Below are 54,609 nucleotides of genomic sequence, written 5' to 3' on the forward strand. Positions count from 1 at the left end.
TTTGCCTTCCAGCGCGTCTACACCGACGCCGACAAGAACGGCCAGCGCGCGCTCGACGAAGCAATGGCGATCGAGGATGGCGATGTCGTGCTGGTACCCAGGGGTTATCACCCCTGCGCCGCCTGCCATGGCTACGACCTCTATTATCTCAACGTCATGGCAGGACCGAAGCGGACGTGGAAGTTCCACAATGCGCCCGAGCATGAATGGCTGATGAAGGCCTGATCGGTCGCTGCGTGAGCACTCGCTCCCTGGTCCAGCACGAAAAAATCGTCGGCTAATGACCCCGCCGCAGCGTTTTGTTACCTGAAAGCCAGCAAGGCTTCGTCAATTCGTCATGGAAATCGCCTATGGCAGGGAAGCTGACAAGGACTTTCCATGCGCTACGCCCTCTATTTCACTCCCCGGCAGGACGAGCCACTGGCGCGGATTGCCGCCGACTGGCTGGGCCGCGACCCGTTTGGCGCCGCGACGAGGCCGGTCGAAGCGGTGGCCGACCTGTCGGCGGCGGAAGTCGCTTTCCACACCGCTTCGGCGCGCCGCTATGGTTTCCATGCGACGCTGAAAGCACCGTTCCGCCTAGCTGCCAACGAGACGGAAGTCTCGCTGCGCGCCGCACTCGACCTTTTTGCCGAGGTGACGCCGGTGGTGACCATTCCCCGTCTCGTGGTCAGCCAGATCGACGGCTTCTTCGCACTGGTGCCGGAAGGGCCAGTGCCTGCGCTCAACCGGTTCGCCGATGACGTGGTGCGCGACTTCGACCGGTTTCGCGCACCGCTGAGCGAGGCGGAAATCGAGCGGCGCAGCCCGGATTCGCTGAAGCCGGCCGAGTTCCGCAATCTCTGCCAATGGGGCTACCCCTATGTCTTCGAAACCTTTCGCTTCCACATGACGCTCTCCGGCCGGGCGGGGTCACAGGAGAGCCCGCGTTTGCGCGCAGCGATCGACAGCCTGTTCGCGGAAGTGCTGCAACAGAAGGTCCTGGTGGATGCGCTGACCTTGTTTGTCGAAACCGAACCGGGTGCGCCGTTCATGGTGCTCTCGCATCACGCGCTCGGGCGCCGCCCGGCCAGAAAAACCGCCTGAAGGACTGCCTGAAATGACCGCCGAGACTGTTCTCCACAATGCCCGCATCGTGCTTGCCGACGAGATCGTCGAAGGTTCGCTGGTGCTGCGCGACGGCTTTATCGCCGGCATCGAAGCCGGCGCAAGCTCTGGTTCTGGCCGCACCGGCGAGGATATGGGCGGCGACTATATTATTCCCGGGCTGGTCGAGTTGCACACCGACCATCTCGAAGGCCATTACGCGCCGCGGCCCAAGGTGCGCTGGAATCCGATCGCCGCCGTGCTCGCCCATGACGCGCAGGTGGCAACCGCCGGCATCACCACCGTGCTGGATGCCTTGCGCGTCGGTATGGACGAAGACGCCGACCTGACATCGGCCGACATCCGCAAGCTGGCCGACGCGATCGAGGACAGTGTGAAGCAGGACCGTCTGCGCGCCGACCATTCATCCACCTGCGCTGCGAGGTTTCGGCTCCGGACTGCCTCAGGGCTTTCGCCAATTTCGACGGCGACGAGCGGGTTAAGCTGGCATCGCTGATGGATCATGCGCCAGGCCAGCGCCAGTTCGTCAATCTCGAAACCTATGCCTACTATTACCAGCGCAAGCTGAAGCTGACCGATCGCGACTTCAAGGTGTTCTGCGAAAAGCGGATGGCCGAATCGGCGCGCAATTCGGCGCCGAACCGGGCGGTGATCGCCGCCGCCTGCCAGGAGCGCGGCATCGTGCTGGCCAGCCACGACGACGCCACATCGGGCCATGTCGACGAAGCGATCGAGCAGGGCGTGCGGGTCGCCGAATTCCCGACCACGGAAGAGGCCGCCAGGGCCTCGAAAGAGGCCGGGATGGGTGTGCTGATGGGCGCGCCAAACGTTATGCGCGGCGCCTCGCATTCGGGCAATGTCTCGGCCCGTACGCTGGCCAGCGACGGCCTGCTCGACATCTTGTCGTCCGACTACATTCCCTTCAGCCTGATCCAGTCGGCGTTCTTCCTCGGCGATGTCGTCGAAGGCATTTCCCTGCCGCAGGCCGTCGCCATGGTCTCGAAGAACCCGGCCGATGCGGTTGGCCTGACCGACCGCGGCGTCATCGAGCAGGGCCGCCGCGCCGATCTGGTGCGGGTGCGCGTCGACGACCATGTTCCGGTCGTGCGCACCGTGTGGCGGCAGGGACGCCGGGTGGCATGATGGTGTCGGCACTGATCGAGCGGGAACTTTCGGCCGAGACGTTTCCGATCCGCGATGGCGTTTTCGTCGCCGTCGTCGGCCCAAGCGGCGCCGGCAAGGACACGGTGATCGGCTACGCCCGCAACCATTTTGCCGACGAAACGCGGCTGGAGTTCGTCCGCCGGGTCATCACCAGGCCGAGCGATGCCGCAAGCGAGGATCACGACACGCTGGCCGACGCTGCCTTCGCCGAAGCCGAAGCCGATGGCGCCTTCGCCATTTCCTGGGAAGCACACGGCTTGCGCTACGGCATCCCCGCCGATGTCGACTGGTCTGTCGCCAATGGCCGTGTCGCTGTCGCCAATGTGTCGCGCGCGATCATCCCCTCCTTGCGCGAACGCTATGCCAACCTGGCCATCGTCGAGATCACTGCCTCGCCTGACGTGCTGGCCGAGCGTCTGGCGATGCGCGGCCGGGAGTCCCGCGGCGAAGTGCTGGCGCGGCTGGCACGCAGCGCCAATGTCACTCTGTCCGGGCCCGGCGTCACCTCGATCGACAACAGCGGCCCGCGCGAAGCCGCCGGCGAACGCTTCGCCGAGGTGCTGCGCAAGGCGATGGCCTTTTCCGACATGTCGGGCCTGATCTAGGCTAGCTATTCCGCAGCCTGGCCCGCCACGCCCTTGCGGGTGGCGTCGACCATCAGCCGCCGTTCCCGGAACACGCCCCATTGCTGGTCGACCAGCACGCCGATGAGGATGACGCCGCCCATCACCGCGAAGTTGAGCGAGGACGGGATGCCGAGCAGGTTGACGAGATTCTGCAGCTCCTGCAGCAGCACCGTGCCGAGGATGACGCCGATCAGCGAGCCTTCGCCGCCGCGCAGCGAGAAGCCGCCGAGCACGGCGGCGGCGATGGCGTAGAGTTCGTAGAACTGGCCGTGGCTGGCCGGCGAGATCGAGCGCGTGTACATGGCGAAATAGATCGCCGACAGCGCCGTCAGCACACCGCAGATGACATAGGCGGCGATGACGACACGGCCGGTGCGGATGCCCGAATATTTCGCCGCCTCCTCGTTCTTGCCGATGGCGTAGAGATAGCGGCCGAACACCGAGCGATGCAGCACCACCCACATGACGATCGAAATAACGATCAGCGCGATGAAACTGTTCGGCACGCCATAGGAGCGTCCGGCCGTCAGGAATTCGAGCTCGGGAAAATTCTGGCCGAACGCAAAACCCGCCGTGCCGTCGGCGGTGTAGAAGCGGGCGACACCGCGGTAGATCAACAGGCCGCACAAAGTGACGACGAAAGGCTGCAGCTTGAGCCTTGTGATCAGCCAGCCATGCACCAGGCCTATGATGGCGCCGAGGAACAGGATCAGCACGAAGGCCAGCGGCCAGCCCACCTCGCGCACGGCGATGAAGTCGATGAACAGCGTTCCAAGCAGCGCGACCACCGAGCCGACCGACAATTCGATGCCGCCGGTGATGATGACGAAGGCCTGGCCGATCGACAGGATGCCGAACAGGCCGATCAGGTTCGAGGTGTTGGCGAGGTTGATCGGCAGCAGGAAGCGCGGATTGATGATCGCCACGATCGCCCCGACCACCAGGATCAGGATCAGCAGGCCGAGATCTTTCTTGCTCATCGTCGTCTCCCCAATGCCTGAGCAGATCGCGCTTGCGCGACCCCGGCAAAACTACTTCGGCTGCTTGCCCACCGCCAGCAGCAGCACGTTTTCCTGGCTGAACCGGTCCTTGTCGAGAATGCCGGAGATTTGGCCCTCATGCATGACGGCGATGCGGTCGGACACGCCGATCACCTCTTCCATGTCCGACGAGATCATCAGCACGGCGACGCCGGCATCGGCCAATGCGCGCATCAGGCCGTAGATTTCCGCCTTGGCGCCAATGTCGATGCCGCGCGTCGGCTCGTCGAGGATCATCACCTTGGGGTTCATGGCCAGCCACTTGCCGAGCACGACCTTCTGCTGATTGCCGCCCGACAGCGTGCCGGTGCGCGTCTGCACCGAAGGCGCCTTGATGCCGAGATCTTTCTTCTGCTTCTCGGCGGTGGAGGTCTCGGCGCTTGAGGACACCAGGGAGCGGCGCGCATGCGCGGGCAGATTGGGCAGCGAAATGTTCTGAGCGATCGACAGGTCGAGCAGGATACCGGTCAGCTTGCGGTCTTCCGGAACCAGGAAGATGCCGTGCGCGACGGCGTCGGCCGCGGAAGCCAGCGCAAGCGGCTTGCCGTCGAGTTCCAGCGCGCCGCCGAGCTTCGAATCGATGCCGAAGAACACCCGCGCCAGCTCGGTGCGGCCGGAACCGACAAGACCGGCGAGGCCGAGGATTTCGCCGCGCCTGACGTCGAGATCGACCGGGCGGCCGGGATAGGCAGGGGTGCGGATGGCCTTGGCCGCAAGTGCTACGGCGCCGGGCGCACGCGCCGCTTCCGAGGCCTTCTCGCGCTCCTTCAGCATGCGGCCGATCATCAGCTTGACCATCTGGTCGTGGCCGATATCGCTCTTCGGCAAGGTGCCGGCCAGCATGCCGTCGCGCAGGACCACGACGCGGTCGGCGACGCGCTCGACCTCGTGCAGGCGGTGCGAGATGAAGATGACGCTGATGCCGTCGGCCTTCAGCGCCTTGATGACGTCGAGCAATTTGTCGGTCTCGGCGAGCGGCAGGCTCGATGTCGGCTCGTCGAGGATGACCAGACGCGCCTCGATCGACAGCGCCTTGGCGATCTCGACCATCTGCTGCTGCGCCAGCGACAGGGTCGCAACCGGCGTGTCGGCGGAAAAATTGGCGCCGACGCGCTTCAAAAGCGGCGCCACCATGGTGCGCAGCTTGGCGCGGTCGACGAGCTTGAGCGGCCCGGCGCGCAAAGGTTCGCGGCCGAAGAAGATGTTGGCGGCGACGTCCAGATTTTCGAACAAATTGAGTTCCTGGTGGACGAAGGCGATGCCCGATCCCAGGCTGGCTTCGACGGAGAGCCTGTCATGCGCGGTGCCGTCGACGGTGATCGTGCCGCTGTCGGGCCTGGTGACGCCGCCGAGGATCTTCATCAACGTCGATTTGCCGGCGCCGTTTTCGCCGACAAGGCCGATGACCTCGCCCGGCCTGACCTCCATGGAGAAGCCGTCGAGCGCGACGACGCCCGGATAGGTCTTGCGCACGTTCTCAAGGCTGAGGAACGGGGCGGTCACGGATGCAGCAATGGATGTGTCGGAATAATTCATCATGCCTGACAGCGATTGGCGGGCCAATTTCTGAGCATGATCTTTTCCGAGAACCGGCTTCCACTTTTCGGGATCATGCTCTTGGCTTTTGGCAGACTGACGATCCTCGCGGTGTTCGTCAATGCGAGCAGCCGGCTCAAGCGACGTTGAGCCGGCTGAACTGCTTCAAGTCTTAGTTTCCGGCCATCGCCTTCAGATTGGCGGCGTAGGCGTCGACGTCATCCTTGCCGATGATCTTGGTCGGGATGATGATGAGGTTGCCTTCCGGGATGCCCGACTTGTCGCCCTTGAGATAGGCAGCCATCAGCTTCATGCCCTGATAGGCCCATTCGAAGGGCTGCTGCACGACGGTGGCGGCAATGGTGCCTTCCTTGACGCCGCCCAGCGTGATCGGATCGTCATCGAAGCCGACGACGGTGATCGAGCCGAGCTTGCCGGCATCGCGCAGCGCTTCATAGATGCGCGGCGTGTTGTAGGAGTAGAAGCCGACCATGCAGGTGACGTCGGGGCTGGCGACCAGCGCGTCCTCGACATTCTTCTTGGCGCGCGCCTGGTCGATGTCGTCGCCGCGCACGTCGATCAGCTCGATCTTGGTGCCGGCCAGGCCGTCCTTCATGCCTTGGATGCGCTCCTTGGCATTGTCGGCGCCGAGCAGGCCGACGAAGCCGAGGCACTTGCCGCCATTGGGCATCGCCTTCTTGGCGATTTCGGCCGCCTGCTTGCCGGCATCGACGTTGGACGAGCCGATATAGGCGACGCGCTTGGTCTGCGGCGCGTCCGAGTCGGTGGTGAACAGCGCGGTTTCCGAAGCGATCTTGTTCAACCCATCGGTCGAGGTCTTGGGATCGACGGCCGAGACCATGATGCCCTTGACGCCGGCGGTCACCAGATCGTCCATCAGCCGCTGCTGGATGGCGACCGAGGACTGTTCGGGATATTTGAGCTCAAGCGTGTAGTCGGGCAGTTCGCCCTGCGCCTTCTTGACGCCGGCTTCGGCGGCCTTCCAGAAATCGGAAGCGCCGTTGACGACGAAGGCCAGCGTCGGCTTGTCGTCGGCGCGCGCGATTGCCGTGGCCGACAGGCCAAGCAGCAGCGCGGTCGCGGCTACGGATGCATTGCGTATCAAGGATTTCATGTTCAACCTCCCGTTTGGCTCAGTCGTTGGACCGGCCGATCTTGCACTGACCTGATTTGCCGTTTGCAGCGTGGACGCCCTCCTCCTCAAAGGGGTTCCCGGCACCGAAAGAATGGCGTCGTTCCAGCCACGACAGCGACCTTAGAGACTCATCCTTCATTCGTAAATAGTCCGATTTGTCTGACATATCACATATCCGAGACAAGGCTTGCGGAGATAGGATCCGCTCGCCACCGGGCCATTTTTCGTACTCTCCCGTCGCCCCGGACGTGACCGGCCGGATGCGACGATTGACGGTACAGTGCATTTTTGTATTAGTAAACAGTATTAGTTCCGAGCCAATGCCAGCGGTTTCGCGGTGTGCCCGCCGGCGTGCCGCCCTCACCGCTGGGCAGCCGCCCAGGCCTTTTGTTAATTGAGCTTTCGCTTGTATGGAGATGCGTGGCGGATGGACCTCCGGCATACTAATAGTTATAAACGAGCTTGACGTTATTCCGATAAATCAACGGCGTCACGCCACCTTGCCGGCCTGACCGGCCAGCCAGACTGGGATTTGCCATGAGCGAGACGACGGATCGGGCCAGCGACACGGCGAGGCGGCGCAAGGCGCCCGCCAAGGGCGCCAAGGGCCGCGTCACCATGATCGATATCGCCAGGGCCGCTGGCTGCTCGCAGGCGACCGTGTCCTTCGTGCTCAACAATTCGCCAGGGATCAAGCTGTCGCAGCAGACCCGCGAACGGGTGATCGAGGCCGCACGGACGCTTGGCTACACCGCGCCCGCTTTCGAGGCGCTTCACCCGGCATTGCCTGCCTTCGAGGGGCCCGCCTTCGAAGGGCTGGACGGGGTGATCGGCTTTGCCGTCGACCAGCTCGCCACCAGCCCCGAAGCCGTGGTCGCCATCGAGGGCGCGCGCCAGGCCTCGTGGAATGCCGGCAACGTGCTTCTGGTGGCGCAGACGCTGGGCGATTCCGTCATGGAGCCGCGCGCCATTTCAGCGCTGACCAAGCGGGGCATTTCGGCGCTGATCTACATGACCATCTTCACCCGCGAGATCACGGCGCCCGACTATCTCTACGGCCTCGACATCCCGGTGATCCTGCTCAACTGCTACACGGCGGACTACGCCTTCCCTGCCGTGGTGCCGAGCGAGATCGCCGGCGGCCAGAGCTCGACCCGCCATTTGATCAGCCACGGCCACCGCCGCATCGCCACCATCACCGGCGAGCCGTGGATGCAGGCGGCACAGGACCGGCTGAAGGGCTACCGCCGCGCGCTCGCCACGGCCGACATTCCGTTCGATCCCGAGCTGGTGGTCGAAGGCGACTGGTCGGCCAGCGCCGGCTATGCCGCCACCGTCAAGCTGCTGGCGCTCAGGGACAAGCCCACCGCCATCTTCTGCCAGAACGACCGCACCGCGATCGGCTGCTACGAAGCGCTGAAGGAAGCCGGCCTGCACATCCCCGGGGATATTTCCGTGGTCGGCTACGACGACGAGGAAATCGCCCGGCACCTCTTCCCGCCGCTGACCACCTCGATCCTGCCGCATATGGCGATGGGCCAATGGGCGATCGAACAGCTGGAAGCGCCGGCGGCGCCTGGACGGGGGCGGTATCCGATCACCAAGCTGGAGTGTCCGCTGGTGGAGCGGGAGAGTGTGCGGGGGGTGGTAGGGTAACGCGACTCGGCGGGCCCGCGCTGGCTTACCTTCGACCGTTAGGGAAACCTGACCAGTGGGACGAAGAGCTGATGGCGGCAATGCAGACAATTCTTGCGCGGAAGGGGGTCAAGGTCGAAGTCCGAGACATTCATTCCCATTGGTGCAACAGACCGGCACGGTTGCGAATTTGGGGTTGGACACGCCGTGCCGGCCAGTGCTGGACACCCCAGCCCGATTACGCTACCGGCACAACAGGAATCCAGCAATTAAGCCTGATGGTCTAGATCGCGAGTGCAGAGCCTGTTCTCGCGCTTCAGGGAGCCCTTTTACCACGGGCATTACTTCTCCTCCGGGTAGTCCAGCAGCTTCGCATGGCGATGCATTTCTTCGCACCCGTCCGACAAGGCGGGCTTGAACCATTCCGCCTTGTCTTTCTTCAGGCCTTCGGCACTGGTCCGCTAACCTTGCCCTGCACGCGGTCCCACAGGCAGTTGCGTCTGCCGAACTTGAAATTGAGGTTGACGGAGCCGACTTGCGGAATCGGCTGTCGTTTCCTGGAGAAAGCAAAAAGCCCGCCACCTTTCGGCAGCGGGCTTTCCAAAACTGTAACTCTCTTGGTTAATCGATAATCCCGGATGAGCTGGGCGAAGCCGTCACTGACGACAGTCGCTCACGCTTCGTGAAAACGGGCTTCTGATAGATTTTCTTCATCGACATTCCCCTTTGCCAATAATGTGTCACTCTTTGCCTTCCGCCGGGCAGCGTGTCAATCGCGCAACAAAATGCCGCCACCTTTCGGCAGCAGGCCGGTCACGGCGGTATGTCGATGGCCATCACCGCCTCCACGGAAGGAACGCTGATGGCGTAACTTGCCCATCGTTTTCGGGTGATTAACAAAAAGGGCAATTATATAACTGACAACCCCGCTCTTATTGGCGCTGGCTGTCAGGAAAGATCTGCCTGCGCCTTGCCCTTGCCGATAACCTTTGCTTGCCTACTGTCCCGACCATGAGAGGAGGCAAACATGGAACGGCTTTACCCGGTAGCTCTCGTGACGCTGTTTTGTAGCTTGATGATATTCGGAATGGCGGTGACGGTCGCGAGAACCCACAAGAAGACTGGCATACTGGCGCCCGCAATGACCGGCGACCCGCTCCTTGAACGAACCATCCGGGCACATGCCAACGCGGTGGAATGGTTTCCTATCTTTATGCCGTCGATGTGGCTGTTCGCGATCTACTGGAATGCCGCGTGGGCTTCCGGCCTTGGGCTGCTCTGGATGATAGGTCGGATTGCATATTTCGTAGGGTATCGCACCGCGCCCTTGAAGCGCTATCCCGGCTTCTTCGTCCAGTCGATTGCAGCCTTCGCGCTGCTTTTTGGCGCTCTGGGCCGGATCATCTATCTGATGCTCTAGGCGCTCCCCAGCCGCGGGAGAACGGCACGGTGCCTCATAAGTGGAGATAGGGCGCACCCCCTCCGGTCGGTGTCGGGTCGGTAACATTGCTGGACGCGTTCGAGGGGCGCCAAATGCTCATCGCCTACTATTACATGTGGTTCGACGGCCGGCCGGCAGCCGAGCAATGAGGGGTGCACCTTCTTCACGACGCAGGTGGCCCATTCGCGGGCTCGCGACACCCTCGCCGCCGAACGCTGGCGGTTGCCCTGGCTGGCGGTTGAGAAGAATTATGCCTTTGAAGGGCTTAAGGGCCGCGTGAGCCTGCTCGACCGCAAAGCTGCCCACGACAAACGCAGTGCCCCGAAACGGTCCTTCGTGTACTGGCGCACCCGACAGGATTCGAACCTGTGACCTCTGCCTTCGGAGGGCAGCGCTCTATCCAGCTGAGCTACGGGTGCTTTCCGGAATCCGGAAAACGAACCAGCCGGTGAACCGGCAAGTCACGGCTTCTTAGCGGAAGCGGGCGCGGGCTTCAACGGGCAATTGGCGATTGGCGTAGCGACTTGGCCCGGTGCTCCAGGCTGCGGCCTATGAGGTTCCCGCCCCCGCCTTCACCGTCCGCCTTCCACGCACCGCCCGCTTCGGCTTCTTGGCGCCCGCCAGTTCGTGCATCGCATCCAGCTGCATCTGCTGCATTTCGGCCAGGCGCGTCCATTGGCGCGAGATGAGGTAGTCGAGCTTTTCGTGCAGATGGCGCACTTCGAGCTCGGCCTTGAGGTTGACGCGGTAGTCGTTGAAGGAGCGCAGGCGGTCCTTGGACTCCTGCCGCCGCTGGCTCATCATGATGATCGGCGCCTGGATGGCGGCAATGCAGGAGAGCAGCAGGTTGAGCAGGATGAAGGGATAGGGATCGAAAGCGGCGCTCATGCCGGCGACCAGATTGATGCCGATCCACACCAGAAGCACGCTGCCGAACGAGATCAGGAACCACCAGCTGCCGCCGAAGGCCGCCATGTTGTCGGAGACGCGGTCGGCGAAGGTGCGGTGCTCCTCGAATTCTTCTTCCGAGTTTTCGGAAATCGTGTCCTGCCTGGCGATCGATTCGACCACCTGACGGTCGAGCTCGGAGAATTCGCCGTGCTCCTGCTGCAGCAGCTCCTCCATGTAGCGCATGCGGTAGCGGCCGAGCTCGGCGCGGCTGATGCGGGCGCCCGCCGGCAGGTCGGGATGGTCCGAGCGGATGCGGTCAGCGAGGCTCGGGCGCAGCGTGTCGATGCGCACCAGATCGCGCTTGCGGAATTTGCGGCCCGATATCGCCGACGGCTTTTTCTTCGGCTTGCCACGGTGGGCGCCTGGACCAGCGGGGTCGGAGTCCGGCACTTCGGGCGTGTCGAAGTGTTCGTCCGATACCGGATCGGCCTCCAGCTCACCGACGATCGGCGCCTCGAAATACTCGCCGCCGTCATCGTTCTGATTGTCTGCCGCCTGTTCGGGCGTTTTGGGGACGGTGCTCATGGTGGGCTCCTGAGGGTGCTGGGCGACGATAGACAGAGGTGGCGGCGCATAGCCAGCGCCGGGCACGGATTTCGCAGGCCGGACAAGTGTTTTTGATCGGAGAAGGCGATGTGGCTGGCGGCGGCTCGCCTCTCAGGGCGGGTGGAGACGTTCCAGATTGGCCGGAGCGGGAAGAACTTGCCCGATGTTTGCGCCAATCACCCCCCTCTGTCCTGCCGGACATCTCCCCCTCAAGGGGGGAGATTGGCTGTTGTCCCGGCTTTCGCCAATTTCCACCGTCACAGGAGTGAGCGGAGCGCCGAAGCTGCCAATCTGCCCCCTTGCGGGGGTTGAGGAGCGGTCCGCGCAGCGGGCGGAAAGCCAATTGCTTGGCTTTCCGAGCGACGAACATCCGGCAGGACAGAGGGGGGCGCTGTCCCGCCAACGTGCACAAGGTTCTGCAGGGCGGCGGGCAACAAAAAACCCGCCTTGCGGGCGGGTCACGTTTCCAGTCGATCAATTGGCGCGACTCAGCACCATACCGAAAATAGTAGCATAGCTGCCCTCAGAGTCAAGAAAAAATTCCTATCGACATCCATCCCCGCGCAGCCAAGCGCGATGCTTGCTACCGGCAGCTCGCCCTTCGCAGGCTCAGGGCGTTCGTCGTTCAAAAAGCCAAGCAATTGGCTTTTTGTCCGCTACGGGGACCACTCCTCACTGTTCCGCGAACATCAGCCTGGTCTTGGCGCCGTCCGTGGTCGGCGACAGGCTGCGCTGGATCAGCGCTTCGACATGGTCGTTGCGCTGGCGGGCTGAGTCGGCGCCCATCACCACGACGATCAAATTGCGGCCGTCGGCATTGTAGGAGGTGACGATGTTGAAGCCCGACGCCCTGATGTAGCCGGTCTTGATGCCGTCGACGCCGCGCACGCGGCCGAGCATGTCGTTGTGGCCGCGCACCAGCCTGCCGCGGAACATGAAATCGCTTTCGGAGAAATAGTGGAACTGCTGGGGAAAGCGCTGATGCAGCGCCATGCCGAGCACCGCCATGTCGCGCGCCGTCGTCATCTGGCCATCGTCGGGCAGGCCCGACGCGTTGCGAAAGGTGGTGCTGGTCATGCCGAGCTGGCGCGCCTTGGATGTCATCATGGCGGCGAACTGATCCTCCGAGCCGCCGAGATATTCGCCGACCGCCACTGCCACGTCGTTGGCCGATTTGACGACGATGGCGCGGATCGCGGAATCGACGTCGATGCTTTCGCCGCGCCGGAAGCGCATCTTGGTCGGCGGCTGCGAGGCGGCATGGTCCGACACCGGGATCTGCGTCTGCTTGCTGACGCGGCCGGACTCCAGCGCCTCGAACAAAAGATACAGCGTCATCATCTTGGTCAGCGAGGCGGGGTAGCGCTGCGCCGTCGAGCTGACCTCGAACAGCTGCTTGCCGGTCCTGGCGTCAACCACGATGGCCGCATATCTCTGCGCCGGCGCGGGCACGGCCAGCACGCTGTCGGGCGGCGTCGTGGCGCAGCCGGCCAGCAGCACCAGCAGGGCTAGTGCCGCAAAAACTCTCTGGATGAGCGGAAGGGGACGCAGGTAGGACAAGGGCTGGACTGTTCTGGGTCGGCTGTTGCTGAGATGAGACGACGCTAACGTAACGCGGCTGTTGCGTCCATTTGGTTAATGCCGGTTAGCCCCAGGATTGTCGAGCCTCGCAAGCTTGGCATCCGCCCCGAAAACGCCGGTTTTCCCGTGTCTTTGCTTGCCAAGGCCGCGTTTCCCGTGGGAAGGGGCGTGGTATCGAGGGCTTGGGGGGCTTGGCATGACGAACATCGGGGCCGGGGGCGCTGCGCCCTCGCTTATCAGGGCATCACTCAGCCGCACCGGCAAATGGGCCGGCAGCGTCGCCTTTGTCGGGGGTGCCGTATCCGACATCCTCAATCCGCTGGCGCCGTTCGCCGCCTATGTCGCGCTGGTCGCCGCGGTGGCCGCAATCATCATCGCCATTGCCATCGTGCTCCGGCTGGTGCTGGCGGCCAAGGCGCTGCCGGCCTTGATCTTCGCCACCAGTGCGGCCGCCGTCGCCGGCGGCGTCTACGGCCTGCAGCAGCAGACCAACGCCCAGCACGGGGTGATCGCCAGCCTGGTGCCGGCCATTGCCGGGCTGCAGCAGTCGATGGGCATCGTTACCGAGAAAGTTGCGAAGATCGAGCAGACCGTCACGCAGACGCAAAAGACGGTGGAGGCGGTCAAGCAGTCGACCGACACGGTGGCGAAAAAGACCGACGAGATCGCGTCCGTCCAGCAGCAGCAGACTGAGCAGACGGCGGAAGTGCAGAAGACCACCGACGAGGTGAAGAAGGAGACCGAGACGCTGGTCGCCGGCCAGGCGCAGCAGCAGGCCCAGACCGAGAAGCTGCAAGCGACGACCGTGCAGATCGCCGCCTCGATCGACATCATCGCCAAGGGCTTTGCCGCCTTGGCCGCGCAGGGCGGGGCGATCGCCGAGCCGAAGCGGCCGGACGAGTTCTACCACAATGCCCGAGTCTACGAGTTGTCCGGCGACATGCTCAATGCGCGGCGCTCCTACCTCGCTTTTGCCGGCTTCGACGTCGACGCCATCGACCCCTATACGCGCTTTGCCACGCTGCTTCGGGTGCAGGACGGCAAGGCCGGCGCCCGCGAGGTGTTCGGCGCGCTTGCCGACAAGGGCAAGGCGCTGTCGATCAAGCTCGTGCATATCCAGCAGTTCGACGACGCCCAGCGCCTCGACAAGCTCAACGCCTTCATATCAGCCAATCCAGATTTCGCGCCGGCCTATTTCCTGTTGGCGCAGGAGTTTTCCGAAGACCGCCTCGGCGCCCAGACGCTGGCCGACAAGCGCAACGAGGCCAAGGCGCTGACCAAGTTCACGTCCTACGAAAAGGATGGCGGGTTGCTCAAATATTTCGTCGACCAGACGCAGTTGGCCGACTGGCTGGACCGCAGCCGCAGCCGGCTGGCGGCGCTTGGCGACGTGCTCGACCCCGCCCGCTTCGTGCCTTCGCTGACGCCGATGCGCTCCAACCAGGGCTGGTCGATGACCATCTCGCTGCCCGAGCCGGCGACCGCCATCTCCTGGCGCATGGGCGACAGCGGTCCGTTCACCGACACCGGTTTCCTGGCCATGAACGACCAGACGACCGGCAAGCCGATGGCCAATCCGAGCTTCGAGATGCCCGACAGCACGGTGGCGGGGATCATTGCGATCAAATATCTCGACATCAGGGGCCGCGAGACCGGCCCGTTCGACATCCGCTTCGACCCCGAGACAGCGCTTCAGCAAGGCAACAAGCAGATCCTCGACCAGTTCTGGACCTCGTGGATCGCCTTCGATGCCAGCGGCAACCACGGCCTGGTCTATTTCACCCAGATGCTGTCCTACCGCTGCGCCATCAAACAGGTGCATTACAGCCTGAACGGCGCGGCACTCGACAAGGAGATCAAGATGCCGCCTTGCGACAAGAAGGACCCCTACGCCATCCCCTACGATTACCAGCCCTATTTCAAGGTCGCCGACAGCGTGAAATCGATGTCGGTGCAGGTTACCTATACCGACGACACCAAGTCGCCGGTGCGGGAATACAAGCGACAGTAGCTCACCCTCCCCTTGTGGGGAAGGTGAAGGTGCGCGATGCAAAAATGCCCTGTCGCAGTGCTTGCGCAACCGCCGCCGAACGGGTTCTGTTTGTGCCTTCAGAATCGGTGACAGCGCAATGACCATCCACACCATCAAGGCCAGAGGCATTTCGGTTTCGCTCGACCTCACGGTCGGCCACATCGCCGACATGGTCGTCGAGGGCGGCAGGCGGCAGCTGAAGCCGCTGCATCGCGCGCCCTGGGTCGATGCGAACGAGACGCTGCCGAAAGACCTGCCGGAAGGCACGGTTCGGCTGTCCGGCGATTTTCTCTGCGCGCCGTTTTCGCGCAGCGATGTCGAGGAAGCGCCGCTGCATGGCTGGCCGGCCAACAGCGCCTGGGATGTCGTCGAAAGTGTCGCGACCGACGATGGCTGGCGCGCCGTCTACCGCCTGCGGCACGAGGTGATGGGCGCTTCGGTCGACAAGATCCTGACGCTGCACGACGGCCATCCCTTCCTCTACCAGGAGCATGCGTTTTCAGGCGGCCATGGTGCCATCTCGGTCGCCCATCACCCGATGACGGCCATGACCGGCGGCGGCAGGCTGGCCTTTTCGCCTAAGCGTTTTGCCGCGACGCTGGACGATCCGCTGGAGCCCGATCCCGCACGCGGCCGCTTCATGCTCGCCTATCCGGCTCGCTCCACCGATCTCGGCCATTTTCCCGCCGCCGGCGGCGGCACGCTCGACCTGACGGAATACCGCATGGATGACCGCCGCGAGGATTTCATCACGCTGGTCGAAGCCGACCATGGCGGGCCGGGATGGACCGCGCTTGCACGACAGGCCGAGGACGATCTGGTGCTGGTGCTGAAGAACCCGGCCGAACTGCCAATCACCATGCTGTGGTTCAGCAATGGCGGGCGCGACTACGCCCCATGGAGCGGCCGCCACCTTGGCGTGCTCGGCATCGAGGATGGCCGCGCTGCCGTCGGCCATGCCGCCTCGATCGGCGACAACTGGCTGAAGCGCGAAGGGGTGGCGACCGCTTTTGCACTGGGCGAAGGCCAAAGCGTGTCCTTTCGCCACGTCATCGGCGTCCTGCCGCTGTCGGGCGGCGAGCCGCCGCGGGACGTCACGACGGCGGATGGCCGCATGCGGCTGCAAGCCGGTGGTTCGACGCCGGAGGTTCCCTTCGACAGCGATTTCCTGCGCATTGGCCAGCCGCTGGCCTCGTAGGTGTGATTGCGCGGCCGCAGGGTTTGAAATTTCCGTGAACTGTCGCCAAGATGTGGCCGAAATCATCATGCGGAACATGGTGGATCTGAAGCTCTGCCAGAGAGGCTCTCATGTCCGAAATCGCCCATCTCGCCGCCACCATCTTCAAGCGTGCCGGCAAGGCAAACCGCTTCATCGTCGCCATTGCCGGTCCACCGGGCGCCGGCAAGTCGACGTTGTCGGCAAGGCTGCATGAACTGCTGCCCGAAGGGGCAGCGGAGGTCGTACCGATGGACGGCTTCCACTATGACGACGCCGTGCTCGAGCGGCGCGGGCTGCGCGCACGCAAGGGCGCGCCGGAAACCTTCGACTTTGCCGGTTTTGAGGCCTTGCTGAAGCGTATCCGTGCCGGTGAACCCGACATCGCCATTCCGGTCTTCGACCGCAGCATGGAACTGTCGCGCGCCGCAGCCTCGATCGTCGCCACAGAAACCAAGTTCATCCTGGTCGAGGGCAATTACCTGCTGCTCGACGAAGAGCCGTGGTCGCGGCTGGCGCCGCTGTTCGATTTCTCGATCTTCGTCGACGTGCCGCGCAACGAGCTCGAGCGCCGCCTGATGGAGCGCTGGCACGAGCATGGCCGCTCCGATGAAGATGCGCGCGCCTGGATCGCTTCCAACGACCTGCCCAACATCGAGCGCGTGCTCGCGCGGCGCAGTGCCGCCGATCTGGTGATCGGCCTTTCCGCTTGATTCGACGGATTGTGCAAGGGGAACCTTAAGACTTTCAGGCCGTTATCCCGACACGACAATTGTGCCAAAAGAGGGATTCGGTCCAATGGCAACCAAGGCAAAAAAGCCTGCGCCCGCCAAGGGCAAGGCGACCCAATCCAAAACCGGCGCCGGCCCGGCGATGACAGGCCGTTCGAAGGACGCCAAGCCGGCTTTCGGCAAGGCAGCGCCGAAGAAAGTGGTGCCGGCCGCAGCGAAAGCCGCGCCAAAAGCCGCAAAGCCGAAGAAGCCCGCGAGTTCCAGCGACTCCTTGGGCGGCAGTGCGATGCGCACGGCCAAGGCCACGGCCAACGTCGCTGCCGGCGCGGTCATGGTCGCCGCCCGAGGTGCTGCGTCGCTCGCTGCTTCCGTCATTGGCAAAGGCGGTTCGAAAGCCAAAGCGAAGGCGAAATAGCCGCGCTTCGGAGGCTGGTTTTGCTATCCCTTGGCCGGGATGGTCAGGCCTTTTTGCACCGCCGGCCGCGCCAGGCCGCGCTCCAGCCATGTTCCCAGATGGGCGAAATCGTCAAAGCCGACGAGTTCGCGCGCTTCGTAGAATCCGATCAGGTTGCGCACCCAACCGAGCAGCGAGATGTCGGCGATGGTGTAGTCATTGCCCATGATCCACTTGCGCCCCTTCAGCCGGCCGTCGAGCACGCCGAGCAGTCGCTTTGACTCGTCGCGATAGCGCTCGAGAGGGCGTTTGTCGGCGATTTCGCGGCCGGCGAATTTGTGGAAGAAGCCGACCTGGCCGAACATCGGCCCGACCGAGGCCATCTGGAAGAACACCCACTGGATGGTCTCGTAGCGGCGCGCGCCATCAATGGGCATGAGCAGGCCGGTCTTTTCAGCAAGGTAGAGCAGGATGGCGCCGGATTCGAACAGGCCGATCGGCTTGCCGTCCGGGCCGTTGGGATCGATGATCGCCGGTATCTTGCCGTTGGGATTGAGCGACAGGAATTCCGGTGTCCAGCTTTCGTTCTGGCCGATGTTGACCCAATGCGGCTCGTAAGGAAGGCCGAGTTCCTCCAAGGCGATCGATATCTTCACCCCGTTCGGCGTTGTCGCCGAATAGAGCTGGAGCTGGTCCGGATGCTTGGCCGGCCAACGCGTTGCGATCGGAAAGGCGGACAGGTCTGCCATGGAAACTCCTGGATGAGGATTCGCGCCGAGCGGCGCGGTTTTGGCGGGTCGGCCAAGGATTAGACGCGGCGCACGGCACGATCAATATGGCGGCGAAGGGTTTCATCGAGCACGGACAGTCAACGGAATGGCCGGCCTGGGGCAGATCCGCCCGCCCCTTAGATCAGACAGACTTGAAGGCCAGCACGGCATTGGTGCCGCCGAACGCGAAGCCGTTGCTGATCGCGGCGCGCACCTTGCGCTCGCGCGGCACATTCGGCGTGACGTCGAGGTCGCAATCGGGATCGGCCTCACGAAAATTGGCCGTCGGCGGCACGATGCCTTCGCGGATCGCCATCACGCAGGCGATCATCTCCAGCGCACCCGATGCGCCGAGGCAATGGGCATGCATCGACTTGGTCGACGACACCGAAAGCTTGTAGGCATGGTCGCCGAAGACGCGCTTGATCGCTGCCGTCTCGATCTGGTCGTTGGCCTTGGTGCCGGTGCCATGGGCATTGAGGTAGTCGACATCCTCGGGATTGAAGCCGGCATCGGCGAGGCAGGCGCGCATGGCCGCCGTCGGCCCTTCGACGGTCGGCGCGACAATGTCGGAGGCGTCGGCGGAGAGGCCGGCGCCGGCGACCTCGGCAAGGATGGTGGCGCCGCGCGCCATGGCGTGCTCATACGTCTCCAGGACCGCCATGCCGGCGCCCTCGCCGAGCGACAGTCCCTGGCGGTCGGCCGAGAATGGCCGGCAGGTGTCGGGCGCCAGCACGCGCAGTGCTTCCCAGCCCTTCAGGATGCCCCAGACCAGCGGCGCATCGGTGCCGCCGGCGACCATCACGTCGGCGCGGCCAAGCCTGATCTGGTCGACGGCCGAGGCGATGGCGTGGTTGGACGATGAGCAGGCCGAGGTGACGCCGAAGACCGGGCCGCGCAGGCCCAGATTCATGCTGACATGGCCGGAGGCCGCGCTTGGCATGACCTTTGGCACGGTGAAGATGCCGGCGCGGTTCTTGCCCTCGACCAGGATGGCGCGATAGCTCTCTTCGATCGCCTCCCAGCCGCAGACGCCGACACCGACGACCGTGCCCATCCGATAGGTGGTGGCTTCATTCGAGACCAGGCCGGCGTGCTGCATGGCTTCCCTGGCTGCGATCGTCGCCAGCAGGCTGAAGCGGTCCATCGACACGGTCTGCTTGCGGTCGATGCCGTGATCGGGAAGCGTCTTGATTTCGCAGCCGACCTTGACCTTCAGATCATGCAGTTGGGGGCTTGTGATCTGGCCGATGGCCGAGCGGCCGGCGCGCATCTCGTTCCAGATCGCGGGCGCGCTGGTGCCGAGCCCGCAAATGCCGCCCATGCCGGTGATGACAACGCGCTGCCGCATTCAGTTCAGGCTTTTTTCGCGATCAGCGCGCGCACAGCTTCGACCATGTCGCCGACGTTCTTCAGATTGCTCCAGGCGTCGACCGTGTTCATCTCGATCTCGATGCCATACTCTTCCTCAAGATCGAAGATAATCTCCGTCAGCTCGAGCGAATGGATGCCAAGCGAGGTCAATTCGGTGGTGGTGGTGATTTCTTCGCCGCCCGGCTCGGCATGAGCCTTGATCTTCGCGATGATATCCGTTGCCAGCTGGTCGGCCATTCGGTTCCTTCCCCACTATCTCGCGTTTCCCGACGCCGACTGAGCAGCGCCTCTTTTTCTCCTGGTATCAAGCCGCCGTCGTCGTTTAATACCCCCGCCAAGCGCAGCATGACCGTACCAAGGTGGTTCCCTCTATAGAAACCGAAACGTTGTCAAGCAACAAGCTATATCGAACTCCATATCGACAAAGCCGCCGGAGTGCTTAACGTGCAGGCATGGATATGGGCGAACATGGCGGGATTTCGACGCAGCGCGTTGCGGGCGTGGCGCGGCTTTCCTGTGCGCTCAGTGAGGGCCGCACGCGCCTGCGGCGCCTCTATCAGGACGGCGCCGCCAAGATAAGAATGCCGGCCGTCTCGGCCGATCCGCTCGAAGCGGTGCTGATCAACACCGCCGGCGGAATGACGGGCGGCGACCGTATCGCCTGGGACGTGGATGTCGGCGCGGCCGCTTCGGCATCGATCACCACGCAGGCCTGCGAGAAGATCTACCGGGCGGCATCCGACCATGCCGAAGTGCGGGTCAATTTGTCGGTAGGCGAAAACGGCCGCATCGCCTGGCTGCCGCAGGAAACCATCGTCTTCGACCGGGCGGCCTTTGCCCGCACGCTCGACGTCGAGCTTGCCGTCGGCGCCGAGGCGCTGGTGCTGGAAGCCGCCGTCTTCGGCCGCCTGGCGATGGGCGAACGCGCCACGCAGGGCAACTTCCATGACCGCTGGCGTGTGCGTCAGGATGGCGCCCTCGTTCATGCCGAGGATTTCCGCATCGGGCCCGATATCGCCGCAACGCTCGATCGCCCGGCGGTTGCCGGCGGCGCGATCGCGGTGGCGACATTGCTTCTGGTGTCGCCGCGCGCCGAAGCCCTGCTCGATCCGGTTCTGGAGATCGTCGGCGACCAGGGCAGCGCCAGTGCCTGGTGCGTGAAGAAATCTGGCAAGCTTCTTGCGAGGCTCTACGCCGGGGATGGCTACCGGCTGCGCCAGCGGCTGGTTCCACTCGTCGAATTGCTCAACGGAAGGGCGGGGTTGCCCAAATTATGGTCACTATAGGCCTGCCTCTACCAATCCAGGGAAACGCATGAACCTGACGCCGAGGGAAAAGGACAAGCTGCTGATCGCCATGGCGGCGATGGTGGCGCGCAAGCGGCTCGAACGCGGCGTCAAGCTCAACCATCCGGAAGCGATTGCGCTGATCACCGATTTCGTCGTCGAAGGCGCCCGCGACGGCCGTCCGGTCGCCGAACTGATGGAAGCCGGCGCTCATGTCGTCAGCCGCGCGCAAGTCATGGAAGGCATCGCCGAGATGATCCATGACGTGCAGGTCGAGGCGACGTTTCCCGACGGCACCAAGCTGGTGACCGTGCACGAACCGATCCGTTGAGGAGGACAGGATGCTGGAGCTGCGTCCCAACTGTGAATGCTGCGACAAGGACCTGCCGCCCGAGGCGACGGATGCGCTGATCTGCACCTTCGAGTGCACCTTTTGCGCCGGATGCGTGGAACAGGTGTTGGGCGGCATCTGCCCCAATTGCGGCGGTGGTTTTTCGGCGCGGCCGATCCGCCCGGCAGCGATGCTGAAGAAATATCCGGCGTCGAGCAAACGCGTTCTCAAGGCCGAAGGCTGCGGCCCCCGCAAGGCGGCGTGAACACCAGACCGAGCAAAACGAAAGGCAAACAGAATGATATTCGCCAAACGCCTCTGCCTGTCGGCGATCCTGCTGCTGGCCGCCGCCCTGCCGGCCTATGCCCATGTCGGCCTGGGCACCACCTCCTCCTTCACGGCCGGCTTCATGCACCCGCTCTCCGGCCTCGATCACATGACGGTGATGATCGCGGTCGGGCTGTGGGCGGCGCTCAAGGGCGGCAAGGCGGTTCTTGCCTGGCCGGCTGCCTTTGTCGGCGTCATGGTGGTCGGCGGCGCGCTGGGCATGCTGCATATGCCGCTGCCCTTCGTCGAACCGGGCATACTGGCATCGGTCGTGACACTCGGACTGCTGGTGGCGCTGGCGATCGATCTGCCGGTCTCGGCCGGCGTCGCCATCATCGGCCTGTTCGCACTTTTCCACGGCCACGCGCATGGCACCGAGGTGCCGGAGAATGCCGGCGGGCTTGAATACATGGCCGGCTTTGCCACCGCCACGCTGTTGCTGCATGCCACCGGCATCGCCACCGGTCTCGGTCTCGGCATCCGGTTTCGTGGCCTGGCCCGCGCTGCCGGTGCCGCCTGCGCGGCGATCGGCATCGGTCTCGCCTTCGGCATCGTGTGAGGGTGACCATGATCCCCGGTGAAATCATCACGGTGGGCGGCGACATCGAGCTCAACAAGGGCCTGCAGACCGTCACCCTGAAAGTCGCCAACAGCGGCGACCGGCCGATCCAGGTCGGCAGCCACTACCATTTCTTCGAGACCAATGAGGGGCTGAAATTCGACCGTGAGCGCGCCAGGGGCATGCGCCTCGACATTGCCGCGGGCACGGCCATGCGCTTCGAGCCGGGCCAGGAGCGCGACGTCACGCTGGTGCCGCTCGGCGGCAAGCGCGAGGTCTACGGATTTCAGCAGAAGGTGATGGGCAAGCTGTGAGATCTTCCGGCGCGCTCAGCTCAGTTCGATGGCTTGGCCGCGGCGTAGATGACGATCTTTCCGGGATTGTCGAATTCGACGGCGAGGACATCCTGCGCCTGCACGCGCCGCGATTCGATGGCGTTGAACAGCAGCGCGTTGGCCTCGATCTCCTTGCGCAGCTCCGTAATGTCGTCCTGATGCTGCTTGACCTTGGCCTCGATCTCCGGCGGCGGGCCGCCTTCGCTGCGCGCGGCATCGGTGAGGAACACGATGTCGACCTTGTCGAGCTTGGATGTCTTGCGCACCGTGCCGATGTTTTCACGCGTGCGGTCGATCGCCGTGTTGACGTTGCCGGCCTCAGTGTTGGCCTTGGCCTCTTCCTGCTTGACCTGCGAGCCGACGATGCGATTGACGGTCTCCGTGCTTTCCAGTCCTTGCGCCTTCAGTCCGGCAGCAGCACCAGCCGCCGCCAGGAACGTCATGGCGGCGACTGCCTGCATTCTGGTCGAGAAAGAAGTGATCGCCATCGCTCGCTCCTGAGAGAAATCGTTTCGGGGCGCGGGTTAGCGCGAAAAGAACAAAACGAATCCCGCCCGGCGAAGGTTCCTTTCCCGATGCGGCCGGCCGGCCGGATGCCGGCCCGCCATGCCGTGGCGTCAGCTCGCCTTCTTGGTGATCAGGGTCAGTGCGCCATTGGGTTCCATACTGGCTGCGACCACCTGCGCCGAGGTCATTCCCTTGGCCTCGAGCGCCGACTTGACCTTGGGTGTGGCGTCGATCGAGCTGCGCAGTTTCTTCAAGCCGTCATCGCCGCGCTGGGCGATCACCTGGTTGACCTGCGTCTGGGTGTCCTTTGGCAACTCGGTGATGTCGACGATGTTGACGCTCTGGATCGTCGGCACCGCGGGCTGAGCCTGGGGCGTGGCTGGAGCAGGCGTTGCCGGCGCCGGAGCGGGCTGTGGCGCGGGTTGCTGCTGGGCACTGGCGGCGCCCGCCAGCATCAGGCTGGCGGCGGCGGCAAGAACTATCGTTTTGCGCATGGATTTTCCTTTCCATCGATTGGCAAACGGTCGGTCTGGGGTGACGCCCTAACCTCAACCGCCAAATGGGATCAGAAGGTGTCGCCCAGCAGGTCATTGCGTGACCATAGGATGGCAGCAATGTGCAGCCGCGCTTCAATCCAACCGCATTTCGGCAAACCGCATTTCGGGAGCAATCGCTGATGGCCAGAATTACCCGCGCCGCCTACGCGCAGATGTACGGCCCGACGGTCGGCGACAGAGTACGGCTTGCCGACACCGAACTGTTCATCGAGGTCGAGAAGGATCTCACCATCCATGGCGAAGAGGTGAAATTCGGCGGCGGCAAGGTGATCCGCGACGGCATGGGCCAGAGCCAGGTTTCCAGGGCGCAAGGCGCCGTCGATACCGTGATCACCAACGCGCTGGTGATCGATGCCAGTGCAGGCATCTTCAAGGCCGATGTCGGGCTTCGCGACGGGCGCATCGCGGCCATCGGCAAGGCCGGCAATCCGGACACGCAGGATGGCGTCACCATCATCATCGGCCCCGGCACCGAGATCATCGCCGGCGAAGGCAAGATCCTGACATCAGGCGGCTTCGACGCGCATATCCACTTCATCTGCCCGCAGCAGATCGAGGAAGCGCTGATGTCAGGCATCACCACCATGCTCGGCGGCGGCACGGGCCCGGCGCACGGCACGCTGGCCACCACCTGCACGCCGGGGCCATGGCACATGGCCCGCATGATCCAGTCCTTCGACGCCTTTCCGATGAACATCGGCCTGTCGGGCAAGGGCAATGCCTCGCTGCCCGCCGCGCTCGAGGAAATGGTGCTGGGCGGCGCCTGCTCGCTGAAGCTGCACGAGGACTGGGGCACGACGCCGGCGGCCATCGATTGCTGCCTGTCGGTCGCCGACGATTACGACGTGCAGGTGATGATCCACACCGACACACTGAACGAATCCGGCTTTGTCGAGAACACGGTCGCCGCCATCAAGGGCCGCACCATCCACGCCTTCCACACCGAGGGCGCCGGCGGCGGCCACGCGCCCGACATCATCAAGGTCTGCGGCCTGCCCAACGTCATCCCGTCCTCGACCAATCCGACGCGGCCCTACACGGTCAACACGCTGGCCGAGCATCTCGACATGCTGATGGTCTGCCATCATCTGTCGCCGTCGATCCCCGAAGACATCGCCTTTGCCGAAAGCCGCATCCGCAAGGAGACCATCGCGGCGGAAGACATTTTGCACGACATCGGCGCCTTCTCGATCATCTCGTCGGATTCGCAGGCCATGGGCCGCGTCGGCGAAGTCGCGATCCGGACCTGGCAGACCGCCGACAAGATGAAACGCCAGCGCGGCTCGCTGCCGCAGGAGACCGGCAACAACGACAATTTCCGCGTCCGCCGCTACATCGCCAAATACACGATCAACCCGGCCATCGCGCATGGGCTGTCGAAAGACATCGGCTCGATCGCGGTTGGCAAACGCGCCGACCTGGTGCTGTGGAACCCGGCCTTCTTCGGCGTCAAGCCGGACATGGTGCTGATCGGCGGCATGATCGCCGCAGCCCCGATGGGCGACCCCAACGCCTCGATCCCGACGCCGCAGCCGATGCATTACCGGCCGATGTTCGGCGCCTATGGCAAGGCCAGGACCAACTCGTCGGTGACGTTCGTTTCCAAGGCAGCGCTCGAGTCGGGACTGCATGGCAGGCTCGGTGTCGACAAGCAGTTCGTCGCCGTCGAAAACACCCGCGGCGGCATCGGCAAGCATTCGATGGTGCTCAACGACGCCACGCCGCATGTCGAGGTCGATCCGGAAACCTACGAGGTGCGCGCCGACGGCGAGTTGCTGACCTGCGAGCCGGCGACGGTGCTGCCGATGGCGCAACGGTATTTTCTGTTTTGAAGCGGCGCTTCCACCGGGCGAGCATTATCCGTTGCAGCCCTTGGTGGAAGGCAGCACTATGCGGCCAACCAACAGCTGCATTGTGATCGAGCATGACCACCGAAATCGCTTCCGCCCACGACATCTTCCCGCACATCCGCATCGTCATGGGCATGGTGATCGGGCTTGGTGTCGCCCGCCTGCTGTCGGGGGTGGCGCGCATCGTCCAGCATCCCGGCCAGTACAAGCTCTATACCGTGCATCTGGCCTGGGTCGTCTCGGTGCTCCTGATGCTGGTGCATTTCTGGTGGTGGGAGTTCGGCCTCTACGCCGTCGAGATCTGGACCTTCGGCAAATATTTGTTCATCATTTTCTACGCGATCACGCTGTTCCTGCTGTGCGCGCTTTTGTTTCCCGATTCGATGCTGGACTACACCAGCTACGAGGATTTCTTCTATTCGCGGCGGGCGTGGTTCTTCGGCCTGCTGGCGGCGACCTATCTGCTCGACGTGGTCGACACGCTGCTGAAGGGGCCGGAGCATTTCGCCCGCTTCGGCAGCGAGTATCTGTTCCGCACCCCGGTCTTCGTCGCGCTCTGCATCATCGCGATCCTGGTGCGCGACCGCCGCTTCCACATCGCCTTTGTCACGGCGGCGCTTATCTACCAGATATCGTTCATCCTGCGGCTCTTCGACACCATCGTCTGAACGAACGCGATGATCTAGCTTGTTGGGGAAAGGCAGGGTTCGACATGTACAAGGCCGTTGGATCGCGCGTGTGCGGGCACAAGCAAATGGGAAATCCATGAAATGAAACTCAACCTCAACACCGACTTCACCAAATTCCCGCGCGCCGTCTCGGTGCTGTCCGCCGGCGCTGCCGGAACCACCCTACCGTCCGGCCGGGCCATTCTCGCCCATGACGAGCGGCATCTGCGCCGCCGGGCCATCGAACTTGCCGACGGCAGCAAGGTGCTGGTCGACCTGCCCGAACCCGTCGCTTTGAACGATGGCGACCGGCTGGTGCTGGAGAATGGCGGCCATATCGAGATCATCGCGGCACCGGAAGAGGTCTACGACATCCGCGCCCGCGATGGCGTGCATCTGGCCGAACTCGCCTGGCATATCGGCAACCGCCATCTCGCGGCAGGCATCGAGGCCGGACGCATCCTCATCCTGCGCGACCATGTCATCAAGGCGATGCTGGAGGGGCTGGGCGCCACCGTGACCGACGTTTCCGAACCGTTCAAGCCGGTGCGCGGCGCCTATTCCGGCCATGCTGGGCAAAGCCACGATCACGGCCATGCGCATGCGCACGCCGAAGCGCACAGCCATTCTCATGGCGAAGCGCATTCCCATTCGCACAGTCATGCCGGCCATCACCACGATCATGACTGACCAGCCTTCGAACATCGCCCTGCTGCGGCTGATGGCGTGGCTGTCGCCTGCCTTTCCGGTCGGCGGCTTTTCCTACAGCCATGGTCTCGAGCGGGCGGTGCATGACGGGTTGGTTGCCGATGCCGGGAGTCTCGCCGGCTGGCTGGAGACGCTGGTCGAGATGGGCTCGGGCTGGAACGACGCCGTGCTGTTCGCCGAGAGCTGGCGCCGGGCACGCGGCACCGGTGATCTCGATGAAGTGGCGGCACTCGCCGAAGCCCTGGCCGGCTCGCGCGAACGCCATACCGAGACCATGCTGCAGGGTGGAGCATTCCTCAAAGCGGCGGCCGCCTGGCGTAATCCGGTGCTGGAGCGCCTGCCGGCCGAATGCGCCTATTGCGTCGCCGTCGGCGCCATTGCGGGTGGCAACGGCATCGCGCTTCAGGATGCGCTGTCAGCCTTCCTGCAAACCTTCTTCTCCAACCTTGTGCAGGCAGCGATCCGGCTTGGCATCGTCGGCCAGAGCGGCGCGACCACGTTGTTAGCCGGCTTCGAGCCGCTGGCCCTGGCGACCGCAAGCCGCGCCGCGCGCTCGACACTCGACGATCTCGGTGGCTGCGCCTTCGTCTCCGATGTCATGGCGATGAAGCATGAAACCCAATATTCGCGACTGTTCCGCTCATGATTTTTCTCGCCTTCTCGCTTTCGACTGTTCTGCTCCTGATCACCGCGCTGCATGTCTATTGGGGTCTTGGCGGCATCTGGCCGGGCCAGGATGCGGCCTCCTGCGCCCGTGCCGTGGTCGGCTTTCGCGGTGTCGATGAGATGCCAACGCCGTTTGCCAGTTTCGCCGTTGCCGCGTGCTTGTGCCTGGCGACACTATGGCCGCTGGCGCTCATGGCAGTCTTCGCTTCACCCTTCCCCAAGGAGGGTCTCGCCGCCACGTCGCTGCTCATCGGGCTGGTGTTCCTGGGGCGTGGCATTGCCGGCTTCACGCCGTGGTGGCGGCGGCTGGCGCCGGAACAGCCTTTCGCGCGGCTCGATGTCCGCTATTATTCGCCGCTGTGCCTGTTGATCGGGCTCGGCTTTGCCATCCTCGCCATCACGGAGTTTCCCGCATGACACAGACAAATGGTCCGCTGCGCGTCGGCATTGGCGGCCCGGTCGGTTCGGGCAAGACGACGCTGACCGAAAAACTGTGCAAGGCGCTGCGCGACGAGTTTTCCATCGCCGTCGTCACCAACGACATCTACACCAAGGAAGACGCCATGATGCTGGCGCGACTGCAGGCGCTGCCCGAGGACCGCATCATGGGTGTCGAGACCGGCGGCTGCCCGCATACCGCGATCCGCGAGGATGCCTCGATCAATCTGCAGGCGATCGCGCAGATGAACAGGAAGTTCCCGGATCTCGATATCGTCTTCATCGAATCCGGCGGCGACAACCTTGCCGCCACCTTCTCGCCGGATCTCGCCGACCTGACGCTCTATGTCATCTCGGTCTGCCAGGGCGAGGAGATTCCGCGCAAGGGCGGGCCGGCGATCACCCGCTCCGATTTCCTGGTCATCAACAAGAGCGATCTGGCACCCTACGTGAACGTCAATCTCGATGTCATGGAGAGCGACGCCGGCCGCATGCGCGGCAAGCGGCCGTTCGGCTTCACCGACCTGTCGCGCGGCAAGGGTCTGCAGGAGGTGATCGATTTCATCGTCGAGCATGGCGGCCTGCGAGCCGGCGCTGCCGCTGCCAGCACGGCGGCGTGAGCATCCCTGCACCAACCAAAACCGGTTGCGGGAATGGGCTGACCACGGCATTCTTGCCGAAACCGGAGGATTTTTCGATGAGCCTTGCCCGCTTGCAAAAGGAAACGCTGACCAACCTGCCCTACTATGAGGAGCGCGTCGATCTCGCCTGCGCCTTCCGCTGGACGGCGCGGCTCAATATGCACGAGGCGGTGGCCAATCATTTCTCGCTGGCTGTCAACGATGAGGGCACACAATTCCTCATGAACCCCAACCAGGTGCATTTCTCGCGTATCAAGGCGAGCGACCTTCTGATGATCGATGCCAACGATCCGGAAACGCTCTCCGGCCCCAATGCGCCCGACCCGACGGCGTGGGGGCTGCATGGCGCCATCCATCGCAATGTGCGTCACGCGCGCTGCGTCATGCATGTGCACTCGATCCACGCCACGGTGCTGGCATCGCTCGCTGACTCGACATTGCCGCCGATCGACCAGAATTCGGCGATGTTCTTCAACCGCCATGTGGTCGACGCGCACTATGGCGGGCTGGCCTTCGAGGAGGAGGGCGAGCGCTGCTCGCAGCTTCTCGTCGATCCCAAGGTCAAGGTGATGGTGATGGGCAATCACGGCGTACTGGTCATCGGCGACACGGTCGCCGATGCCTTCAACCGCATGTTCTATTTCGAACGCGCCGCGGAGACCTACATCAAGGCGCTGTGGACCGGCCGCCCGCTGCGCACGCTGTCCGACGCGATCGCCGAAAAGGCGGCGAGCGAGATGGACGATTACCCCGGCCAGGCCGAACGCCATCTCAGCGAGTTGAAGGCGATCCTCGACGAGCAGGAACCGGTCTACCGGAATTGAGCGTCCTTCTCCCCGTGCCGTCACTATACGGGGAGAAGGTGCCGGCAGGCGGATGAGGGGCGGCGCCGACCTGGCGGTTTTCCTCAGAGCCCCAGCTCTTTCCCCAATTCCTCGGCGCTGTTGATGACGACGGCGCCGGGCGGGCCTTCCATCGGCTTTTCCGGCCAGAAAATCGTCTTCATTCCCGCTGCCAGCCCTGCCATGGCGCCCGGCCAGCTATCGTCGATCGCCACCGCCTGCGCGGGGTCGACATCGGCCAGATACGCGGCGCGCAGGAATGGCTCGGCGTGCGGCTTGCCTTCGCGCACGTCGTTGCGGCTGATCGTCTTCATGCCGGGGTAGATCAGGCCGACCATGCTCAGATTGGCGTCGACGATCATCCGGTCCGAATTCGAGACCACGGCCTGCTGGATGCCTCTTGCACGCAGATCGTTGAAGATCTCGATCGCGCCGGGGCGCGGCTTCAAGCTCTGCACCAGCGGCAGGTAGTGTTCGTATTTGCGCAGGATCCAGTCGTCGAAAGGCAGGTCCAGGCCGAACTCGTCGCGCATCATCTCGTAGACCGGCCAGGCGGCGACGCCGAGCACGCGCTCATGCAGATCGTCCGGCGGGACAAGGCCGACATTGCGCATCGCCGCCACCAGGGCAGCTTCGTGCAGCGGTTCGCTGTCGACCAGCGTGCCGTCCATGTCCCAGAAAACCGCTTTCGGCGTCATGCGAGGCTCCTTTTTGCCATCCCTTAAAGGGTTTGAGCCGGGAGATAAACCTTCGGAGCGCAAGAACGTGCCGCCTGCCGGGACCGCAGCCAAGTCTCTTTGGCGAGACAGACATCGTGGGAGACGAAAAACTGGGCCGTGCCTACGCCGAGGGACAGCAAGCAATTGCCCCCGAGATTTGACAATTGCGCAGCAGGCCGTTCCCTGCGAAAGTGGGTATGGGCCGCTCTCATGACCGGCGGTCTCGGGAGGCAGGACTTTGAATAGCCGGCAGGATGGTGGCAGCAACAGGCTGGACGATGCGGCACGCGCCGGCTGGCTTTATTATGTTGCCGGCAACACACAGGACCAGATCGCTTCGACGCTTGGCATCTCGCGGCAAACGGCGCAGCGGCTGGTATCGCTGGCGGTGTCGGAGGGCTTGATCAAGGTTCGCGTCGACCATCCGATCGCCAACTGCCTCGATCTGGCGGCACGGCTGAGATCGCGCTTTGCGCTCGATCTGGTCGAAGTGGTGCCGAGCGACCCCAACTCGTCCTCGACCACGATCGGCATCGCCGAGGCGGCTGCCGCCGAGATCGAGCGACGGTTGCGTTCACCGACCCCGATCGTCATGGCGATCGGCACCGGGCGCACGCTGAAGGCGGCGATCGAGCAGCTGCCGCCGATGGAATGCCCGCAGCACAAGGTGGTGTCGTTGACCGGCAACATCTCGCCGGACGGCTCGGCCGCTTTCTACAACGTCATCTTCACCATGGCCGACAGGGTCAAGGCGCGTTCGTTCCCGATGCCGCTGCCGGTCATCGCCTCGTCGCCGGAGGAGCGCGAGATGCTGCTCAACCAGCCGATGATCCAGCCGACGCTTGCGCTTGCCGCCGAGGCCGACGTCACCTTCATCGGCATCGGCGACCTCGGCCCCAAGGCGCCGCTCTACGAGGACGGCTTCATTTCGGAGAGCGAATTGAAGGCGCTGCAGAAGGCCGGCGGCATCGCCGAGATCGTCGGCTGGGTGTTCGATAGGGAAGGCCGCATGATCGAGGGCATCACCAACGACCGGGTGTCGTCGGCGTCGCTGCCGTCACGCGAGAAATCGCTGGTCATCGCACTGGCGATGGGAGAACGAAAGCTGCCGGGCATCCTGGCGGCCGCGAACCGGCGGCTGATCAACGGCCTCATCACCGATGAACGGACCGCCGCCGCGCTGCTCGCCAGCATCTGACCGGAAGCACAACTGATTTGCGATAAAACCAACCGCGCTAGCTGTGCCGCCCGAAAGGGTCGTTGCCATCGAGAAAACCGAGATCGCGCTGCAGATGCGGCGACAGGTCCCTGATGTCGAGATGTGCCCGTTTTTTGGCTGCGAACCAGCCGAATCCATCCGTCAGCCACGAAAACCAGCGATGATCGGGTGCGGAAGTGCATTTTTGCTGCGCCATGGTCATGATCGTCAACCTTCGCTATCCTGAACCCGAATGACGGGTTGACTGGAAATGTCGGTCTTGACGGCGGCCTTTGCCAATCGAACGTCGATAAGGACCCATAAGGAGGCTTTATGCCGGACCTCAGCTCTCGGCAGGTTTCACAGCTTCCGCCGCTGCAGGCGATCCGGGTGTTCGAAGCGGTGGCGCGGCATCTTTCCTTCACCAAGGCGGCCGAGGAACTTGCCATGACGCAAGCGGCGGTCAGCTATCAGATCAAGGTGCTGGAGGAACGGGTCGGCGCGCCGCTGTTCCTGCGCCGGCCGCGCCAGATCGCACTCACCGAGGCTGGACAGCGCCTTGCGCCAGCGGTCAGCGAGGCCTTTGCCATTCTCGGCCAGGCCTATGCGGCGGCGCGTGGCGGCGCCGACGGATTGCTGTGCGTCACGACGGTGCTGACCTTTGCCTCGAACTGGCTGGCGCACCATCTGGGCTCATTCCAGATCGCTCATCCCTCCCTTGCCGTGCGGCTCGAAACATCGAGCCGGCTGACGGATTTCGCCCGCGAGGATGTCGACCTCGCCATCCGGTCGGGCGGCGGCAAATGGCCGGGGCTGGAAGCCTACAAGCTGCTCGATGCCGATTTCACGCCGATGCTGAGCCCGAAGCTCGCGGCAAGCATCGGCGGCGTCAGGGAACCGGCGGACCTGTTGCGGCTGCCGATCCTCGATCCGGGCGACATCTGGTGGACGCAATGGTTCGAGGCTGCCGGCGTGCACTCGCACGATCTCGCCAAACGGCCCGGCAGCAGCATGGGCGCGCAGGCCTATGAGGCCAATGCGGCGATCGCCGGTCATGGCGTCGCGATCCTGACCAGGGCGCTGTTCAAGGCGGAACTTGCCGGTGGGCGCCTGATCCAGCCTTTCGATCTGGTTGGCGACGACGGCCATGCCTTTTGGCTGGTCTACCCCGAAGCGCGCCGCAATGTGCCGAAGATCCGTGCCTTCCGCGACTGGCTGCTGGCCGAGATCGCCTGCTGACCGGCAGGCTTGCGGGCTGCACCTGGCCTCACAGATCTATCCGCTGTTGCCGCACTGTATCCGGCCGGGACGCTCTTCGTCCTGGCAATTTCCGCTGTCCCGGCCTGCGGTGTCGCCCGGGTGCTGCGCTGCAGCATCGAATCCGACTTGACATAATTCACGCCAAGTGAGTAATTGCCCAAAGCCAAGGCAAATGCTCATCTTGGTTCAAGGGAGGAATTTGATGAAACTTCGCACGCTCACCCTGGGCTTGTTGTCGGCCAGCACGCTTGCGTTCGCCGCACATGCCGAATCCATCACCATCGCCACCGTCAACAATGGCGATATGGTCCGCATGCAAAAGCTGACCGAGGACTTCACCAAGGCGAACCCCGACATCCAGCTCAACTGGGTTACGCTCGAAGAGAATGTGCTGCGCGAGCGCGTCACCACCGACATCGCCACCAAGGGCGGCCAGTACGACGTGATGACCATCGGCACTTATGAGGTTCCGATCTGGGCCAAGCAGAGCTGGCTTTTGCCGCTCGACAAGCTCGGCGACGACTACGACGCCAAGGACATCATCCCGGCCATTGCTGGCGGCCTTTCGGTCGACGGCAAGCTCTATGCCGCGCCTTTCTACGGCGAAAGCTCCTTCGTCATGTACCGCAAGGACCTGATGGACAAGGCCGGGCTGAAGATGCCCGACGCGCCGACCTGGGACTTCATCAAGCAGGCCGCCGACAAGATGACCGACCGCGCCAATGGCGTGAACGGCGTGTGCCTGCGCGGCAAGGCCGGCTGGGGCGAGAACATGGCTTTCCTTACCGCCATGTCGAACTCCTTCGGCGCCCGCTGGTTCGACGAGAACTGGAAGCCGCAGTTCGATCAGCCGGAATGGAAGAACACGTTGCAGTTCTATGTCGACCTGATGAAGGCCGACGGCCCCGAGGGGGCTTCCTCCAACGGCTTCAACGAAAACCTGGCGCTGTTCCAGCAGGGCAAATGCGGCATGTGGATCGACGCCACGGTCGCCGCGTCCTTCGTTTCGGACCCGAAGAACTCCACCGTCGCCGATAAGGTCGGCTATGCGCTGGCGCCCGACAATGGCCTGGGCAAGCGCGGCAACTGGCTGTGGGCCTGGTCGCTGGCCATCCCCGCCGGCACGCAGAAGGCGGATGCCGCCGAGAAGTTCGTCTCCTGGGCGACCAGCAAGCACTATGCGGAGCTCGTCGCTTCGAAGGAAGGCTGGGCCAACGTTCCTCCGGGCACGCGGTCCTCGCTCTACGCCAATGCCGAGTACCAGAAGGCCGCTCCGTTCGCCAAGATGACGCTGGACTCCATCAATGCCGCCGATCCGACACATCCGACGGTCAAGCCGGTGCCCTATGTCGGCGTCCAGTTCGTCGCCATCCCTGAGTTCCAGGGCCTTGGCACCACCGTCGGCCAGCTCTTCTCGGCGGCGCTTGCCGGCCAGTCGAGCGTCGACGACGCGCTGAAGCAGGCCCAGGACGCTGCCACCGCGGCAATGACCGAGGGCGGATACATCAAGTAAGGCTCCTCCCGGTGCCGACTGCCGGTCGCCTCCTTGACCGGCAACGGCCGCCCGAGTTCCCAGTTCGGGCGGCCGCCTTTAACGCCTTTTGAAAATTCCGTCTGACCAGTGAGGGTGACCGTCATGGCTACTCAGCAGACCCGTTCGCTTGCCCGTTTCATGATGGCGCCATCCGTGGTGCTGCTGTTCGTCTGGATGATCGTGCCGCTGGTCATCACCATCTGGTTCTCCTTCCAGCAGTACAACCCGCTCAATCCGATCCGCGACGGCTTCGTCGGCTTCTCGAATTACGCGCTGTTCTATTCCAACCCGGCCTTCCTGCAGTCGATCCTCAACACGCTCACCTTGGTGGTCAGCGTGCTCCTGATCACGGTGATCGGCGGTATCCTTCTGGCGCTGCTGATCGACCAGCCGATGTGGGGCCAGGGCATCGTGCGCATCCTCGTCATCTCGCCGTTCTTCGTCATGCCGCCGGTGGCCGCATTGGTCTGGAAGAACATGATCATGCACCCGCAATACGGGGTGTTCGCCGACATAGCCCGCTTCTTCGGGGCCCAGCCGATCGACTGGTTCGGGCAACATCCGATGCTGGCGATCATCATCATCGTCGCCTGGCAGTGGCTGCCCTTCGCGACGCTCATTCTTCTGACCGCGCTGCAGTCGCTCGACGGCGAGCAGAAGGAAGCCGCCGAGATGGACGGCGCCGGGTTCATCAGCCGCTTCATCTATCTGACGCTGCCGCACATGTCGCGCGCCATCACGGTCGTCATCCTGATCCAGACGATCTTCCTTCTCTCGGTCTATGCCGAGATCCTCGTCACCACCAATGGCGGCCCGGGATACGCCTCCACCAACCTGCCCTTCCTCGTCTACCAGAAGGCGTTGCTGGAGTTCAAAATCGGCCAGGCATCCGCCGGCGGTGTGATCGCCGTCATTCTCGCTAACATCGTTGCCTTCTTCGCCATGCGCGCCGTCGGCAAGAACCTGGACAAGTAAGGGAGGCTACGATGGCACGCTCAGTCACCACCCGGCACAAGACGATCGCGACGGTTGCCGCCTGGATCGTCGCCCTGCTGATCTTCTTCCCGATCCTCTACACGATCATCACCTCGTTCAAGTCGGAGCAGGAAGCCATCCAGGGCTTCAGCATCATCCCGTCGGGAACGTTCGAGAGCTATACCGAGGTCCAGGCGCAGAGCGGCTACTTCAAGTTCTTCTTCAACTCGGTGCTGCTCTCGGTCGGCTCGACCATCCTGGCCCTGCTGGTCGCCATACCGGCGGCATGGTCGATGGCCTTCTCGCCGACCAAGCGGACCAAGGACATCTTGATGTGGATGCTGTCCACCAAGATGATGCCGGCGGTCGCGGTGCTGTTCCCGATCTACCTGATCTTCCGCGACACAGGCCTGCTCGACAGCCGCATCGGCCTCATGATCATGCTGATGCTGATCAACCTGCCGATCGTGGTGTGGATGCTCTACACCTATTTCCGCGAAATCCCTGGCGAGATCCTGGAAGCGGCGCGCATGGACGGCGCATCGCTGTGGAACGAGATCGTCTATGTGCTGACGCCGATGGCGGTGCCGGGCATCGCCTCGACAATGCTGCTCAACATCATCCTGGCCTGGAACGAGGCGTTCTGGACGATCCGGCTGACGACGACGGAAGCCGCACCCCTGACCGCCTTCATCAGCTCGTTCTCAAGCCCGCAAGGCCTGTTCTGGGCCAAGCTTTCGGCCGCCTCGACGCTGGCCATCGCGCCGATCCTGATCATGGGCTGGTTCAGCCAGAAGCAGCTGGTGCGCGGCCTGACATTTGGTGCGGTGAAATAACGGAATTGCCCGAAGCAATCGGCAGAAATAACCCCTCGGGGAGGAAACCATGGGAAACATCACGCTCAAGAACGTCTCGAAATCCTTCGGAGCGACGTCCATCATCCCCGGTCTCGACCTGGTGATCGAGAATGGCGAGTTCGTCGTCTTTGTCGGCCCGTCGGGTTGCGGCAAGTCAACGCTGCTGCGCCTGATCGCCGGGCTCGAGGACACCAGCGGCGGCTCCATCAACATCGACGGCCGCGACGTCACCGGCGAGGCACCGGCCAAGCGCAAGCTCGCCATGGTGTTCCAGTCTTACGCGCTCTATCCGCACATGACGGTGGCCAAGAACATCGGCTTCCCGCTGAAGATGGCCGGTGAGGACAAGGCGACCATCGACAAGAAGGTGGGAGACGCGGCGCGCGTGCTCAACCTGACCAACTACCTCGAACGCCGGCCCGGCCAGCTTTCCGGCGGCCAGCGCCAGCGCGTCGCGATCGGCCGCGCCATCGTGCGTCAGCCGACCGCCTTCCTGTTCGACGAACCGCTGTCCAATCTCGATGCGGCACTGCGCGGCACCATGCGGCTGGAGATCAGCGAGCTGCACCATCAGCTCAAGACCACCATGATCTACGTTACCCACGATCAGGTCGAAGCGATGACCATGGCCGACAAGATCGTCGTGCTGAACGCCGGCAACATCGAGCAGGTCGGCTCGCCGATGGAGCTCTACAAGACGCCGAAGAACCTGTTCGTCGCCAGCTTTATCGGCTCGCCGAAGATGAACCTGATCGAGGGCGCGCCGGCTGCCAAAAACGGCGCCAAGACCATCGGCATCCGTCCCGAACACCTGGAGATCTCGACCACGGCGGGCGAATGGAAGGCGGTCGTCGGCGTCGCCGAGCATCTCGGCTCCGACACCTTCCTGCACGTCCAGGCCGACGGCGTCGGTCCGCTGACCGTGCGCGCCGACGGCGAACTCGGCGTCCATCACGGCGACACCATTTACCTGACACCAGACAAGGCCAAGCTGCATCGCTTTGGCGCCGACGGAAAGGCAATCTGAACATGCGACTGGCCGGCAAATCCGCGCTGATCACGGGTTCGGCCCGCGGCATCGGCAGAGCCTTCGCCGAAGCCTATGCCGGCGAAGGCGCAACCGTCGCCATCGCCGACATCAATCTCGAGGCGGCGCAGAAGACGGCCGCAGAGATTGGCGGCAAGGCCTATGCGGTCAAGCTCGACGTCACCGACCTCGCCTCGATCGAGGCGGCGGTGAAAGCCGTCGAGACGAAGACCGGTGGCCTCGATATCCTGATCAACAACGCCGCCCTGTTCGACCTGGCGCCGATCGTCGAAATCACCAGGGCAAGCTACGACAAGTTGTTTTCCGTCAATGTCGCCGGCACGCTGTTCATGCTGCAGGCAGCCGCCCGCTCGATGATCGCGCGAGGCAAGGGCGGCAGGATCATCAACATGGCGAGCCAGGCCGGACGGCGCGGCGAGGCGCTGGTCGGCGTCTATTGCGCCACCAAGGCCGCCGTCATCTCGCTGACCCAGTCGGCGGGGCTCGACCTGATCAAGCACCGCATCAACGTCAACGCGATTGCCCCTGGCGTCGTCGACGGCGAGCACTGGGATCACGTCGATTCGCTGTTCGCCAAATATGAGAACCGGCCGAGGGGCGAGAAGAAGAAACTGGTCGGCGAGGCAGTGCCGTATGGCCGCATGGGCACCGCGCAGGACCTCACCGGCATGGCGGTGTTTCTCGCCAGCAGCGACGCCGAATACATCGTCGCCCAGACCTACAATGTCGATGGCGGCCAGTGGATGAGTTGAGGGCGGGGGACGGCCTCTGCTCCTCGTCCCTCCGCGGGGAGCAGAGGCCGACTTCAGCGGGCGCGTAGCAAGTGCCACCCCTTATCCTCTCCCCAACGGGGAGAGGAGCGTAACGAAGGCCGAAACCCGGCCAAAGGGTAAAACAGATGACCGTGAAACTCTCGTCCTCTAACCTCTCCAAGCTGCCCGCCAACGTCGCAGGTCCGAAGTATGACCGCGCGACGCTGAAGGCCGGCATCGTGCATTTCGGCGTCGGCAATTTCCACCGCTCGCATCAGGCCGTCTATCTCGACGATCTGTTCAATGCGGGCATCGGCCATGACTGGGCGCTGATCGGTGCCGGCGTGTTCGACGGTGAAAAGATCGGCCGCGCCAAGCTGGAAGAGCAGGACTGGCTGACCACGGTGGTCGAGCAGGACTCTGGCCATATGAATGCCCGTGTGACCGGCGCGATGATCGACTTCCTGATGCCTGGCGATGCGGCCGCTATCATCGAACAGCTTACCGACCCGGCGATCAAGATCGTTTCGCTGACCATCACCGAAGGCGGCTACTTTATCGATCCGGCTTCCGGCGTGTTCAACCCGACCCATCCCGATATCGTCGCCGACGCGCAGGCCGGCGCCACGCCGAAGACGGTGTTCGGCATCATTCTTGCCGGGCTGATGCGCCGCCGCGATGAAGGCACCGTGCCGTTCACCGTGATGTCGTGCGACAACATTCCCCACAACGGCCATGTCACCTCGGATGGCGTCATCGGCCTGGCCCGTTTGATCGACGAGGATCTGGCAAACTGGGTCAGCGAGCATGTCGCCTTTCCGAACGGCATGGTCGATCGCATCACGCCGGCCACCACCGACCGCGAGCGCGGCATCCTGGCCAAGGATTTCGGCCTCGAGGACAACTGGCCGGTGTTCTGCGAGCCGTTCCGGCAGTGGGTGCTGGAGGACCATTTCACCGATGGCCGGCCGCCGCTGGAAAAGGTCGGCGTGCAGTTCGTCAAAGACGTTGCGCCTTATGAACTGATGAAAATCCGCATCCTCAATGGCGGCCATGCAGCGATCGCCTATCCGGCCGGCCTGATGGACATCCATTTCGTGCATGAGGCGATGCAGGAGCCGCTGGTGAGCGGTTTTCTGGCCAAGCTCGAACGGGACGAAATCATCCCGACGGTGCCGCCGGTGCCGGACACGGTTCTGGAAGACTATTACCAGCTCATCGAGAGCCGCTTCTCCAACCCGAAGATCGGCGACACGGTGCGCCGGCTCTGCCTCGACGGCTCCAACCGCCAGCCGAAGTTCATCATCCCGACCATCGCCGACCGGCTGAAGGCTGGGAAAAGCGTCGCCGGCCTGGCCCTGGAATCGGCATTGTGGTGCCGCTACTGCTTCGGCACGACGGACAGCGGCGCCGTCATCGAGCCCAACGACCCGAGTTGGGACCGGCTACAGGCGACGGCAAAGGCAGCAAAGGACGCTCCCGCCGCCTGGCTCGCCATGGAGGACATCTATGGCGATGTCGGCCGCGCAACGGCGTTCGTCGAGGCCTTTGCCCATGCGCTCAACGTGCTATGGGCGAATGGCGCGCGCGCCACGCTGACGCGCTACCTCGCCGGCAAGCTCTGAGAGCCATTCTCGGCCATGACGCCTGAACTGGTCATTTTCGACTGCGATGGCGTGCTGGTCGACAGCGAGGCGCTCTCCGTCTCGGCGCTGCTCGGCATGGTCAGGCTTGCCGGCGGCAGCGTCAGTGAGGATGCCGCCTACGAGCATTTCCTCGGCAAGAGCATGAAAAGCGTGCGCGAGATCCTCGGCCGCGACTTCGGGCTCGATATCACCGACCTGCACCTGACCGAGATGCGCGTCGAATTGATGCGCAAATTCCGCGAGGAGCTGAAGCCGATCGCCGGCGTCAAGAAGATGCTGCCGAAGCTTGGGCTGCCGTTCTGTGTCGCGTCCTCGGGCACGCTCGACCGCATCCGCTACGCGCTCGACGTCACCGGATTGCTTGGGCTGATGGAACCGCACCTGTTCAGTGCCACCATGGTGGCCAAGGGAAAGCCCGCGCCGGACCTGTTCCTGCATGCTGCCGCCAGCATGCGGGCCCATCCACACAAATGCCTCGTCATCGAGGACAGCCCGGCCGGCATCATTGCCGCGCGGGCGGCGGGGATGCGCGTGTTTGCCTTCACCGGCGGCTCGCATGCCGGCAACCCGACCTTGAAAGCGCGGCTTGCGTCGAGTGAACCGGACTTTATATTCGCTGACATGCTGCAATTGCCCGATCTGATTGCAGGCCTGGGAGCGAGAGACAGAGCATCTTGACGAAACAGTTCGTTTGCGCGGTCGATGTCGGCACCGGGAGCGCTCGCGCGGGCATTCTCGACACCAACGGCACCTTGCTCGGCCGCGCCGAGCGGCCGATCGCCATGAACCAGCCGAAGCCCGATCACGCCGAACATGATTCGCGCGATATCTGGTCGGCCGTCTGCGCCGCCGTGCGCGCTGCCCGCGAAAAGGCCGGCATAGCTGCCGAGGAGGTCGTCGGCATCTCCTTCGATGCCACCTGTTCGCTGGTGGTGCGCGACCGGCAAGGCGGCCAGCTCAGCGTCTCGACCACGGGCGACAAGCGCTGGGACACCATCGTCTGGCTCGACCACCGCGCCATCGCGGAGGCCGACGAATGCACGGCAAGCGGCCATGCCGTGCTGAATTACGTCGGTGGCGTCATGTCGCCGGAAATGGCGACACCGAAGCTGATGTGGCTGAAGCGCAATTTGCTGGAGACCTGGAATGAAGCCGGCTATTTATTCGATCTCACCGATTTCCTGACCTGGCAAGCGACAGGTTCGCTGGCCCGCTCGCAATGCACGTTGACCGCCAAATGGACCTATCTGGCGCATGAAGAGGCCGGCTGGCGGCGCGACTTCTTTGCGCTCGTCGGCCTCGGCGATCTTTTCGAGCACGGCAATTTGCCGGAAAAGGCCAGCCCGGTCGGCGCTTATATTGGCCAACTGACCGCCCAGGCAGCGGCCGAGCTTGGGCTGAGCGAGAAATGCCGGGTCGGCGCCGGCGTCATCGATGCCTATGCCGGTGCGCTTGGCGTGCTCGGCGGCTTTGCCGGCGACCAACAGGACATCGGCCGGCATTTGGCGCTGATCGCCGGCACGTCGAGCTGCGTCATGGCGATGTCACCGGATCCGCAGCCCTTCGCCGGCGTCTGGGGTCCCTATTACGGCGCGGCGCTGCCCAGGCTGTGGCTGTCGGAAGGCGGCCAGTCGGCGACCGGCGCCCTGCTCGACCACATCATCCGCTGGCACGGCGCCGGCGGCGAGCCTGATGCCGCCATGCATGCGAAGATCGCCAGGCGTGTCGCCGAGCTGCGCGCCACCGAGGGCGACAACCTTGCCGCGCGGCTGCATGTGCTGCCCGATTTTCATGGTAACCGCTCACCGCTCGCCGATCCGCATGCCGTCGGCGTCGTCAGCGGGCTGACGCTGGACTCCTCCTTCGACAGCCTGTGCAAGCTCTACTGGCGCACCGCCGTCGGCATCGCGCTCGGCGTGCGCCACGTGCTGGAGGCGCTGAACGAGAACGGCTATCTGATCGATACGCTGCATGTCACCGGCGGCCACACCAAGAACCCGCTGTTGATGGAGCTCTATGCCGACGCCACCGGCTGCACGGTGATCGAGCCGCTGGCCGACGAGGCGGTGCTGCTCGGCACCGGCATGATCGCCGCCACCGCGGCCGGGCTGTTTCCCGACCTCAACGCGGCCTGTCTTGCCATGCAGCAAGGCGGCAGGAAGCGCGCGTCGAACCCGAAATCATCAGGGCGTTTCGACCGCGACTACAAGGTTTTCCTCGAGATGCACCGCCAGCGGCGGATGCTGGACGCGATCCGCTAGAGCATCGGGGCCGGTCCCCGGCTCAATCCGTTCCCGTCCCTCCTCTCTTGCCTTCATGTCGCGTTTCGTCCAGAAGCTGACGCAAACGCCGCGAAACCGAAGGTTTTGCCGTTTGACATGCGGCTTCCGGCTCTGGCCGACGCGCCGTAGCTGGAAAGAGCGGAACAATGTCTGCGATCGAAGCCGGCGCTCGCGCGCCGGAAAATCTTTGGCGTCAGGAAATCAGGGCGACGCTGGCGCTCGCCTGGCCGATGGTGCTGACCAATCTCGGTCAGACCGCGATGACGGCCACCGACGTCATGATGATGGGCCGGCTGGGGCCGGATACGCTGGCCAGTGGCGCGCTTGGCGCCAACCTCTATTTCATGCCGCTGATCTTCGGCCTCGGCCTGATGCTGGCGACATCGCCGATGATCGCCACCGAGCTTGGCCGCCGCCGCTATTCGGTGCGCGACCTGCGCCGCACCGTGCGCCAGGGCCTGTGGCTGGCGATCCTGATCTCGATCCCGATCTGGCTCGTGCTTTGGCACGGCGAAGGCATTCTGCTGGCCATGGGCCAGGAACCGGCGCTGGCGCATCAGGCCGGCATCTATCTACGCTGGCTCGAATGGGCGGTGCTGCCCTTCTACTTCTATATCGTGCTGCGCTCGTTCATCTCGGCGCTGGAGCGGCCGGGCTGGGCGCTGGTCATCGTCTTTGTTGCCGTCGCCTGCAATGCCTTCTTCAACTGGGTGTTCATGTTCGGCAATCTCGGCGTGCCGTCGATGGGCATTGCCGGGTCGGGCCTTGCCACCTCGCTGTCCTCAACGCTGATGTTCATCGGCCTGGCTGCCGTGGTGATGCTGGAGAAGAAGTTCCGCCGTTATCGTCTGTTCGGACGATTCTGGCGATCGGACTGGCCACGCTTCAAGGGCCTGTTGCGGCTCGGCCTGCCGATTGCCGGCATTCTCGCCTTCGAGGTGACTATCTTCAATGCGGCCGCCCTGCTGATGGGCCTGATCGACGCGGATTCGCTGGCCGCGCACGCGATCGCCATCCAGATCGCCTCGATCTCCTTCATGGTGCCGCTTGGCCTCAACCAGGCGGTGACGGTGCGCGTCGGCCTTGCGCATGGCGCCGGCAATCCGCAAGGCGTGTCGCGCGCCGGCTGGACCGCCTTCGTCATCGGCGTCTCGTTCATGGCGCTGATGGGGCTGGTGATGATCCTGTGGCCGCATCCGCTGATCAGCGCCTTCATCGATCTGAGCAATCCGGCCAATGCCAGGGTGATCGAACTTGCCGTGTCGTTCCTGGTCTTCGCGGCGCTGTTCCAGGTCTTCGACGGCGCCCAGGCGGTGGCCGCCGGCATGCTGCGCGGCCTGCACGACACCAAGGTGCCGATGATCTATGCCGCGATCGGCTATTGGGGCGTCGGCCTGCCGCTTGGGGTGCTGCTCGCCTTCCATTTCGGCCTGCATGGCGTCGGCATCTGGATCGGCCTGTCGACGGGGCTGGCCGTGGTGGCCGCGCTGCTGCTGGCGCGCTGGCTGCGGCGCGACCGACTGGCCCCGCCGCTCGCGTTCGGGCATTGAAACAGGACGGTTGGGCTCGGCGGCTGTTGTCCTGTGGACGTTGGCTCATTGAACGACGTCTTCAGAACTCCCTCGAAATCCGGCGCCGCGCTGGAGGCGGTCAGAATGTCGGCGGCGTGTTGACCCAGAGGATGCGGACCGTGGTCGAACCGATATTGCGGTAGCCGTGGCCGAGTTCGGAGTTGAAATAGAACGCGTCGCCTGCCTCGAGCGCCACCACGTTCGCCTCGACCAGCAATTCGACGGAACCTTCGAGCACGTAGCCGAACTCTTGTCCCTTGTGGCTGATCAACTCGGGGCTGCCGCCGCCGGCCTCGATCACATGAACGTTGATCTGCAGCAGATATTCCGGACCGGACGGCACCAATTGCTCGAGCACGACATGGTTGCCCGAACGCCGATGTCCCGTCTCCATGTGCGGACGCTCGTTTTGCCGCAAAACGAACACTTCCGAGGCATTGTGCTGCAGCGTGCCGAACATCGCGTTCATGTTGATGCCCAGTGCCTGCACCAGCCGGTGCAGAGCCGCCATGGACGGCGTAGCGCGGTCGTTTTCGATCTTCGAGAGATAACCCTCTGTCAGCCCGATGCGGGCGCCGAGCTCTTCCAGGCTGAGGCCAAGCACCTGTCTGGCATGGCGCAGCTTGACGCCGATCCTCGGGGTTCCGTTTCTGTCGCGCATGTCAGGTCCGCGTCTTCATCCAGTCCGCCAGCTTCGCCAGCAGGAAATCGACTTCCGCCTCGGTGTTGTAATGAGCCAGCCCGATGCGGACGACACCGTTGCGGTCCGCAAGCCCCAGCCGCTTGATTGGCTCCAAACCGTAATTGTGACCGTGCCAGAGATAGATGCCTTCCTCTGCCATCGCCTTGGCGATATCGGCGGGATCGGTTCCGTCAACGGTGATCGACACGGTAGGCACACGGCGCGCCAGCGCCGCCACATCGGATATGCCCTGGATCAAGACGCCATCAATTCTAGACAATCCGGCAATCAGCCGTGCTGTCAGGACACGCTCATAACGGTCGGCGACTTCAATGCCGGCGACGATGCGCTCCCGCCGCGTCGCCTGCGGGTGGACGTTGCCGAAGGACTGTCCGAGCCAGGCATAGTGCTCGACGGCGCCAAGCACCCCGGCAAGCGCCTCGCGGCTTGTCGTTCCCGTCTCGAATTTTCCAGGTGGCGTATTGGAAGCAGCGCGCACCTTATAGGCGGTCAGCGCCTGCAGCAGATCGAAACGGCCCCACAACACCCCGTGATGCGGTCCAAAAAATTTGTAGGCCGAGCAAACCAGGAAATCACAGCCGATCTCCTGGACGTCGATCACCCCATGCGGCGCGAACTGCACCGCGTCGATATAGCTCAGCGCCCCGATCGCGCGGGCGCGCTGCGCGATCCGCTTCACGTCGTTGATCGTGCCGGTAACGTTGCTGGCATATCCGACGGCGACCAGCTTGACGTCCTCGTCGATAGTCGCCTCCAGCGTCGACAGGTCGAGTTCGAACGTTTTTGGATCGAGGTCGATCCAGCGTACTTCAAGCCCCCGATCCTCCGCCAGCATCAGCCAGGGTGCGACGTTGGCGTCATGATCCATGCGCGTCAGCACGATGGCGTCGCCGGCGTTCAGATCGCGGCCGATGGAGCGCGAGACGGCGAAAGTCAGAGTCGTCATGTTCTGGCCGAACACCACCTCACGCCGGTCGGCGGCATTGAAGAAATCGGCCATCGCCTGATGCGCGTCGTCGACCATCGCTTGGGCCGCGAGTGAGGTTTCGAAATAGCCACCAAGATTGGCGTTGGTTTCGATCATGACACGCGTCATACGCTCGATCGAACGGCTCGCCATCTGGGTTCCCGCGGGATTGTCGAAGAAAATCCGCTTCTTCGGCTCGGCACCTCTCGCCATCGCCGGAAAAGCATCGCGGACTGTATCTATATCCATGTCTGAATTCCGTATCTGATGATCGTTGTGCGGCGGCCCCTAGACCGCCGCCAGCAGCGGCTTCACGCGTTCAGCCGGCCGCTTCATGGATGGCGACAGCGCGAGCCGGGAAGCCAGATCCGGCCTTTGGCTTTGGCCAGCTTGCCATTATCAACGCGCCGGCTTCGGGCACCTTGTCGAGATTGGCCAAGAGCTCGATCTGCCAGCAGTCGCGCGACAGCACGTAGTATTCCAGGCTTGCGTCACCTGCGGAAGTGGCACGGCCGGGATCAGTGTCCATGCCCTCGTGCCCGATCGCAGCAACACCGCGGCGTTCCAAAAGTTCCTCCAGCACCGGCTTCGACCAACCCGGCGCATGCGAGATACCGTCGGCCGACTTGTTCCGAAATGCCACGGGGTCCGGCCAGCGCGGCCACCAGCCGGTGCGAAGTGCGACAAAACACTTTTCCGGGATACGGCCGTTCCGCGTCTCCCAGGCCGAAATATCGTCGAGCGTCGGCGTCGCGTCGGGATCGGCGGCGACCCTGTCGCTGATGTCGAGGATGACCAGCGGCAGAAGCATCTCCGCCACCGGCAGTTGGTCGATCGAGCGGCCGCCGTCGATGAAGTGCACCGGTGGATCGACATGGGTGCCCCACTGTCCGACGAAGGCGTAGTGGTGGACCTGGAAGGCATCGCCCTTCGAAAAATCGAGCAACGCACTGCGCTCCTCGTCCGGGAAGGCCGGGAAATGCGGCTGACCCGGATGAAACGCATGCGTCAGGTCGGTGAAGGTCGCGGCGGAGAGCCGCGACCTGTAGATGTCCCAAAGCGAGCCCGGAGTGGACAAGATCACGGCTCCGCGACGAAGGTCGGTGCCGCTTCACTTGCCAGGACAAGCTTGCCGTCCTTGACACCAATGACCGAGACCGACTTGTCCGGCACCGAAATGCCCGGGCGGTAGGTGATCGTGCCGGTCACGCCGTCGAGCCCGGACGTAGCGGCCAGCGCGTCACGGATCTTGGCCGGATCCGGCGCACCGGCACGCTTGATCGCGTCGGCCATCAGCTTGACCGAGTCGTAGCCGAGCGCAGCGAACGCGTTCTCCGGGGCATTGCCGACCGACTTGGTGTAGGCGTCGATGAAGGCCTGCACCTTCGGGGTGGCGCCCTCACCGATGTAGGCGTGGGTAGTGAAGTAGGTGTCCTTGGCCGCATCGCCGCCGACCTGGATCAGCAAGGGCGTGTCGTAGCCGTCGCCGCCGACCACCGGCAGGTTGATGCCGGCCTGGCGCATCTGCTTCAAGATCAGGCCGATTTCCTCGGCATTCGACGAGGCATAGACGAAGTCTGGCTGCGGCGACAGCGCCTTCAGTTTGGCGATCTGCGCGGTAAAGGTCTTGTCGCCGATCTTGTAGGTGTCGCGCTCCAAAATCTTGCCCCCGCCATGCTCGTAGGCGGTGACGAAGTAGTCCGACAGCAGCGTTGTGTATTCAGTGCCGATGTCGGTCAGCAGGTAGGCGGTTTTGCCGTTCAGCTTGTTCAGCGCAAATTCCGCGCCAACCGCAGCCTGAACGTTGTCGCCGAAGGCGGCGAGGAAGATCTCGTTGCCGAGCTGGCTAGGCAATTTCGGCGAGGTCGCGCCTGGCGTTATGAACGGTATCTGCGCCGTCTGGACCTGCGGTCCGATGGCCAGCACCGAGTCGGAATCGGCGAAGCCGATGATGCCGACGACCTTGTCGCTGTCGATCAACTGGCTGGCGACGGTCGAGATCGTCGTCGAATCGCTCTTGGAGTCGTAGATCACCAGTTCTATCTGCTGGCCGAGCACGCCGCCGGCGGCGTTGATTTCGCTCGCTGCCAGCTTGGCGCCATTCAGCATCGGACCGTCGAGCGAAGCCTGGATGCCGGTCAGGTTTGCCGGATAGCCGATCTTGATGGTGTCGGCAGCAAGTGCCGTGCTGGCCGAGGCAAGCGCGAAGAATGCGCCAAGTCCCAGGCCGATGGTACCGCGTCGAGTGAGTTTGATCATCGTTTTCGTTCCTCTGTCTGGTTCACCGTTGCCGATCTTTGGGTTGATCCGAACGTAAGTTCCCGGTCCCCCATGATCCCCTTCGGCCGGAAGATCATGACTAGAATGAAGATGAAGCCGAGCACGATCTGGCTGGCGCCAAACAGGGCCGGCACCGCGAAATCGCCGATCGTGAAGCCGCGTTCGACCGAGCGCAGGATCTCCGACAACAGCGAAACGCAGATGACACCGACCACCGCGCCGGTCAGGGAGCCCATGCCGCCCAGCACCAGCATTGTGATCAGACTCATCGTCAGCGCGAAGTAGAAAGTGTTCGGCGAAAACGAGCCGAGATAATGCGCATAGAGCGACCCGCCGACGCCTGAGAAGAACGCGCCGATGACGAAGGCGATCAGTCTGGTCCGCAGCACGCCGATTCCGACAGCGCTGGCCGCGATCGTGTCGTCGCGCACCGCCTTCATGGCGCGCCCGAAAGGCGAATAAACCAGGCGCGCCAGAACGAACACCGTGATGGCGAGCCAACCCATCACCCAGGGCAACGTCGTCTCCAGCGGCACGCCGGTAAACGTGCGGGCACCTCGGGTGAAATCCGACGCATTGATCAGCACCACGTTGACGATAATCAAGAATCCCATCGTCGCCACCGAAACGAAATAGCCCGACAGGCGCATCAAGGGATAACCGACGACCACCGCAAGCAATGCCGTCAGAAGACCTGCCACCAGCGTCGCCGGCAGGAAGGGGAGGCTGAAAGCATGCAGAAACCCCGGCAGATGCGGCAGCAGTGCCATCTTCTGCTGCACCGGGATCGACAGGATCCCCGAAATATACGCGCCGGCGCCGATGAAGCCGACATGACCGAGCGAAAACACGCCCGTAAAACCGTTGCTCAGCGACAGCGCCAGCACCAGGATTGCATTCAGCGCGATCAGCAGGATAATCCGGACGAAATAGTCGCTCAGCACGTGCGGCGCACCGAATGCGACAGCTGCTCCCGCCACCACGGCGACGAGGACGAGGAGTGTGATCCGCGCTTCCCGGCTCACAGCTTTATCTCCCGGTTTGGCTGGAGCAGCCCGCCCGGGCGCACCAGGAGAAAGGCGATCAGCACGGCGAAGACGATTGCGTCGCGATAGGACGAGACGCTGCCCGGCAGGAATGCGACGATGAAGATCTCCAGCGCGCCCAATATGTAGCCGCCGACCAGGGCGCCCGCGATCGACCCGAAGCCGCCGATGATTGCCGCCACGAAAGCCTTCAGGAGCGGCGTGAAGCCCATCTGCGGCTGCACCACGCCGGCCTGCGCCGCCCACAAAATGCCGGCGAGGCCGGCATAGGCGGATGCGACGATGAAGGCGACGATGATCAACCGGTTGACGTTCAGACCGACAAGGTGTGCCGCCGACATGTCCTCGGCTGCGGCGCGCATGCCGAGCCCAGTCGTGGTGCGCGTGATAAACCAGCCGAGGAGCAGCAGCGACACGAAGGTCAGCGCGATGGTCAGGAGATTGATGCTGGTGAAGGTGATGGCGCCGTTCGACATTTCCCAGGAGGTGTTGAGAATATCGGGGAGTGGAAAATTGCGCGGCGAGGAGGTGAACACCAGGATGCCGACATTCTCGATGATGTAGGTGACGGCGAGGCTGGTCAGCAGTCGCGCAACGTCGGGCGCGTCGCGGATCGGGCGGTAGGCGATGCGTTCGATGAGGAAGCCGGCGGCGGCGGCCGCGGCGATGCCGCAGATCACGGCGACCGGGAACGGAACGCCGATGCCGACCAGCAAGGCAACCCCGAAGGCACCTACCATCATGACGTCGCCATGCGCGAAATTGGTCAGCTTGAGGACGCCGAAGACGATCGACAGGCCGACCGCCACCAGTGCGTAGAGGCTGCCGAGGCTCACCGCATTGACGATCTGCTGAAGGATATAGTCCAGCTGGGTCATGTTGCCGCCCCGAGATATGCCTGCGCCACGCGTTCGCTGTCGCGCAGTTCCGCGGACCGGCCAGACAGCGCCACCTGGCCCGTGCGCAGCACATAGGCGCGGTCGGCGAGGTCCAGCGCGAGCGTGATGTTCTGTTCCACCAGAAGCATCGTCATGCCCTGGCGCTTCAGTTCGGCAAGCGCGCTGAAGATGTGGCGCACCAGCAGCGGCGCAACGCCGAGCGAAGGCTCATCGAGCAGCAGCAGGCGCGGCGCCGCCATCAGCGCGCGCGCCAAAGCAAGCTGCTGCTGTTCGCCGCCCGACAGCGTCCCGGCCAGCTGCTTCAGCCGCTGCTTGAGAATCGGGAACAGCATGAACATGCGCTCGCTGTCTCTGAGGATGGCATCCTTGTCGGTGCGGGTGCAGGCGCCGAGCCGCAGATTGTCAGCCACCGTCAGGCCGCCGAACAGGCGCCTGCCCTCCGGGCTCTGCGCGATGCCCAGACTTACGATGCGCGACGGAGCGACACCTCCAATCGGCTTGCCATCGAAGATGATCCTGCCGCCGCGCGGCCGCGACAGGCCGGAAATGGTGCGCAAGGTCGTGCTCTTGCCGGCGCCGTTGGCGCCCACCAACGCCACCACCTCGCCGGCATGGACGTCGAGCGAAATGCCCTTCAGCGCACGCACCGCGCCGAAATTGACCTCGAGGTTCTCGACGCTGAGCAGAACGGGGCTAGGCGTGGCCAAGATACGCCTCCCGCACTTTCGGGTGTTCGCGTACCTGCTCCGGTGTTCCGACGCAGATCACCTCGCCAGTCGCCAGCACCTGGATGCGTTCGCACAGCGCCATGATCAGGTCCATGTCGTGCTCGACAACGACCACCGTTACGCCATAGCGGTCACGGATCGTCCGGATCAGCGCTGCCAACACCTTGGTCTCGTTGGAATCAAGCCCGGCTGCGGGCTCATCGAGCAGCAGCAGCTGCGGGCCGGTCGCCAACGCACGCGCAATCTCCAGCCGCCGCTGATCGCCGTAGGGAAGATCCGCGGCGACCCTGCCGGCCTGATCTGTCAGGCCCATGAGGTCGAGGAGTTCGTCGGCCTTCTGCCGGGTCGCGGCCACCCGCTCGCGATAACGCCGACCGCGCAGCACGGTATCGGCGGCGCCGACAGGATGGCGCAACTGCGCCGCCGTCAGCACGTTCTGCGCGACGCTGAGGCTGCCGAACAGGCGAGAGCCCTGGAAGGTGCGGGCGATGCCCATCGCGACGATCTGCGATGTGCGCAGGCCGACGATCGACCGGCCCTCCATCTCGATGCTACCGGAATTCGGCTGGGAGAAGCCGGTGATCAGGTTGAAAAGCGTGCTCTTGCCCGAGCCATTCGGCCCGATTACCCCAATGATTTCACGTTCGTGGAGCTCGATGGAATGATCCCGCAGGGCAACTAGCCCTCGAAAGGCTTTTGTCAGCCCGACCGTCCTCAACAGCACTCGACTCGACTGTCTATCCACCCGCCGGTTTGCCCCTGTCCCTCGCCGCCCCGTTCGGCCCGGTCAAGCTTCAAATGGACAATTCGAACGGCAAGATGTCAAGTCCTATTCCCAAGAGGAAAGCTGTATGCCTGCCTCGGCTCGACCGTTGCCGCGACAGCACCGGCATCGATGCAGGGCCTGCAGTCCAGCGCGCCAGCGCTCGCTTCTCGAGCCTGCGCGCATAGTGCGTGGGCGCAAGGCACGAGACGAAGACGATCGGCGCCACCGGCCCGTAGACCTTGGGCGTCCTCGGACCGCGCTTGTGCTAGCTTGTTATCTGTTCGGCGACAGCTTCTTCGAGGCCGGCTGCGGCCTGGGCGGCGAGAGCGCGCGCCGCCGCCTGTGAATCGTAGAATTCCTCGAGCGCATGAACCCTGCCCCACCGCAGCGTGAACACGTGGAGACCACGGTTGACGTAGGACGTATCGCCATTGAGCAGGGTAGCGGTGCCATCCCACTGGGCAAACACGGTGGTATGCCAGGGCCAGCCCTTCACCCACACGTGGTTGACCGTGAGATGGAGAGTGGGCAGGACACGGCCGAGGCGCTCGAACCACCGGCGCAGGGCCTGCTTGTCGTGACGCTCGCCACCAAGCGCGTGTGCGCCACCAACCCGGTGATGGACATGCGGCGCGATGGCCTTCACCGCCGCATCCCAGCGATGGTTGTTGACGTCGTCGAAGCTCTGCCGGATCGATTTCTCGACAAAATAGCTGTAAAGCATGTGACCTCTCTCCAAACTTATCGGTGGCGCGCCGTTCCGACGCGAGACCCCGGCCAGCATCGCTCGGCCGCGGCCTGCGCGTCAGGTCAGGGCATTGTCGCGTCGGCTCGCAGGGATGTGTCCGTCTCGGTCGAGACCGTCACTTCCTCACCGGACCTTGAGAACGCGTAGAGCGAGCCCGGGTGGCCAGGTATGGAAAACGCCACGGAGTCACTGTTGGCGAGGCCCATGACAACCCGCAGCGGATCACCCCCGGTCTTCGGTGCGAAAGTGGCGGTGACCTCAAGCAGGTCGCCGTCCGGAACGTAGTAGACCACCATGTCCAGGTGTCCCTGGTGCAGGCTACCGCCTTCGATCGGGCGCCCGATGGTGGCTTCCTCGGCAAGAGCCGGGGTTGCAAGAAACAGCGCCGCCAGCAGCGAGGCGCCCAAGGTTTTGCGGATCATCTCATTTGTCCTTTTTTAGATTGCGTTCACCCTCTATATAGGGTATAGATTACGAATGCAATCTAAAAAAGGAGATGACGATGCGTGTAAGTCGCACTCAGGCCGCGGAAAACCGTGAGACCGTGATCAATGTGGCAAGCCGGCTTTTTCGGGAGCGCGGGTTCGACGGCATCGGCCTCAAGGATCTGATGAAAGGGGCCGGGCTGACCCAGGGCGCCTTTTACAAGCAATTCGAGTCGAAGGACGATCTGGCGGCGCTGGCGTCCAGGCGGGCTATGGAAAGCGCCACCCACAAATGGTCGGCCGCGACCGCGGCAAATCCCGGGAACCCGCTCGACGGGGTGATCTCATTCTACCTCAGCATGGATCATCGCGGAGAAAAGATGGACGGCTGCCCGGTCGTTGCGCTGGGCTCGGATGCGGCCAGGCAAGGTGCCGAGGTGAAGGCATCATTCGAAGCCGGCATCAAGGCGTACCTCGAGATGCTCGGCGGTTGGGTTGGCGAGGGCGACAGCGAAAAGACCGGCAACAAGGCAATGGCCGTTCTCTCGACGATGGTCGGCGCGGTCGTGCTGTCGCGGGTCGTCAACGACCCCGACCTTGCGCAGGCTTTTCTGGATGCGGCGGCCGATCAGGTTCGCGAAGCAGTCGCTACTTGAACGGCGCGAGCAGCGCCGCCAGCACAGCAAGGATAGGAGAGCAGATGGAACGGATTGTCGTCACGGGCATGGGTGCGGTCACGCCCCTTGCCGCCAATGTCGAAGCGTCCTGGTCACGCCTGCTTGCTGGCCGGTCTGGCGTTCGCAGGCTTCCTGACGATGTGGTGGGAGAGCTGCCGGCTAAGATTGGCGGCGTGGTTCCCTCCCTGGGCGAAGACCCCGAGGCTGGTTTCGATGCCGATGCCGTCCTGTCCGCGAAGGATCAGCGCAAGGTAGACCGGTTCATTCTCTTCGCGCTGGCGGCGGCGGAAGAGGCGCTTGCGCAGGCGCAATGGAAGCCTGCCTTGGAGACGGATCGCCTGCGCACGGCCACGATCATCGCTTCAGGTGTCGGCGGGTTCCCGGCCATCACCGAGGCGGTGCGCACGGTGGACCTGCGTGGCGCCCGCCGCCTGTCTCCCTTTACGGTGCCGTCCTTCCTGGTGAACCTCGCGGGGGGCCACATCTCGATCCGTCATGGCTTCAAAGGTCCACTCGGCGCACCGGTGACGGCGTGCGCGGCGGGCATCCAGGCGATCGGCGACGCCGCCCGCCTGATCCGCGCCAACGAAGCCGACATCGCCGTGTGCGGCGGAACGGAAGCGTGCATCAACACCGTCAGTCTCGGCGGTTTCGCCGCCGCTCGTTCTCTTTCAACCGGCTTCAATTGGGCGCCGGCCCAAGCCTCGCGCCCTTTCGACACATCGCGGGACGGCTTCGTCATGGGCGAAGGGGCCGGCGTGCTGGTCATCGAGGCGTTGAGCCACGCGTTGGCGCGCGGCGCAAAACCGATTGCTGAGCTCGTCGGCTACGGCACGACGGCGGATGCCCATCACGTCACCTCCGGGCCAGAGGACGGCGACGGCGCGCGCCGGGCCATGCAGATCGCGATTGCCCAGGCAGGGATTTCGCCACGCGACGTTCGTCATCTCAATGCGCATGCGACCTCCACGTCAGTCGGCGACCTGGGTGAGATCGAAGCGATCAAGAGCGTGTTCGGGCGCGATTTCGCGATAGCTGTCAGTGCCACGAAATCGGCGACCGGACACCTGCTCGGAGCGGCCGGCGGGCTTGGTGCGATCTTCGCAATCCTGGCGCTCAGGGATCAGGTCGCCCCGCCAACCCTCAACCTGGGCGAGGCCGATCCGGCCGGCGACGGAATCGACTTCGTCGCCAACGCGCCCCGGCCCATGGAGATGGAGTACGCGATCTCCAATGGCTTCGGCTTTGGCGGCGTGAATGCCAGCGCCCTGTTCAGACGCTGGAACTAACCGGTGGCCAGACGCAGTCATGACCGACGCCCTTTGCCCCGGCCTCTCATGCTTTTCCCAATCCGGTCCAACGCAAAGAAGGATATGATTTCCATGAACAAGACCAATCCCGGCGTCGCCCTTGTCACAGGGGCATCCTCCGGCATCGGGCGCGCTACCGCCGACGCCTTGCTCGGCGCCGGCTTTCGCGTCTTCGGAACCAGCCGTCGCACGGCCTCACAGCAATCCGCCGGCGTGACCATGCTGACCTGCGACGTGACCGACGACGCGTCCGTCGCGACAATGGTCGATGACGTTCTCGCCGCGGCCGGACGCATCGACGTGCTTGTCAACAATGCCGGCATGGGCCTGTTTGGCGGCGCGGAGGAGTCCTCGACCGCCCAGGCCAAGGCGCTGTTCGACGTGAACGTCTTCGGCGTCTTGCGCGTGACCAACGCGGTGCTGCCGGCAATGCGGCGCCAAGGGAAGGGCAGAATCGTAAATTTGAGCTCGGTACAGGGGTTCATCCCCGCTCCCTATTTCGCGCTTTACTCGTCGACCAAACACGCCATCGAAGGGTATTCCGAGTCGCTCGATCACGAATTGCGCCCCTTCGGCATTCGCGTTTCGCTGGTGGAGCCCGCCTATACCCGCACATCATTCGAGGACAATCTTGCCGCCCCCGACCGGTCGCTCGAAATCTACGACTCCGCGCGCGCCGGGATGACTATGTCAGTGCGGAAATCGATGGAAAAAGGCGATGCGCCCGAAGTGGTCGCCAAGACCATTTTGGCAGCAGCGACCGATCCCGCGCCGAAGAAACGCTATGCGGCGGGAAAAATGGCGCGCCAGGTCAGTTTCCTGCGCCGTTTCGTCCCCGCATCCGCATTCGACAAGAGCCTGCGCAAGCAGCTTGGGTTGCCGGTCTGAAATCGGGCGCTGCCTTGGCGCGTCAGCGAGCAGCCGCCTGTTTCTCGAGCCTGCGGGCGTATTGCGTCAGCGGAAAGCACATGACGAAGAAGATCAGCGCCACCAGCCCGTATACCTTGAACGGTTCGAAGGTCGCATTGTTGATGGCGTTGGAGGTCCGCACCAGCTCCTCGAAGCCGATGATCGAGGTCAGCGCCGTCGATTTGATGAGCTGCACCAGGAAGCCGACCGTGGGTGCGCGGGTGATCGAAAACGCCTGCGGCAGGATGATCAGCCTCAGCTCCTGCAGATAGTGCAAGCCGAGGCTGGCGCCGG

Annotated in this window: 58 protein-coding genes, 1 tRNA gene and 2 pseudogenes (2 of these 61 running past the window's edge); 37 read left to right on the forward strand and 24 right to left on the reverse strand. The window is 63.8% G+C overall.

All coding sequences use genetic code 11. From position 1 onward, the window contains the following. The 4 genes and pseudogenes from iolB to phnN all read left to right on the forward strand — a co-directional run. Positions 1–225, forward strand: the 3' end of a protein-coding gene (gene iolB, locus M729_RS0106005; RefSeq protein WP_027161054.1) for a 5-deoxy-glucuronate isomerase. Its footprint begins 588 nt before the window's first position; only the last 225 of its 813 coding nucleotides appear in the window; the start codon falls outside the window, past its left edge; its stop codon occupies positions 223–225. 153 nt (positions 226–378) lie between these two features. Then, positions 379–1,086 carry a DUF1045 domain-containing protein gene (locus tag M729_RS0106010; protein WP_027161055.1) on the forward strand — a complete coding sequence of 236 codons (708 nt, stop codon included), beginning with the start codon at positions 379–381 and terminating at the stop codon, positions 1,084–1,086. 13 nt (positions 1,087–1,099) lie between these two features. Then, positions 1,100–2,250, forward strand: a pseudogene (locus M729_RS01000000134710) (alpha-D-ribose 1-methylphosphonate 5-triphosphate diphosphatase). Next, positions 2,247–2,876 (forward strand): phosphonate metabolism protein/1,5-bisphosphokinase (PRPP-forming) PhnN, encoded by a 630-nt coding sequence (gene phnN / locus M729_RS0106020; RefSeq protein WP_027161056.1) that lies wholly within the window; start codon positions 2,247–2,249, stop codon positions 2,874–2,876. The pseudogene M729_RS01000000134710 and the gene phnN overlap by 4 nt, the downstream one beginning before the upstream one ends. Before the next feature lie 5 nt (positions 2,877–2,881). Here the strand turns inward: phnN and M729_RS0106025 are convergent, their stop codons facing one another. The 3 genes from M729_RS0106025 to M729_RS0106040 all read right to left on the reverse strand — a co-directional run bounded on the left by M729_RS0106025 (position 2,882) and on the right by M729_RS0106040 (position 6,608). Further along, a complete protein-coding gene (locus M729_RS0106025; RefSeq protein ID WP_027161057.1) occupies positions 2,882–3,877 on the reverse strand; it encodes an ABC transporter permease in 996 nt (331 codons plus the stop codon). 51 nt (positions 3,878–3,928) lie between these two features. Beyond that, the gene (locus M729_RS0106030) at positions 3,929–5,473 is read right to left on the reverse strand and encodes a sugar ABC transporter ATP-binding protein (RefSeq protein WP_081714222.1); all 1,545 of its coding nucleotides are present in this window, start codon (positions 5,471–5,473) and stop codon (positions 3,929–3,931) included. Positions 5,474–5,645: 172 nt separating this feature from the next. Continuing rightward, on the reverse strand, positions 5,646–6,608 hold the full coding sequence (locus tag M729_RS0106040) for a sugar-binding protein (RefSeq protein WP_013528381.1): 963 nt from the start codon (positions 6,606–6,608) through the stop codon (positions 5,646–5,648). A gap of 558 nt (positions 6,609–7,166) precedes the next feature. On the opposite strand from M729_RS0106040, the gene M729_RS0106045 reads away from it, so the two are divergent. The 3 genes and pseudogenes from M729_RS0106045 to M729_RS1000000139160 all read left to right on the forward strand — a co-directional run. Further along, positions 7,167–8,285, forward strand: coding sequence for a LacI family DNA-binding transcriptional regulator (locus M729_RS0106045; protein ID WP_027161058.1), 1,119 nt, complete (start codon positions 7,167–7,169; stop codon positions 8,283–8,285). A gap of 1,006 nt (positions 8,286–9,291) precedes the next feature. Continuing rightward, positions 9,292–9,684, forward strand: a complete 393-nt coding sequence (locus M729_RS0106055) for an MAPEG family protein (protein WP_013528384.1) — start codon at positions 9,292–9,294, stop codon at positions 9,682–9,684. Positions 9,685–9,876: 192 nt separating this feature from the next. Further along, positions 9,877–9,996 (forward strand): annotated as a pseudogene (locus M729_RS1000000139160) (DUF899 family protein); the annotation flags it as partial. A gap of 51 nt (positions 9,997–10,047) precedes the next feature. Here M729_RS1000000139160 and M729_RS0106060 read toward each other — a convergent pair. The 3 genes from M729_RS0106060 to M729_RS0106070 form a co-directional block, all read right to left on the reverse strand. Next, a tRNA-Arg gene (locus tag M729_RS0106060) sits at positions 10,048–10,124 on the reverse strand. 130 nt (positions 10,125–10,254) lie between these two features. Further along, positions 10,255–11,181, reverse strand: coding sequence for a DUF1003 domain-containing protein (locus M729_RS0106065; protein WP_013528385.1), 927 nt, complete (start codon positions 11,179–11,181; stop codon positions 10,255–10,257). A gap of 693 nt (positions 11,182–11,874) precedes the next feature. After that, on the reverse strand, positions 11,875–12,762 hold the full coding sequence (locus M729_RS0106070; protein WP_027161059.1) for a D-alanyl-D-alanine carboxypeptidase family protein: 888 nt from the start codon (positions 12,760–12,762) through the stop codon (positions 11,875–11,877). A 217-nt stretch (positions 12,763–12,979) separates the two neighbouring features. Here M729_RS0106070 and M729_RS0106075 point away from each other — a divergent pair, with 217 nt between their 5' ends. From M729_RS0106075 to M729_RS0106090, 4 genes are all read left to right on the forward strand, one after another. Next, complete coding sequence (locus M729_RS0106075) at positions 12,980–14,794, forward strand: hypothetical protein (protein ID WP_027161060.1); 1,815 nt, start codon at positions 12,980–12,982, stop codon at positions 14,792–14,794. A gap of 118 nt (positions 14,795–14,912) precedes the next feature. Beyond that, positions 14,913–16,013: a hypothetical protein gene (locus M729_RS0106080; RefSeq protein WP_027161061.1), complete on the forward strand. Its 1,101-nt coding sequence runs from the start codon at positions 14,913–14,915 to the stop codon at positions 16,011–16,013. A gap of 110 nt (positions 16,014–16,123) precedes the next feature. Then, the gene (locus tag M729_RS0106085) at positions 16,124–16,744 is read left to right on the forward strand and encodes a nucleoside triphosphate hydrolase (protein WP_013528389.1); all 621 of its coding nucleotides are present in this window, start codon (positions 16,124–16,126) and stop codon (positions 16,742–16,744) included. Between the two features lie 85 nt (positions 16,745–16,829). Further along, on the forward strand, positions 16,830–17,177 hold the full coding sequence (locus tag M729_RS0106090; protein WP_027161062.1) for a hypothetical protein: 348 nt from the start codon (positions 16,830–16,832) through the stop codon (positions 17,175–17,177). A 23-nt stretch (positions 17,178–17,200) separates the two neighbouring features. On the opposite strand, the gene M729_RS0106095 is transcribed toward M729_RS0106090, so the two are convergent. The 3 genes from M729_RS0106095 to M729_RS0106105 all read right to left on the reverse strand — a co-directional run bounded on the left by M729_RS0106095 (position 17,201) and on the right by M729_RS0106105 (position 19,537). Beyond that, positions 17,201–17,905: a glutathione S-transferase N-terminal domain-containing protein gene (locus M729_RS0106095; protein ID WP_027161063.1), complete on the reverse strand. Its 705-nt coding sequence runs from the start codon at positions 17,903–17,905 to the stop codon at positions 17,201–17,203. Between the two features lie 163 nt (positions 17,906–18,068). Continuing rightward, positions 18,069–19,277: a beta-ketoacyl-[acyl-carrier-protein] synthase family protein gene (locus tag M729_RS0106100; RefSeq protein WP_027161064.1), complete on the reverse strand. Its 1,209-nt coding sequence runs from the start codon at positions 19,275–19,277 to the stop codon at positions 18,069–18,071. A 5-nt stretch (positions 19,278–19,282) separates the two neighbouring features. Next, on the reverse strand, positions 19,283–19,537 hold the full coding sequence (locus M729_RS0106105; protein ID WP_013528393.1) for an acyl carrier protein: 255 nt from the start codon (positions 19,535–19,537) through the stop codon (positions 19,283–19,285). A 221-nt stretch (positions 19,538–19,758) separates the two neighbouring features. Here M729_RS0106105 and M729_RS0106110 point away from each other — a divergent pair, with 221 nt between their 5' ends. From M729_RS0106110 to M729_RS0106130, 5 genes are read left to right on the forward strand one after another with little or no spacing between them, the layout of a single operon-like run. Next, positions 19,759–20,586, forward strand: coding sequence for an urease accessory protein UreD (locus tag M729_RS0106110; RefSeq protein WP_084652568.1), 828 nt, complete (start codon positions 19,759–19,761; stop codon positions 20,584–20,586). A gap of 28 nt (positions 20,587–20,614) precedes the next feature. After that, positions 20,615–20,917: an urease subunit gamma gene (locus M729_RS0106115; protein ID WP_013528395.1), complete on the forward strand. Its 303-nt coding sequence runs from the start codon at positions 20,615–20,617 to the stop codon at positions 20,915–20,917. Positions 20,918–20,927: 10 nt separating this feature from the next. Continuing rightward, positions 20,928–21,182, forward strand: a complete 255-nt coding sequence (locus M729_RS0106120; protein WP_027161066.1) for a DUF1272 domain-containing protein — start codon at positions 20,928–20,930, stop codon at positions 21,180–21,182. Positions 21,183–21,215: 33 nt separating this feature from the next. Then, entirely contained in the window at positions 21,216–21,803 is a 588-nt protein-coding gene (locus M729_RS0106125) for a HupE/UreJ family protein (protein ID WP_027161067.1), read from the forward strand. Positions 21,804–21,811: 8 nt separating this feature from the next. Next, positions 21,812–22,117, forward strand: a complete 306-nt coding sequence (locus tag M729_RS0106130) for an urease subunit beta (RefSeq protein WP_013528398.1) — start codon at positions 21,812–21,814, stop codon at positions 22,115–22,117. Positions 22,118–22,137: 20 nt separating this feature from the next. Here the strand turns inward: M729_RS0106130 and M729_RS0106135 are convergent, their stop codons facing one another. Both M729_RS0106135 and M729_RS0106140 read right to left on the reverse strand, forming a co-directional pair. Beyond that, positions 22,138–22,626: a hypothetical protein gene (locus M729_RS0106135; RefSeq protein WP_027161068.1), complete on the reverse strand. Its 489-nt coding sequence runs from the start codon at positions 22,624–22,626 to the stop codon at positions 22,138–22,140. A gap of 129 nt (positions 22,627–22,755) precedes the next feature. Then, positions 22,756–23,139 (reverse strand): hypothetical protein, encoded by a 384-nt coding sequence (locus M729_RS0106140; protein WP_013528400.1) that lies wholly within the window; start codon positions 23,137–23,139, stop codon positions 22,756–22,758. 179 nt (positions 23,140–23,318) lie between these two features. Between M729_RS0106140 and ureC the strand changes: the two genes are divergently transcribed. The 7 genes from ureC (at position 23,319) to M729_RS0106175 (ending at position 28,997) form a co-directional block, all read left to right on the forward strand. Further along, on the forward strand, positions 23,319–25,034 hold the full coding sequence (ureC, locus tag M729_RS0106145) for an urease subunit alpha (RefSeq protein WP_181172678.1): 1,716 nt from the start codon (positions 23,319–23,321) through the stop codon (positions 25,032–25,034). A 92-nt stretch (positions 25,035–25,126) separates the two neighbouring features. Continuing rightward, positions 25,127–25,720 (forward strand): hypothetical protein, encoded by a 594-nt coding sequence (locus M729_RS0106150; protein WP_027161070.1) that lies wholly within the window; start codon positions 25,127–25,129, stop codon positions 25,718–25,720. Positions 25,721–25,822: 102 nt separating this feature from the next. Further along, entirely contained in the window at positions 25,823–26,410 is a 588-nt protein-coding gene (gene ureE / locus M729_RS0106155; protein WP_027161071.1) for an urease accessory protein UreE, read from the forward strand. Continuing rightward, positions 26,403–27,074, forward strand: a complete 672-nt coding sequence (locus M729_RS0106160; protein ID WP_032808076.1) for an urease accessory protein UreF — start codon at positions 26,403–26,405, stop codon at positions 27,072–27,074. Before ureE ends, M729_RS0106160 begins: the two co-directional genes overlap by 8 nt. Beyond that, positions 27,071–27,511 carry a DUF3995 domain-containing protein gene (locus M729_RS0106165; RefSeq protein WP_027161073.1) on the forward strand — a complete coding sequence of 147 codons (441 nt, stop codon included), beginning with the start codon at positions 27,071–27,073 and terminating at the stop codon, positions 27,509–27,511. Before M729_RS0106160 ends, M729_RS0106165 begins: the two co-directional genes overlap by 4 nt. Then, entirely contained in the window at positions 27,508–28,152 is a 645-nt protein-coding gene (gene ureG, locus M729_RS0106170; RefSeq protein WP_027161074.1) for an urease accessory protein UreG, read from the forward strand. Before M729_RS0106165 ends, ureG begins: the two co-directional genes overlap by 4 nt. Before the next feature lie 77 nt (positions 28,153–28,229). Beyond that, positions 28,230–28,997 carry a class II aldolase and adducin N-terminal domain-containing protein gene (locus M729_RS0106175; RefSeq protein ID WP_024502042.1) on the forward strand — a complete coding sequence of 256 codons (768 nt, stop codon included), beginning with the start codon at positions 28,230–28,232 and terminating at the stop codon, positions 28,995–28,997. Positions 28,998–29,080: 83 nt separating this feature from the next. Here M729_RS0106175 and M729_RS0106180 read toward each other — a convergent pair whose 3' ends face one another. After that, complete coding sequence (locus M729_RS0106180) at positions 29,081–29,713, reverse strand: HAD family phosphatase (protein WP_027161075.1); 633 nt, start codon at positions 29,711–29,713, stop codon at positions 29,081–29,083. A gap of 259 nt (positions 29,714–29,972) precedes the next feature. Between M729_RS0106180 and M729_RS0106185 the strand changes: the two genes are divergently transcribed. After that, the gene (locus M729_RS0106185; protein WP_013528410.1) at positions 29,973–30,932 is read left to right on the forward strand and encodes a sugar-binding transcriptional regulator; all 960 of its coding nucleotides are present in this window, start codon (positions 29,973–29,975) and stop codon (positions 30,930–30,932) included. Positions 30,933–30,969: 37 nt separating this feature from the next. On the opposite strand, the gene M729_RS0106190 is transcribed toward M729_RS0106185, so the two are convergent. Then, positions 30,970–31,155 (reverse strand): hypothetical protein, encoded by a 186-nt coding sequence (locus M729_RS0106190; protein ID WP_013528411.1) that lies wholly within the window; start codon positions 31,153–31,155, stop codon positions 30,970–30,972. 110 nt (positions 31,156–31,265) lie between these two features. Here M729_RS0106190 and gcvA point away from each other — a divergent pair, with 110 nt between their 5' ends. The 10 genes from gcvA to M729_RS0106240 all read left to right on the forward strand — a co-directional run bounded on the left by gcvA (position 31,266) and on the right by M729_RS0106240 (position 42,836). Further along, positions 31,266–32,171: a transcriptional regulator GcvA gene (gene gcvA / locus M729_RS0106195; RefSeq protein WP_013528412.1), complete on the forward strand. Its 906-nt coding sequence runs from the start codon at positions 31,266–31,268 to the stop codon at positions 32,169–32,171. Between the two features lie 223 nt (positions 32,172–32,394). Further along, positions 32,395–33,705 carry a sugar ABC transporter substrate-binding protein gene (locus M729_RS0106200; protein ID WP_013528413.1) on the forward strand — a complete coding sequence of 437 codons (1,311 nt, stop codon included), beginning with the start codon at positions 32,395–32,397 and terminating at the stop codon, positions 33,703–33,705. A gap of 123 nt (positions 33,706–33,828) precedes the next feature. After that, entirely contained in the window at positions 33,829–34,701 is an 873-nt protein-coding gene (locus M729_RS0106205) for a sugar ABC transporter permease (RefSeq protein ID WP_013528414.1), read from the forward strand. An 11-nt stretch (positions 34,702–34,712) separates the two neighbouring features. Continuing rightward, positions 34,713–35,537, forward strand: coding sequence for a carbohydrate ABC transporter permease (locus M729_RS0106210; protein ID WP_013528415.1), 825 nt, complete (start codon positions 34,713–34,715; stop codon positions 35,535–35,537). Between the two features lie 49 nt (positions 35,538–35,586). After that, positions 35,587–36,585: an ABC transporter ATP-binding protein gene (locus tag M729_RS0106215; RefSeq protein WP_013528416.1), complete on the forward strand. Its 999-nt coding sequence runs from the start codon at positions 35,587–35,589 to the stop codon at positions 36,583–36,585. Positions 36,586–36,587: 2 nt separating this feature from the next. Next, the gene (locus M729_RS0106220; protein WP_013528417.1) at positions 36,588–37,358 is read left to right on the forward strand and encodes an L-iditol 2-dehydrogenase; all 771 of its coding nucleotides are present in this window, start codon (positions 36,588–36,590) and stop codon (positions 37,356–37,358) included. A gap of 146 nt (positions 37,359–37,504) precedes the next feature. Next, complete coding sequence (locus M729_RS0106225) at positions 37,505–38,983, forward strand: mannitol dehydrogenase family protein (RefSeq protein WP_027161076.1); 1,479 nt, start codon at positions 37,505–37,507, stop codon at positions 38,981–38,983. A 15-nt stretch (positions 38,984–38,998) separates the two neighbouring features. After that, positions 38,999–39,682, forward strand: a complete 684-nt coding sequence (locus M729_RS0106230; RefSeq protein WP_027161077.1) for an HAD family hydrolase — start codon at positions 38,999–39,001, stop codon at positions 39,680–39,682. Beyond that, entirely contained in the window at positions 39,679–41,265 is a 1,587-nt protein-coding gene (locus tag M729_RS0106235; RefSeq protein WP_027161078.1) for an FGGY-family carbohydrate kinase, read from the forward strand. Before M729_RS0106230 ends, M729_RS0106235 begins: the two co-directional genes overlap by 4 nt. A 167-nt stretch (positions 41,266–41,432) precedes the next feature. Next, positions 41,433–42,836 (forward strand): MATE family efflux transporter, encoded by a 1,404-nt coding sequence (locus tag M729_RS0106240; protein WP_013528421.1) that lies wholly within the window; start codon positions 41,433–41,435, stop codon positions 42,834–42,836. A gap of 100 nt (positions 42,837–42,936) precedes the next feature. Here M729_RS0106240 and M729_RS0106245 read toward each other — a convergent pair whose 3' ends face one another. The 10 genes from M729_RS0106245 to M729_RS0106290 form a co-directional block, all read right to left on the reverse strand. Beyond that, a complete protein-coding gene (locus M729_RS0106245) occupies positions 42,937–43,518 on the reverse strand; it encodes a cupin domain-containing protein (protein ID WP_013528422.1) in 582 nt (193 codons plus the stop codon). Between the two features lies 1 nt (position 43,519). Continuing rightward, complete coding sequence (locus M729_RS0106250) at positions 43,520–44,776, reverse strand: cysteine desulfurase-like protein (protein ID WP_027161079.1); 1,257 nt, start codon at positions 44,774–44,776, stop codon at positions 43,520–43,522. A gap of 70 nt (positions 44,777–44,846) precedes the next feature. Further along, positions 44,847–45,605, reverse strand: a complete 759-nt coding sequence (locus M729_RS0106255; protein WP_013528424.1) for a cyclase family protein — start codon at positions 45,603–45,605, stop codon at positions 44,847–44,849. Positions 45,606–45,607: 2 nt separating this feature from the next. Continuing rightward, positions 45,608–46,786 (reverse strand): ABC transporter substrate-binding protein, encoded by a 1,179-nt coding sequence (locus M729_RS0106260; protein ID WP_013528425.1) that lies wholly within the window; start codon positions 46,784–46,786, stop codon positions 45,608–45,610. Further along, positions 46,783–47,832, reverse strand: coding sequence for a branched-chain amino acid ABC transporter permease (locus M729_RS0106265; protein ID WP_027161080.1), 1,050 nt, complete (start codon positions 47,830–47,832; stop codon positions 46,783–46,785). The genes M729_RS0106260 and M729_RS0106265 overlap by 4 nt, the downstream gene beginning before the upstream one ends. Beyond that, positions 47,829–48,731: a branched-chain amino acid ABC transporter permease gene (locus M729_RS0106270; RefSeq protein WP_027161081.1), complete on the reverse strand. Its 903-nt coding sequence runs from the start codon at positions 48,729–48,731 to the stop codon at positions 47,829–47,831. Before M729_RS0106270 ends, M729_RS0106265 begins: the two co-directional genes overlap by 4 nt. Continuing rightward, a complete protein-coding gene (locus M729_RS0106275; protein ID WP_013528428.1) occupies positions 48,728–49,459 on the reverse strand; it encodes an ABC transporter ATP-binding protein in 732 nt (243 codons plus the stop codon). Before M729_RS0106275 ends, M729_RS0106270 begins: the two co-directional genes overlap by 4 nt. Then, positions 49,446–50,204: an ABC transporter ATP-binding protein gene (locus tag M729_RS0106280; RefSeq protein WP_224620866.1), complete on the reverse strand. Its 759-nt coding sequence runs from the start codon at positions 50,202–50,204 to the stop codon at positions 49,446–49,448. The genes M729_RS0106275 and M729_RS0106280 overlap by 14 nt, the downstream gene beginning before the upstream one ends. Positions 50,205–50,511: 307 nt before the next feature. Further along, positions 50,512–50,970 carry a nuclear transport factor 2 family protein gene (locus M729_RS0106285; protein WP_013528430.1) on the reverse strand — a complete coding sequence of 153 codons (459 nt, stop codon included), beginning with the start codon at positions 50,968–50,970 and terminating at the stop codon, positions 50,512–50,514. Between the two features lie 86 nt (positions 50,971–51,056). Next, the gene (locus M729_RS0106290) at positions 51,057–51,416 is read right to left on the reverse strand and encodes a hypothetical protein (RefSeq protein WP_032808064.1); all 360 of its coding nucleotides are present in this window, start codon (positions 51,414–51,416) and stop codon (positions 51,057–51,059) included. 80 nt (positions 51,417–51,496) lie between these two features. Between M729_RS0106290 and M729_RS0106295 the strand changes: the two genes are divergently transcribed. The 3 genes from M729_RS0106295 to M729_RS0106305 all read left to right on the forward strand — a co-directional run bounded on the left by M729_RS0106295 (position 51,497) and on the right by M729_RS0106305 (position 54,294). Beyond that, positions 51,497–52,075: a TetR/AcrR family transcriptional regulator gene (locus tag M729_RS0106295; RefSeq protein ID WP_027161084.1), complete on the forward strand. Its 579-nt coding sequence runs from the start codon at positions 51,497–51,499 to the stop codon at positions 52,073–52,075. A gap of 44 nt (positions 52,076–52,119) precedes the next feature. Beyond that, a complete protein-coding gene (gene fabF / locus M729_RS0106300; protein ID WP_027161085.1) occupies positions 52,120–53,385 on the forward strand; it encodes a beta-ketoacyl-ACP synthase II in 1,266 nt (421 codons plus the stop codon). A 93-nt stretch (positions 53,386–53,478) separates the two neighbouring features. Next, the gene (locus tag M729_RS0106305; RefSeq protein WP_013528434.1) at positions 53,479–54,294 is read left to right on the forward strand and encodes an oxidoreductase; all 816 of its coding nucleotides are present in this window, start codon (positions 53,479–53,481) and stop codon (positions 54,292–54,294) included. Positions 54,295–54,316: 22 nt separating this feature from the next. Here the strand turns inward: M729_RS0106305 and M729_RS0106310 are convergent, their stop codons facing one another. Further along, a protein-coding gene (locus M729_RS0106310) for an amino acid ABC transporter permease (RefSeq protein ID WP_013528435.1) crosses the window boundary here: on the reverse strand, positions 54,317–54,609 show its 3' portion. The gene runs 355 nt beyond the window's last position; only the last 293 of its 648 coding nucleotides appear in the window; its start codon lies off the right edge, out of view; it ends in the stop codon at positions 54,317–54,319.

The sequence above is a fragment of the Mesorhizobium sp. WSM1293 genome (assembly GCF_000513875.1).
Taxonomy (GTDB): domain Bacteria; phylum Pseudomonadota; class Alphaproteobacteria; order Rhizobiales; family Rhizobiaceae; genus Mesorhizobium; species Mesorhizobium ciceri.

What these genes read in the sequence shown, in the direction of transcription:
- M729_RS0106240 (WP_013528421.1), top strand. Translation starts at nt 41,433, where the DNA reads ATGTCTGCGATCGAAGCCGGCGCTCGCGCGCCGGAAAATCTTTGGCGT.
- M729_RS0106285 (WP_013528430.1), bottom strand. Translation starts at nt 50,970, where the DNA reads ATGCTTTACAGCTATTTTGTCGAGAAATCGATCCGGCAGAGCTTCGAC.
- M729_RS0106065 (WP_013528385.1), bottom strand. Translation starts at nt 11,181, where the DNA reads ATGAGCACCGTCCCCAAAACGCCCGAACAGGCGGCAGACAATCAGAAC.
- M729_RS0106010 (WP_027161055.1), top strand. Translation starts at nt 379, where the DNA reads ATGCGCTACGCCCTCTATTTCACTCCCCGGCAGGACGAGCCACTGGCG.
- ureG (WP_027161074.1), top strand. Translation starts at nt 27,508, where the DNA reads ATGACACAGACAAATGGTCCGCTGCGCGTCGGCATTGGCGGCCCGGTC.
- M729_RS0106245 (WP_013528422.1), bottom strand. Translation starts at nt 43,518, where the DNA reads ATGCGCGACAGAAACGGAACCCCGAGGATCGGCGTCAAGCTGCGCCAT.
- M729_RS0106080 (WP_027161061.1), top strand. Translation starts at nt 14,913, where the DNA reads ATGACCATCCACACCATCAAGGCCAGAGGCATTTCGGTTTCGCTCGAC.
- M729_RS0106110 (WP_084652568.1), top strand. Translation starts at nt 19,759, where the DNA reads ATGGGCGAACATGGCGGGATTTCGACGCAGCGCGTTGCGGGCGTGGCG.
- M729_RS0106270 (WP_027161081.1), bottom strand. Translation starts at nt 48,731, where the DNA reads ATGACCCAGCTGGACTATATCCTTCAGCAGATCGTCAATGCGGTGAGC.
- M729_RS0106135 (WP_027161068.1), bottom strand. Translation starts at nt 22,626, where the DNA reads ATGGCGATCACTTCTTTCTCGACCAGAATGCAGGCAGTCGCCGCCATG.
- M729_RS0106175 (WP_024502042.1), top strand. Translation starts at nt 28,230, where the DNA reads ATGAGCCTTGCCCGCTTGCAAAAGGAAACGCTGACCAACCTGCCCTAC.
- M729_RS0106290 (WP_032808064.1), bottom strand. Translation starts at nt 51,416, where the DNA reads ATGATCCGCAAAACCTTGGGCGCCTCGCTGCTGGCGGCGCTGTTTCTT.
- M729_RS0106100 (WP_027161064.1), bottom strand. Translation starts at nt 19,277, where the DNA reads ATGCGGCAGCGCGTTGTCATCACCGGCATGGGCGGCATTTGCGGGCTC.
- M729_RS0106150 (WP_027161070.1), top strand. Translation starts at nt 25,127, where the DNA reads ATGACCACCGAAATCGCTTCCGCCCACGACATCTTCCCGCACATCCGC.
- M729_RS0106085 (WP_013528389.1), top strand. Translation starts at nt 16,124, where the DNA reads ATGTCCGAAATCGCCCATCTCGCCGCCACCATCTTCAAGCGTGCCGGC.
- M729_RS0106205 (WP_013528414.1), top strand. Translation starts at nt 33,829, where the DNA reads ATGGCTACTCAGCAGACCCGTTCGCTTGCCCGTTTCATGATGGCGCCA.
- M729_RS0106115 (WP_013528395.1), top strand. Translation starts at nt 20,615, where the DNA reads ATGAACCTGACGCCGAGGGAAAAGGACAAGCTGCTGATCGCCATGGCG.
- M729_RS0106130 (WP_013528398.1), top strand. Translation starts at nt 21,812, where the DNA reads ATGATCCCCGGTGAAATCATCACGGTGGGCGGCGACATCGAGCTCAAC.
- M729_RS0106095 (WP_027161063.1), bottom strand. Translation starts at nt 17,905, where the DNA reads ATGGCAGACCTGTCCGCCTTTCCGATCGCAACGCGTTGGCCGGCCAAG.
- M729_RS0106215 (WP_013528416.1), top strand. Translation starts at nt 35,587, where the DNA reads ATGGGAAACATCACGCTCAAGAACGTCTCGAAATCCTTCGGAGCGACG.
- M729_RS0106210 (WP_013528415.1), top strand. Translation starts at nt 34,713, where the DNA reads ATGGCACGCTCAGTCACCACCCGGCACAAGACGATCGCGACGGTTGCC.
- M729_RS0106040 (WP_013528381.1), bottom strand. Translation starts at nt 6,608, where the DNA reads ATGAAATCCTTGATACGCAATGCATCCGTAGCCGCGACCGCGCTGCTG.
- M729_RS0106200 (WP_013528413.1), top strand. Translation starts at nt 32,395, where the DNA reads ATGAAACTTCGCACGCTCACCCTGGGCTTGTTGTCGGCCAGCACGCTT.
- M729_RS0106025 (WP_027161057.1), bottom strand. Translation starts at nt 3,877, where the DNA reads ATGAGCAAGAAAGATCTCGGCCTGCTGATCCTGATCCTGGTGGTCGGG.
- M729_RS0106295 (WP_027161084.1), top strand. Translation starts at nt 51,497, where the DNA reads ATGCGTGTAAGTCGCACTCAGGCCGCGGAAAACCGTGAGACCGTGATC.
- M729_RS0106120 (WP_027161066.1), top strand. Translation starts at nt 20,928, where the DNA reads ATGCTGGAGCTGCGTCCCAACTGTGAATGCTGCGACAAGGACCTGCCG.
- M729_RS0106220 (WP_013528417.1), top strand. Translation starts at nt 36,588, where the DNA reads ATGCGACTGGCCGGCAAATCCGCGCTGATCACGGGTTCGGCCCGCGGC.
- M729_RS0106160 (WP_032808076.1), top strand. Translation starts at nt 26,403, where the DNA reads ATGACTGACCAGCCTTCGAACATCGCCCTGCTGCGGCTGATGGCGTGG.
- fabF (WP_027161085.1), top strand. Translation starts at nt 52,120, where the DNA reads ATGGAACGGATTGTCGTCACGGGCATGGGTGCGGTCACGCCCCTTGCC.
- M729_RS0106030 (WP_081714222.1), bottom strand. Translation starts at nt 5,473, where the DNA reads ATGAATTATTCCGACACATCCATTGCTGCATCCGTGACCGCCCCGTTC.
- ureE (WP_027161071.1), top strand. Translation starts at nt 25,823, where the DNA reads ATGAAACTCAACCTCAACACCGACTTCACCAAATTCCCGCGCGCCGTC.
- M729_RS0106075 (WP_027161060.1), top strand. Translation starts at nt 12,980, where the DNA reads ATGACGAACATCGGGGCCGGGGGCGCTGCGCCCTCGCTTATCAGGGCA.
- M729_RS0106250 (WP_027161079.1), bottom strand. Translation starts at nt 44,776, where the DNA reads ATGGATATAGATACAGTCCGCGATGCTTTTCCGGCGATGGCGAGAGGT.
- M729_RS0106230 (WP_027161077.1), top strand. Translation starts at nt 38,999, where the DNA reads ATGACGCCTGAACTGGTCATTTTCGACTGCGATGGCGTGCTGGTCGAC.
- M729_RS0106165 (WP_027161073.1), top strand. Translation starts at nt 27,071, where the DNA reads ATGATTTTTCTCGCCTTCTCGCTTTCGACTGTTCTGCTCCTGATCACC.
- M729_RS0106225 (WP_027161076.1), top strand. Translation starts at nt 37,505, where the DNA reads ATGACCGTGAAACTCTCGTCCTCTAACCTCTCCAAGCTGCCCGCCAAC.
- M729_RS0106140 (WP_013528400.1), bottom strand. Translation starts at nt 23,139, where the DNA reads ATGCGCAAAACGATAGTTCTTGCCGCCGCCGCCAGCCTGATGCTGGCG.
- M729_RS0106090 (WP_027161062.1), top strand. Translation starts at nt 16,830, where the DNA reads ATGGCAACCAAGGCAAAAAAGCCTGCGCCCGCCAAGGGCAAGGCGACC.
- M729_RS0106180 (WP_027161075.1), bottom strand. Translation starts at nt 29,713, where the DNA reads ATGACGCCGAAAGCGGTTTTCTGGGACATGGACGGCACGCTGGTCGAC.
- phnN (WP_027161056.1), top strand. Translation starts at nt 2,247, where the DNA reads ATGATGGTGTCGGCACTGATCGAGCGGGAACTTTCGGCCGAGACGTTT.
- M729_RS0106125 (WP_027161067.1), top strand. Translation starts at nt 21,216, where the DNA reads ATGATATTCGCCAAACGCCTCTGCCTGTCGGCGATCCTGCTGCTGGCC.
- M729_RS0106260 (WP_013528425.1), bottom strand. Translation starts at nt 46,786, where the DNA reads ATGATCAAACTCACTCGACGCGGTACCATCGGCCTGGGACTTGGCGCA.
- M729_RS0106055 (WP_013528384.1), top strand. Translation starts at nt 9,292, where the DNA reads ATGGAACGGCTTTACCCGGTAGCTCTCGTGACGCTGTTTTGTAGCTTG.
- M729_RS0106045 (WP_027161058.1), top strand. Translation starts at nt 7,167, where the DNA reads ATGAGCGAGACGACGGATCGGGCCAGCGACACGGCGAGGCGGCGCAAG.
- M729_RS0106105 (WP_013528393.1), bottom strand. Translation starts at nt 19,537, where the DNA reads ATGGCCGACCAGCTGGCAACGGATATCATCGCGAAGATCAAGGCTCAT.
- M729_RS0106190 (WP_013528411.1), bottom strand. Translation starts at nt 31,155, where the DNA reads ATGACCATGGCGCAGCAAAAATGCACTTCCGCACCCGATCATCGCTGG.
- M729_RS0106305 (WP_013528434.1), top strand. Translation starts at nt 53,479, where the DNA reads ATGAACAAGACCAATCCCGGCGTCGCCCTTGTCACAGGGGCATCCTCC.
- gcvA (WP_013528412.1), top strand. Translation starts at nt 31,266, where the DNA reads ATGCCGGACCTCAGCTCTCGGCAGGTTTCACAGCTTCCGCCGCTGCAG.